This is a genomic window from Serratia quinivorans, from assembly GCF_946227985.1.
In the GTDB taxonomy this organism is placed as follows: domain Bacteria; phylum Pseudomonadota; class Gammaproteobacteria; order Enterobacterales; family Enterobacteriaceae; genus Serratia; species Serratia quinivorans_A.
In genome coordinates, this window is the sequence record NZ_CAMKGL010000001.1 from 1,032,580 (window position 1) to 1,089,804 (window position 57,225).

Sequence of the window (57,225 nt, forward strand, 5' to 3'; positions counted from 1 at the left end):
GCGAGCGCACCACCGTGCAGCTGGTGGGCGTGCAGCGGTGTGCGCAGGGTTACCGGTTTGATTTCCAACGTCTGGCACAATGGGTGGCAATGGCGCAGGAAGAGGGCATTGAACACTTTGAGATTGCGCCGCTGTTTACCCAGTGGGGGGCGGCACACGCGCCGAAAATCATGGTGGAGATAGATGGTGCGCTCAGTCCGCTGTTCGGCTGGCATACCGATGCCCACGGCGAAGAGTATCAACAGTTTCTGCAGGCACTGTTGCCTGCATTGACCGACTGGTTCCGCGAGCGTCAGTTGCAACGGCGGGTTTGGTTCCATATTTCTGACGAGCCGACGTTGGACAATATCGACGTTTACCAGTGTGCCAGCGCCATCTTGCGCCCGTTGTTGGCCGGGTTTCGTACTTTTGATGCGCTATCTGATTATGCATTTTACCAACAGGGGCTGGTGGAAACGCCGGTGGCTGCCACCGATCATATCGAGCCATTTATTGAGAACCGGGTGCCAGACCTGTGGGCCTACTACTGCTGCGTACAAAAAACCGAGGTGGCCAACCGCTTCTTTGCCCAACCTTCGGCGCGCAACCGCATTTTGGGGATCCAGCTATACCGCTACAACATCACCGGTTTTTTGCATTGGGGTTTCAACTTCTATAACAGCGGTCATTCACGGGAGCAACTCAACCCCTACGCGGTGACGGATTGCCGCAATGCCTTTCCCTCCGGCGATGCCTTCGTGGTCTATCCCGGTGAGAACCTGACGCCGGTGGAGTCCCTGCGATTGCGGGTACTGCACCAGGGCCTGCAGGACATGCGTGCTTTACAGTTGCTGGAAAGCCTGACTGACCGGGCGACGGTGGAGGCTTTGATTGAGCAACAGTTGGGGATGGTCATCACTTTTAAACGTTATCCACATCAGGCGGAGCCGCTGTTGCGGTTGCGGGAAGTGGTGAATCAGCGCATCGAAACCTTAATTTCGGTGGCATAAAATGCGGCTTTGGTGGCGACAGGCCTCTCTGCGCCACCGAGTTTTCAATAATTTGCTATACCTGATAGGTCGAGGGATTTCATTTTTTTGTCATGTTACTGACATGTTAGGGTCATAGCGCTGGCTTAAGTTTGCAGCGACTAAGCCAGGAGATAACGCGATGTTTAGCTTGGACTCTCTGTTGCATGATGCATTTCCACACCGCAAGACCCCTGCCTGGCAGCGTAGCCTGCTGAGAACTTTACTCTTCGAAAAAGAATTCAAACAGTTTGCCGCCGACTATCCACACCTGAAAGGGCTGGATTTGATAGAGCAGGTGGTGGACTACTTTAACCTCAGCTGTGAGTTGGTCGATGGTGACCTGGAAAATATTCCGAGCCAGGGGCCGGTGGTGCTGGTGGCCAACCACCCGATTGGCTCGCTGGACGGACTGGTGCTGTTGCGTGCGGTGGCGGCAGTGCGCCCGGATGTTAAGGTGGTCGCCAGTCAGCTGTTGACCTATATAGAACCGCTGCGCAATCTGTTTGTGCCGGTGGACAACGTCGGCAACAAGACCAACCGCAAGCAAATTGAAGGCATGCAGGCCCAGTTGGATAAGCAGGGCGCCCTGATCCTGTTTCCTGCCGGAGAGGTGTCGCGCATGAGCCCGAAAGGCATTCGTGACGGCCACTGGCATACCGGCTTCTTGCGGCTGGCGGCCAAGGCCCGAGCGCCAATTGTGCCGATCCACATCAGCGCGCGTAACAGCAACCTGTTCTATTTCACCTCACTGGTTTACCGACCGCTGTCCACACTCTTGCTGGTACGAGAAATGTTCCAGCAGCAGGGCGGACGCATCAAAATTCGCGTGGGCGGCCGTATTCCGTTTAGCAGCTGGCATGATGGTCACACTAGCGCCAAAGATTTGGCCGAGCGTTTCCGCCGTCATGTCTACCGTCTGGGCCAGGGCAAAGAAGGACTGTTTGCCAGTGAGTCACCTATCGCCTTGCCAGAAGATCGGTTGGAGTTGAAGAAGGCGCTGGCAAACTGTGAGCGTCTTGGGGTGACGCCGGACGGGAAAATTATTTTCCTGTATCGCCGGCAGGGTGAGGCGCGTGCGCCTATCCTGCGTGAACTCGGTCGGCTGCGTGAGATTGCTTTTCGCGCGGTGGGCGAAGGTTCCGGCCGCCGTCGGGATTTGGACAGTTACGACGACGACTATTACCACCTGGTACTGTGGGATGCGGACGAGCTGGAGATTGTGGGTGCCTACCGCTTTATTCCTACGGCCGAGCAGTTGGAACAGAAAGGCCTGGAAAGCATCTACAGCAACAGCCTGTTCCATTATGACTGCGATATGGCACCGATTCTGGCGCAGGGTATCGAACTGGGCCGCAGTTTTATTCAGCCGGCCTATTGGGGCAAACGTGGGCTGGATTACCTGTGGCTGGGGATTGGCGCTTACCTGGCAAAATATCCGCAGTACCGTTATCTGTTTGGCCCGGTTTCCATTTCTGGCGGCATGCCGGTGACGGCGCGTGACCTGTTGATTGCCTTCTACCGACTGTACTTCTCGCCTAATCATGCCCTGGCGCAGTCCCGTCAGCCTTATCCTGCTTCGTTGCCGCAGGTATTGGCGCAGTTTGCCGGCAATAACTATCAGGAAGATCTGATCAGGCTGAAAAGCCTGCTGAGCAACATCGGCTGTTCGATACCTACGCTGTATAAACAATATACCGAGCTGTGTGAACCCGGCGGGGTGCAGTTTATTGATTTCGGCACCGATCCGGCCTTCAACAACTGCATTGACGGTCTGGTACTGGTCGACCTTTCCCGGCTTAAACCGGCGCGGTTCCAGCGTTATATAGCGGTGCATCAGCCACAAGACGCCTGCATAGAGTAATTGGCATGCGCTTCATGCCTTTTTGATCTAACCCGAAGCTTGGCAACGGTGGTGGGGTATAGCCTAAGATAAGGCTTTGTTCCGCCACCGGAGTTGTTCATGCCGCAATCGTTCGTCTCGACTTTGTTATCCCCTGAAGATCCCGCCGCCGTGGCGATTGAAACGCCCAGGGGGACCGCGCCTTTTCTATTACTCTGCGATCACGCCGGCCAGGCGATACCTCAGCAGTTGGGCGATCTCGGCCTGCCGCCGGGAGAAATCGACCGTCACATCGGCTGGGACATCGGCGCATTAAAGGTTTCACGGCATCTTGGCCGCCAGTTGGACAGCACCTTGATTCATCAGCGTTACTCCCGTTTGGTGATTGACTGTAACCGCACGCCCGGTATTACCAGTTCTATCCCGCCGCTGTCGGAATTGACACCGATTCCCGGAAATATTGATATTGATGGAAATCATGCCCAGGAACGCGAGCACGCCATTTTCAGGCCTTATCATCAGGCGATAACCGACCATCTGGATGAACGGCAGCGCAGCGGGTTGCCAACGGCGATTATCGCCATGCACAGCTTCACGCCGGTATTTAAAGGCCAGCAGCGGCCGTGGCAGGTGGGGTTGCTGTTTAACCGTCAGCCGGAGTTTGCATTGCTGCTGGCAGAGCTGCTGCGGGAAGAAGGGGATTTGCAGGTCGGTGTCAATGAGCCTTATGCCATGACCGACGCTACCGATTACACTCTGCCGGTGCATGCGGAACGCCGCCAACTGCCTTACGTCGGCATTGAGATCCGCCAGGATTTAATCGCCGACCAACAGGGTCAACAAGCCTGGGCAAAACGCTTCGCCAGGCTGCTGCCACAGGCCTGGCAACGCTGGCAAATTTGACTTTAGGAATATTCCCAGTGATGATAACTGTAAGGAACGTGTAAGCGTCATTGGGAAGAGTCAGGAGCGACGAGTGGAGCAGAATGATAACGGTTTGTTTATCAAGCAGGAGCGTTTCGAAGTACTGGCGATACTGCGTGAAATTTGTAAACAGCGCACGCCACTGAAAGTGGTCAATGAACAGCAGCAGTTTCAAAGTCTGCTGTTGAGCGTCGGACCGGATAAGATTGTTTTCAGCGGCGATGAGGCGGACACGAAGCTCGACGGCGAATGTACCATTGTGATTGAAAGTCACGACGCGAAGATCGAGTTCTCAGTAGGTCAAGCCGAGTTTACTGACCATCAAGGGGTTAACGCCTGTTCAACCCGGTTGCCGAAAGAACTGGTTTACATCCAGCGTCGCCGTCAATTTCGTGTCACGACCCCCCACTGGCGTGAGTTTCTCTGCAGCGGCGAATATGCCGATGGCAGTGAGTACCGGTTGAGGATCCACGACCTGTCTGCCGGGGGCGTTGGTTTACGAGTTGACGGCCCATTGCCGGAAAACCTCCAGCCCGGTTTTCAGTTTAAAAAGGCCTTGTTGGATCTCGGCAGCTACGGCAGTTTCAAGGTCAATATGGAACTGGTGGTGATCAATGAAGATCACGAACTCGATGACGACGACAACATGGTGCACTTCTCGCGCCTGTCGTGCCGTTTTATGAAACTGGGCCTGGCAATGGAAAGAAAAATTCAGAGCGCAGTGTTTGCTTTCGAATTGGATTTCAATAAAAAGAAAAAACGCTAAATAGAGAACCAGTGGGGCAGCAGGCTGCCCCGTCACTACGTTCTATTTCAAGGCACGCAGGCTGCCGATTTCCTCCAAACCGAAATGCTCCGCTTCAGTCAGCACATCGCAGACCTCACTGCTGGCGGTCAGGATTGCACTATTGAGATTTTTGCCGTGCAACAAATGGCTGACCAGCAATGCGGCGAACATGTCACCGGTGCCTTTTACCTTCGACTGAATCTTGGGGTGGGTATAGCTTTGCACCTTGTCGTGGCTGACCAACAGTAAGCCAATCTGATCGTCATTTTCCGCCACGCCTGGCGCACTGGTCACCAGTACCCACTCGGTAGTGTCATTCAATAACGCCTGTGCGGCATGCTGCGTTTGTTTTCGGCTGGTTAACGGATGCCCGCAAAGCTGCTCCAGTTCGAAACCGTTGGGGGTGAGGCCATTAGCCAGTTGCAAAAACGGCGAGCGATAACAACTGACGATACGCTCATCCACGTAAACGCCTTCACCGTAATCGCCCATCACCGGGTCGATATAAATTTTTATCTGCGGATTGATAGCGCGCACGCGCTGTAGCCAGGTGTGTAGAAAATGACATTGGCCAACGTCGCCCAGATAACCGATGATCACCGCGCGGGTGCGTTTCATTACGCCGCGGGTCAGTAAATCCTCGAGAAAGCCGCTGAACCACTCGGCCGGAATTACGCCACCGCTGGGCGCGCCATAATAGGGTGGGCAGCCGAACAGCACGCTGGGCACTTGTAGCGCTTCCAGCCCCTTTTTCAACAGGGTGCGATAGGCTATACCGTTGCCGACGCTGCCGTACACGACCTGCGATTGAATACTGATCACATCAATCTGCGGCGGTTGTAATTGAGAAACCTGTTGCATCTATAACTTCCTTGATTCGATTTTGTCCAGCCACCGCGCAAACACCTGACGGGCGCGCTGTTCTAATTCTGTACCGTAGCGAGCGGCCTGTTGGCGCAAACGCTGTGGCAGAATACCGGCCAACTCAAGCTCGCAGGCATGGCCCACCAGCCAGCGTTCCAGATCCTGATGATCGGCCTCCAGATGGAACTGTAGCCCAAGAGCGAAATCCTGATACTCAAATGCCTGATTAGGACAAACTTCGGTACCGGCCAGGCAGGTCGCGCCCTCTGGGATCATAAACATATCGCCGTGCCAATGCAGCACGGGTGTTGTTCCCAGGGGCGTCAACACTGAGTCTTCATGCTCTACGAGCGTTAACGGCTCGAAGCCGATCTCTTTTACGCCGAGCGAAACCACCTTGGCTCCCAGTGCCTGAGCCATCACCTGTGCGCCAAGACAGACACCCAGCGTAGGCCGTTTTTGCTCCAGCCGCTGTGTTACCAGTGCTAATTCATCATTGAGAAACGCATAGTGCTGCTGGCCGGCAAAATGTTGCGCCGCGCTGATCGGCCCGCCAAGCACTACCAACAGGTCGGTTTCCTCATTATTGATGGCGCGTATATCGTCACGGCCCGCATCGTAATAATCAATCTGATAGCCCCGTAGTGAAAGCAGTGAACCCAGGATACCGAGGTTTTCAAAATTCACATGTCTGATAGCAACAACTTTCTTCATGGCTGCACCTCCGTGCCAAGGGGATAAGGTTCCAGTTCCAGCGTATCGCCCAGGATGGTGATACCGCCAATGCCGCTTTGATAAACTATCCGACGCTCCTTGACCTGGCTGATATGCAACCGGTAGCCCTGTTCCGACGGAAACAGCGCCTGGGCCTGCTGCAATTGGTCGCCGGCCCAGGGGGTGAACATCTGCAAGCGGGCGAAAGCTTTGCCATCGTGTTGAATATCGAGTACGTAATGTTTTTCCATCTTTACCCCTTAACTTTTCCGTTCCAAACAGGTAATCTGTTTTGAACTAATACAAAAAGGTTTTATGTATGGGTTCATTGTATGCAAAAGGCGGCAGCGCTGTCCAGATTGCTGAACAGATCAGCACGCAGATCAAGCAGGGGGATTTACAGCCGGGTGACCTGTTGCCGCCGGTGCGTCAACTGGCCGGCGAGTTGGGAGTCAACCCCAATACCGTTGCCAGCGCCTATGCCAAACTACGCGATGCCGGGTTGGTCGCTACCCGCGGGCGGGCCGGTACTCAGGTACTACCGCAACCCCTGATGGCGGTACGCAGTGTTCGGCTGGTACCCGAAGGCATGCGTGATTTGGCCAGCGGCAATCTGGATGGAACCTTGCTACCGGCACTGTCGCTGAATGCGACCGACGTCTTCCCACAGCAGAGTGGCTATGACATCAGCGGTGATTTACCGGCGCTATGCCAGCTTGCCGGTGACTGGTTGAGCCAACAGGGGGCGGAACTGGGTGAGACGGCGGTGTTCTCCGGGGCGCTGGATGCCATCGAAAAGGCGCTGCGCAGCCATGCGGCACCGGGGGCCTCGGTGTGGGTGGAAGATCCCTGCTGGCCACCGTTATTGACGCTGCTGCGGCATCTGCGTCTCAAACCCTTGCCGTTGCTGGTGGATGAACAAGGTTGTCGTCTGCCGGAAAAGGATGCGGGTATGCAGGGGTGTGCAGTGATCCTGACGCCACGCGCACAGAACCCCACCGGTATGTCGCTTAGCGCTACTCGTGCCAATGACTGGCGTGAGTTTCTGACCCAAAATCCGGGTTGTCTGGCGATTGTCGATGACTTCTGGGGGCCGCTATCGCAGCAGCCACTGAATTTGCCGTTTTCTGCAGACAAGGGTTTGTATGTGCTGTCACTGAGTAAGTTTCTCAGTCCGGATCTGCGCATAGCGCTGGCCTGCGGCAAGCCGCAACTGTTGCAGGCAATGCGTGCAGATCAATACATCCGCGAACGCTGGGTCAGTCATATTTTGCAGCAAATTGCCGCCAAACTATGGATGCAGGCGCAGCGTGATGGTTTGCTGGCGCGGGCGCAGCAAACTTACCAGCAACGACGAGACGGGTTGACAGAGCGGGTGCAAGAATTGACCGGCTCGCGGTTACCGCCGGGTGAAGGGATACATATCTGGCTGCCGGTGCGTTCAGAAGCCGCCGCCAGCCAAATCATGGCACAGCGCGGCTGGTTGGTGCAGGGCGGTGAACCCTTCCGCCTGAAAAGCGGCCCGGCGATCCGTGTCAGCCTGGCCAACCTTGGGTCGGAGCAGTTAGAAGCAGTGGCTCAGGATCTGGCCGTGGCGATCGGCGCTGGTGCCGTGGTGAACTGATTGGGCAGGCTCAGGCCTGCGCCAACAGTTGCAAAGAGGTCAAACGAGCGATTGGCTCGCTGATCGGCGTGTCTATCACAAACTCTTCCACGCCATATTGCTGCTGCAATTGATCTAACTGACTCCGTACCTGCTGGGCAGTGCCGAGCAGGATGTGGCTTTCGCGCGGTTCAATACGGTAATCGGTAGCTCCGGCCTGCTGAACATAACTCTCTGCCTGCTCAATACTGCCGACCGTCACGCTTTGTCCGCCGGTCACATGCACCCGGTATTGCTGGATCCCGGCGGCCAACGCCTGAGCCTGATCGGGGGTATCGGCGACGATGACCGCGACGGCCAGCAGGGCTTTGCGCCCGCCGCTTTGCTCGGCGTAATGAGCCAGTGCGCGCTGAATATCGTCCGGGTTACCATTGAGCTGCGCGGCAAAAACAAAGGCCCAGCCGTGTTCTGCAGCCAGTTGGGCACTTTCTTTGCTGGCCCCCAGCAGGAAGCGTTGTGCTGGCTGCGACGGTTGCGGTGTGGCACTCAGGCCGGGTTGCGCGTCATCATTAAGGTAGGCGTTGAGCTGGGCAAGCTGCTGCGGAAAGTCCGGTTTATTCTGCTGATCGTGGGCGGCCTGCAGCGCCTGAGTAGAGAGCGGCAGCCCGCCGGGCGCTTTACCCACCCCCAAATCGACCCGCCCCGGTGCCAGTGTCGCCAGCAAATTGAAGTTTTCCGCCACCTTATAGGCGCTGTAATGTTGCAGCATGACCCCGCCGGACCCAATGCGGATGCGGGAAGTTTGCCCGAGTAAATAAGCGATCAGCACTTCGGGGGAAGGGCAAGCAAGCTGCGCGGTATTGTGATGCTCGGCCAGCCAAAAACGACGGTAACCCCAAATTTCCGCCTGCTGCGCCAAATGCAGCGTGCGCGTCAGCGCCTGGGCGGCGCTCTCTCCTTCGGCAATCGGACTTTTTTCCAACACGCTCAGGGCATAAGCCATTTTCCTGCTCCTTTATCATCATTTATTGATGACAAATACCATGCTCAGTCCCACAGGCTTAATATTGATTTGAGATAGGATATTCCATTGATAAAAAACGGATTTAGATATGCTCAGAGCGGTAAAGAGGCGCGTGATTAACGCGCCTGAAACAGATCAGGATTCCAGCCAGGCTTTCAGGCGCATGGCGTCTTTATAGTGGCCGTAGCGCTGCTTCGAGCCGAGCAGGATGATCACCACCGGCTGCCCTTTAATCAGGGTACGCATCACCAGACAGTGTCCGGCTTCGTCGGTGAAACCGGTCTTTTGCAACTGGATTTTCCAGGCGGGATTGTTGATCAGTCCATTGGAGCTACGGTAGACCAATTGACCGCGGCCAGGACGCACGATTTGCTGTTTGTCGGTACTGAAACGGCGAATGGTCTGATAACGATAGGCGTGATTAACCATTTTCAGCAGGTCATTGGCACTGGCAACATTGCGCGGTGTCAGTCCGGTTGGATCGTAGAAGCGGGCGTGTTTCATGCCAATGGTGCGCGCTTTCTGATTCATTTTCGCCACGAAGGCTTTACGCCCCCCGGGATAGTGGCGACTCAGCGCCGAAGCGGCGCGATTTTCCGACGACATCAATGCGATGTGCAGCATGTCACGGCGGCTGAGAGTTGAGCCGATTGTCAGGCGCGAGTGGGTTTTCTTCAACAAATCACGGTCGGCGGCGGTGACCATCATCCTGTTGCCCAGCGGACGCTTGCTGTCCAGCGCGACCATGGCAGTCATCAATTTGGTTAGCGAGGCGATAGGCTGCACCCGGTTGGCTTGTTTCTGATACAGGATTTTCCCGGTACGTTGATTGACCACCAATACCGATTTCGAGTACAGCGCCAGCGGTGCCGCGGCTTGTGCTGCGGGCAGAATGAACAGCAGGGTAAGAATCAAAATGGCGCCAAAGCGGCGTGCGGGAAAACGGATGAGGGAATTAAATAAAGACATGGCAGAGGTGACTATGATCCTGACAGGTGAATGAATATTGCCAAGAGTCTGCACAGCAAATGTGGAGAAAATAGGGTGGCGTTGTAACGGGATGAGAATCCGACAGGGGTCAGGGAGGCGTTTTACTGCCTCCCTGGATAAATCAATACACTTCAGGCACCACCATATTATCGGGCACCGGGTGGCGGTTGTAATCCGGGCTGCGTTTACGCGGCGGTAGGGTGATGACATTGCTTTCCGCCTCTTCGTACGGCAGTTGCTCAAGCAGATGGCGGATACAGTTCAGGCGTGCCTTTTTCTTGTCGACGCCCTGGACCACCCACCATGGCGCTTCAGGAATGTTAGTCCGCGCTAACATGACTTCTTTGGCCTCGGTGTAGTCTTCCCAACGGCGACGGCTCTCCAAATCCATCGGGCTAAGCTTCCATTGCTTTAGCGGATCGTGGATGCGGCTGAGAAAGCGCAGTTCCTGCTCATCGTCAGTGATAGAAAACCAGTATTTGACGATTTGAATGCCGCTGCGCGTCAGCATTTTCTCGAACTCCGGCACGCTACGGAAAAATTCTTCATATTCCTCGTCGTCGCAAAAGCCCATCACTTTCTCTACTCCGGCGCGGTTGTACCAGCTACGATCGAACAGCACCATCTCGCCTGCCGCCGGCAGGTGGGCAATAAAGCGTTGGAAATACCATTGGGTGCGTTCGCGATCGTTTGGTGCCGGCAGCGCGGCAACGCGGCAAGTGCGCGGATTCAGGCGCTGGGTGATACGTTTAATCACGCCCCCCTTACCGGCGGCGTCGCGGCCTTCAAAAATGATCACCAGCCGGTGGCCAGTGCGCATCACCCAGTCCTGCAGTTTGACCAGTTCCCCCTGCAGGCGCAGCAGTTCGCGGAAATACTGTTTACGCCAGGCTTTCTTCTGGTCACTGTCCACTTCGCTATCGTCAAAGCGCAGGTCGTCCAGTTCCATCTCCAGCTCTTCGTCGTAACTGTCGTAAAACTCTTGCAACAGGCGTTGGTTAAAACTTTCGTCGCGGTCAAATTCATGCATGGCCATAATTAATTCTCCGTGTTAGCCCGGTTTTAGAAATGGGTGAAAATCCAGTACAGCCCGGCAGAAAGCAGCACCGAGGCCGGCAGCGTCAGCACCCAGGCCATCAGCAGATTGCGCAGGGTGGACATTTGCAGGCCGGAGCGGTTGGCCGCCATGGTACCGGCAATGCCGGATGACAGAACGTGGGTGGTGGAGACCGGCAATCCAAAGATGTCCGCCGCACCGATAGTGGTCATCGCCACCAGTTCGGCACTGGCCCCCTGGGCATAGGTCAGATGGCTTTTGCCGATCTTCTCGCCAACGGTGACCACGATGCGCCGCCAGCCGACCATGGTGCCCAACCCCAGAGCTATAGCGACCACCACCTTGACCCAGAACGGAATAAAGCGGGTGGCGCTGTCCAGGTCGCTTTTTAGTGCGTCCAGATTGCGCTGCGAGTCAGCGGATATTTGCAGCTGTTTTTCCGACTTCAGGTGTTTAATCACCTCCGATGCCAGATACATATCATTACGGGTGTTGGAAACCGCCTGCGCAGGAATTTTGTCGACCGAACCGTACTGGCGTATTTGATCGCCAATGGCCCCGGTCAGCTGTGCCAGCGCAGGGACCACTTCTGCGGTCAGTTCACTGGTACGCACATAGCCGGTCAGCACATCGCGCGGCGGTGTCTGGCTGACCGGCGGGAATTGGCTCAGCAGTTGGTTTTTGGTGACCTCCGCCAGTGCCGCGACGCGTGGAATCTGCTCGGGCGGCATTGAGCGGTTCAGCGCGTAAGCGATCGGCATGGTCCCGACCAGGATCAGCATGATCAGACCCATGCCTTTTTGCCCGTCGTTGGAGCCATGGGCAAAGGAAACCCCGGTACAGGTGAGGATCAGCAAACCGCGGATCCACAGCGGCGGCGGCGAGTCATTCTTGGGGGCGGTATACAACTGACGATTCTTGACGAAGACTTTCAGCGCCAGCAGCAGCAGGGCGGCAAACACAAAACCGATCACTGGTGAAAGCAACAAGGCGTAGCCCACCTTGATCGCCTGGCCCCAGTCGACACCGCTGGTGCCGGTGCGGCCGTGGATTAGCGCATTGGCTACCCCAACGCCGATGATTGAACCAATCAGGGTATGAGACGAGGAGGCCGGCAGCCCGAGCCACCAGGTGCCGAGGTTCCAGATAATTGCCGAGAACAGCAGGGCGTAAACCATGGCAAAGCCATTGCCGGTACCGGCCTGCAAGATCAACTCAACCGGCAGCAGCGAAATGATGCCGAACGCCACCACCCCGCTGGAGAGCAACACGCCGAGAAAGTTAAAGAACCCTGACCAAACCACGGCCACCATGGGCGACAATGAATGGGTATAAATAACGGTGGCTACCGCATTGGCGGTATCATGAAAACCATTAACAAATTCAAAGCCCAGCGCAATCAGCAACGCTAACCCCAATAAAAGGAACGGGAGGTAGCTGGTATATACCGCACCGGCATCGCTAACGTCGTTAAATAAATTCACTCCGGCAAAAGCTATCCCCAGTACTAATAAAAAAACAAAAAAAAGAACAGTGAGTCGACTGTTCTTTTGGTAGATTTTTGGCAGGCTGGACGCGGTTGGTACACCTGCCTGAACGGCGCTGTTATCGCTCATAAAGGACCTTCCCGATAGACTTCATTAGAATACTGACGATGTTGTACAGTGCTGCCATCAAAGTATTGGGAAATAATGTGACTTTTTTATGACGCTAATATTAATCATCGGGAAAAGTGAAAATAATTAACGTTGTCATTTAAAGATTGATATAAAGACGAAAGCCAATTAATTAATCAGTGCGGTTATTCAGGATAAAGGTTTATGGCTCAAACGGTTGCGGAAAAGCTACACAAACTTGATTTTGATGATGAGGTTACCGGGCTGATTTACGGTCACGTGTTCCGTACGGCAGAGCCGCCGCAGCCTGTGTCTTCGCAGCAGGCTTGCCAGGCGTACCAGGCGTTGTTACCGGGGGAGGGATTCATCTGGTTACATCTCAACCTGAACCATGCGGCAGCGGAAAAATGGCTAAAAAACCACTTTGCCATTTCCGAATTTTTCTTTGACGAAATTCGTCACGGCTCCCATACCACACGCATTGAGCGCCAGGGCGATGATCTGTTTGCGGTGCTCAACGACGTCATTTTTCACCCCAAAGAGAACAATCCAGAGATTGCCACGCTGTGGCTGTACTGCCGTAGCGGGCTGGTGGTCACGGCAAGGCACAAACCGCTGCGTCTGATTGAGCGGTTGCTGGGCCGTCTGGGGCCGCTGCAACTGGCATCCTCTACCGAGCTGTTGGCGCACCTGCTGGAAGAACAGGAAGAGGTGCTGGAGCAGGTGGTTCGTCAGGCCAACCTGTATGTCGACACCATTGAAGATCGCCTGTTGAGCAATCATGTGAAGCGTAACCGTACCGAACTGGGGCGCATGCGTCGCATGTTGTTGCGTTTTCAACGCCTGTTGGCACCGGAGCCGGCGGCGCTGTTTCGTTTACTGAATCGGCCGCCGACCTGGCTGAGCCGCGACGTGGTGCAGGATTTACGTCAGTTCACCGAAGAGTTCACCGTGGTATTGAACGACCTTGCCAGTCTGACCGAGCGAATTCGTCTGTTACAAGAGGAGATTGGCGCCAAGCAGATGGAGCAGAACAACCGCACGCTGTACACCCTGACGGTGATCACCGTATTGGCGTTGCCGATCAATATCGTTGCCGGTTTCTTCGGTATGAATGTGGGCGGGATCCCGCTGGCCAGCAATCACCACGGTTTTATCCTGTTGGTGTTGCTGGTCGGCGGCTTTACGCTGGTGACCGGCTATCTGGCATTCAGACGCCGGGATGAAGGGTGATTAGAGTCTGGCCCGGTACTCTTCTTCCAGCCTGGCGTGGGTACTCCAGAAGGGTTGGGGTTGCCGGTCGTGCAGACGGTCGACCAGAATATCCAGATGGGTGTGCCAGCCGCCGGCCACGCTGAGCATTTCGTCACGGTTAGCCAGACGACGGTGGGTCACTGTCAACAGTACCGCGTTACCCTGTTCGGTCAATTCGAAGGTCACTTCGGAAGGGCGGTTCTGCCCCTGTTCCGCCCAGGTAAAGCTCAGCAGCCGCGGCGGGAACAGGCAGGTGATATGGCCGACGTTGCTGACGCTGCAACCGAGGTTTTTATATTTGGCCGGCGTTTGTTCATGCTCACCGGTCAAGTCGGAATTGCGGAACACCAGCTCAACCTGGGCACCGTTTTCCAGCTTCATATCGCCGGCGGCCAGCCAGGTGGCGCGTTTGTCGGATTCCGTCAGATAGGCCCAGACCCGTTCGATTGGGCCGGGCAGCAGCCGCTGAATGCGCAGCGTGCCGGTTTCAATAATCATGCCGTAGTCGTTCATAGTTCACTCCTTGGGAGGATTCGGTTCGGGCTGCAGCAGCGCTATTTCCAGCGCGTCCAGCCGCTCTGTCCAGAAATGCTCGTAGGTTTTCAGCCATTGCATGGCCTGCGCCATTGGCTCGGGTTCAAGCCGGCAGATATGGTTTCTTCCCTGCACGGTACGCTGCACCAGCCCAGCAAGCTCCAGTGCTTTGATATGCTTGGATGCGCCGGCAAACGACATCTGCAGCGGCGCGGCCAGTTCACCAATGCTGTGCTCACCGCCGGCCAACGCACGCAGTATGGCGCGCCGCGTTGGGTCGGAAAGTGCACGAAAAATGGCGTCCAGCTGTGAGGAAGATAATTTAACCATATGGTTGAATATAGAACAGGCGGGCTAATATTCAACCAGTTTGTTGAATATTTTTTTTCCAGACCCCGGTAGAACCACCGGGGCCGCGGGGTCAGGCGCGGGTTTGCGCCAGCAGCGCGTTAAGCAGCACGTTGGCACCGGCGGTCGCCCACGCAGGCGAAATGTTTTCCAGTTCGTTGTGGCTGATACCGTCCACGCAGGGAATAAAAATCATCGCCGTGGGGGCCACCTGACTCAGGTAGCAGGCGTCGTGACCGGCACCGGAAACCATATCGCGGTGTGAATATCCCAGCGCTTGCGCCGCCTGGCGGACGCTGTCGATACAGCCTTGATCAAAACGTATCGGTTGATACTGGAAGATACGCTCGGCACTGGCGTTCAGCCCCTGGGTGCCGACCTCGGCCACCGCTGCCAACAGCTGTTGTTCCATCTGTTCCAGTACCGCCTCCTGCGGGTGACGAAACTCAACGCTAAAGAACACCTTGCCAGGCACCACGTTGCGAGAATTGGGGGTAATTTGTGCCATACCTACAGTGGCGCGTGCATCCGGCATGAAATTGTTGCCGATGGTGTTGACTGCCGTAACCAGGGTGGCGAAACCAAGCAGGGCGTCACGGCGGCGATCCATCGGTGTGGTACCGGCATGGGCACTAAAACCGGTGATTTCCAGCTCATACCAGCGTTGACCTTGCGCGGTGGTCACTACGCCAATCTCAACGTTTTCCGCTTCGAGGATAGGGCCTTGCTCAATATGCAGCTCAAAGGCGGCGTGGATCGGCATATTACCCACGGTGTGTTCACCAGCGTAACCAATCTGCTGTAACGCCTCTCCGATACTGATGCCTTGTGCATCGCTGCGTGACAGGCCGTAAGCCAGGTCGAACACCCCGGCAAACACCCCGGAGGAAATCATCGCCGGGGCGAAACGTGCGCCTTCTTCGTTGGTCCAGTTGACCACTTCCAGCGCTCGCTCGGTGGCAATCTGGCGATCGTTAAGGGTGCGGATCGCTTCCAGACCGGCCAACACGCCATAAATACCGTCAAAACGGCCGCCGTTGGGCTGGGAGTCAACGTGTGAACCGGTGATCACCGGTGCCAACTCCGGGCGGGTACCCTCGCGACGCAAGAACATATTACCCATCCGATCGACCCGTACACTGCAACCGGCTGCCTGCGCCCAGTCACGCAATTGGTCGCGTGCCTGACGGTCCTCTTCGCTGAGCGCCAGGCGGGTGACGCCGTTTTTCGGGATTGCACCGAACTGTGCCATGTCGAGCAGGCTCTGCCACAGGCGTTCGCCATTCACCTGATGCGTCATTCTTTCTCTCCCTGCGATTTGGCGGTGTAGCGGAAATCGCAGCAGGACGCGCCGGACATAATGGTCTGGGTGCGCTGCAGTTCGACATCCGGCGCATAGCCGACGATAAACTGACTGTCGCGGGCGCAGGACAGCAGGTGGCCGATTTCACCTAGCCCCATCTGGTGGTACATCTCGGCATAACGGCAGCGGGTGACGTTATAGTCGAAATGCTGCGGGTCCTGGTTGATCACCTTCACCTGCAGCGCATCGTCTTTTTCCCACAGGTATTGCAAGGCGGCGAAACTCTGCAAATCAGCGCCATTCGGTTCCTGTGCGGCAAAGTTTTTACCGGCCTCAATGGCCGCGTTCTCGATGGCTTCACCAATCACCGCTTGCGCTCGCTCTTTACCGATCTCACGCACCAGGATTTGGTAGATTGGCTTGATGATTTCCGCCTCTATCCGGCGCCGGGCCAGAATACCCAATTCGTTTTTTGCTTCGCTCATTGCCTTGCTCCTCACTGCTTTGCAGATCGTTATTGTGCTTTGGCGCCGCCCAGTACGCTTTGCGGCTGCCATTTGCCGTCAACCACCCGGTAAAGGGTGAAGCTCGGCTGCTGCAGGTTGCCCTGTGCATCGAATGCAATGACGCCCGTGACGCCCTGATAATGGATGGCGCGCAGCTTCGGCAGATAATCGGCCGGATCGGCAGACCCCGCCTGCTCGATGGCGGCAATCAATACCCGGGTAGCGTCGTAGGCGAACGGCGCATGCAGTTCGATATGGGTTTTGTAGCGGTCACGGTAGGCCTGCTCAAAGGCTTTGCCGCCGGGCATCTGTTCCAGCGGCAGGCCCGGTTCAAGTGCCACCACGCCTTCACCTTCTTTCTGCGCCAGCGTCAGGAAAGTCTGGCTGACAAAACCACCCGCGCCCATCAGTTGGGTGTTCATCCCCAGCTGTTTGATGCGACGGGCCAGCGGGGCGGCCTGCGAGTCCACGCCGCCGAAGAAGATCAAATCGGCGTTTTTGCTGCGCACGGTGGTCAGTACCGCACTGAAATCAACGGTCTTGTCGTCGACATACTCCCGCGCTACCGGTTGTACGCCCTGAGCCGCCAGCGACTTGATAAACTCATCTGCCAGCCCCTGGCCGAACGCGGTGCGATCGTCGATGACCGCAATACGCTTGGCCTTAAGCACCTTCACCGCATAGTCGCCGGCATAATGACCGCCGTCATCGTCATGGCCCATTACGCGGAAGCTGGTATCGAACCCTTGTTGAGTATAGCCGTGGCCAGTGGCGACCGGTGCGACCTGAGCAATACCGGCGTCGTGGTAAATGCGTGCCGCGGGGATGCTGGTGCCGGTGTTCCAATGGCCGACTACGCCGGCGACACCTTCGTCCACCAGGCGCTGGGCTACCGCAACGGCGGTGCGTGGGTCTGACTGATCGTCCTCGGACAGCAGTTTAAAGGTGACCGGCTTGCCTTTCAGCGTCGGTTTCTGGGCGTTGGCATCGGCGATTGCCAACTGTGCGCCATTTTCCAAATCCTTGCCAATACGGGCAGAAGGGCCGGTCAGCGGACCGGCCAGCCCGATCAGAATAGTTTCATCGGCCTGAGCCGGCGATGTCGCGCCCAGGCTGACCAGAACGGCGGCGGCCAGCGCCAACGGCTTGAAGCGAGTTATCTTGCTCATCTAAAACTCCCGGTGTGGTTAAACGTAAAAAGGGTTACTCGCCCAAATAGGCTTGTTTGATTTTTTCATCATCCAGCAGGTCGGCGGAGCGACCACAGTGGCTCAGGCTGCCGCTGTCCAGCACATAGGCGCGGTCAGTGGATGCCAGGGCCAGTCTGGCATTCTGTTCCACCAAAAGCAGCGTGACACCGTCACCTGAAAGGCTTTTGATGACCTCAAAAATGGCTTCAACCACGATGGGCGCCAACCCCATTGAGGGCTCATCCAGCACCAACAGGCGCGGACGACTGAGTAATGCCCGGCCGATGGCCACCATCTGCTGTTCACCACCGGAAAGCAGCCCGGCCTGCTGTTGCAACCGTTCACGCAGACGCGGGAAAATAGAGCAAACCCGTTCCAGATCCTGGCGCACCGCCGGTTTGTCACGGCGTGAATAGGCACCCAGCTGCAGGTTTTCCAGCACCGTCATTCGGGCGAAAATACCGCGGCCTTCCGGAACCATCACCAGGCCCTGTTGCAATAAGCGATGGGGTGGCGTACCGCGAATGGAACGGCCATCGAACAGGATTTCCCCTTCGAAGGGTTGCAGGCCGGTCAGCGCCCGCAGGCTGGAGGTTTTACCTGCGCCGTTAGCACCGATTAAAGTCACCTGTTCGCCGCTGTTTACCGTAAAATCGATGCCTTTAACTGCATGAATGCCGCCATAAGATACTTTTAACTGTTTGACCATCAATAAGGGTTCAGACATCGGCAGCGCCTCCCAGATAAGCGCGGATCACCGCCGGTTCACGTCGTACCTGTGCCGGTTTGCCTTCGGCGATCACTCTGCCGTAATCAAGCACCGTCAGGCGATCGCACAGCCCCATCACCAGCTTGACGTCGTGCTCGATCAACAACAGGGTTTTTCCACTTTCGCGGATACGCTGCAGTAGCTCGCGCAGCGCCACTTTTTCGGCGGCGTTCATACCGGCTGCCGGCTCATCCAGCGCCAGTAATTTCGGCTCGGTGGCCAGCGCTCGGGCGATTTCCAACCGACGCTGGTGACCATAGGAAAGATCGCCGGCGCGGTAGTGGGCGAACTGACTGATGCCGACATACTCCAGCAGCGCGTGGGATTTCTCTCGCGTGGCGTGTTCTTCTTCTCGGGCACGCCGATGGTGTGAGATCGCCGCCCATAAACCGTTGCGGGTACGCAGATGGCAACCGACCATCACGTTCTCCAGCACGCTCATCTCATTGAACAGGCGCAGGTTCTGGAAGGTGCGGGCGATACCGGCCTGCGCCACCTTGTCGATGGCCTGCGGCTTGTAGCGGCGGTCCTGCAGGCGAAACTCGCCGCTGTCGGCGCGGTACAGGCCAGTGATCAGGTTGAAACAGGTGGTTTTCCCCGCCCCGTTCGGCCCGATTAACCCGTAAATCTCGCCCTGGTGAATGTTGAGGCTGACGTCATCCACCGCGGTCAGCCCGCCAAAGCGTTTACTGACGTGACTGAGTGTGAGAAGTGGCGTCATGAAGCGGCCCCCGGTTGGTGACGTGCCGGCCACAGGCCTGCCGGGCGATACAGCATCACCAGAATCAGCGCCAATCCATAGAACAGTTGGCGAATAATCTCGGGATCTATCCATACCTGGCCCAACAGAGCTTGTTGCAGTGGCCCCATGGTGCTGCGCAGCAGTTCTGGCAGGGCGGCCAGCAGCAATGCGCCGAGGATCACGCCGGGTATGTGGCCCATGCCGCCCAGCACCACCATGGCCAATACGGCAATCGATTCTTGCAAAGTGAAGGACTCCGGTGAGACAAAACCCTGGAACGCGGCAAAAAGTGCGCCGGCGACACCGCCAAAGGTCGCTCCGATGGCGAAAGCCAGCAGCTTGAAGTTGCGTGTGTTGATGCCCATCGCCCGCGCCGCGTCCTCATCTTCGCGAATGGCGGTCCAGGCGCGGCCAACCCGCGAATGCTGCAGGCGCAGGCAGGCAAACAGGATCAGCAAAAGCAGGGCGGCGAACAGGTAGTAATAGAGATACAGGGATGAAAAACGGATGCCAAACCACGAGTGCATACCGGAAAATTTCAGGCCGAACAGCGTGACTGGATCGATAGCGGAAATCCCTTTAGGGCCATTGGTGATATTGAGTGGCCGGTCAAGATTGCGCATCAAAATACGCACTATCTCACCGAAACCCAGCGTGACGATTGCCAGATAGTCTCCACGCAACCGCAGCGTGGGTGCTCCCAGCAGAATGCCGCACAGCGCTGCCAGCACTGCTGCCAGTGGGATCAACAACAGAATCGACAGATGCAGTCCTTCGGGGAACCACTGCAACAGCAGCGGAAATTGTTGAGTGAGGTGCGGTGATGAGAGCAGTGCTGTCAGATAGGCGCCGACGGCGTAAAAAGCGATAAATCCCATGTCCAGCAGGCCGGTGAGGCCGACCACGATGTTCAGACCCAGTGCCAGCATCAAATACAGCAGCGCGAAGTCGACAACCCGCACCCAATAGTTACCGCCGACGGATCCGGCCACCCAGGGGGCCAGCAGCAGACCGAGCATAAACAGAGCCACACCAAGTCTGGCACGGTGCGGGGAAGCGGTGTGTAGCGTAGCGGTCAGAATAGTCATCTTGTGTCCTCAGGCGCGGGTGGCGACGCGTTCGCCCAACAGCCCGGATGGGCGCAATACCAGTACGGCAATCAATATCAGGAAGGCAAACACGTCCTGATAGTTACTGCCGAAGGTGCCGCCGGTCAGTTCGCCGAGATAACCGGTGCCCAGCGACTCGAACAGCCCCAGCAATAATCCGCCGAGCATGGCACCGCGCAGGTTGCCGATACCGCCCAGCACGGCAGCAGTAAAAGCCTTGATACCGGGCAGGAAGCCCATGGAGAAACCGGCATTGCCATAATTGCTGGCCATCATGATGCCCGCTATGGCGGCCAGCGCGCCGCCGAGGGCGAAGGTCAGTATGATGATGCGGTTGGGATCGATGCCCATCAGGCCGGCGACCTGCGGATTTTCCGCCGTGGCGCGCATGGCGCGGCCAAAGCGCGAGTGCTCGACCAGCAGCAGCAACCCGACCATCATCAGCACGGCGACCCCCAGCGTGGCGATACCGGTAACGGTGATCACCGCGGGTGCGTGTTCGGCGCTACCCTGGGTCAGGGCGATAGGCGACATGGGCAGCAGTTGCGGGAACATTAACGGATTGCGCGACCAGATAAGCATCGCCAGCGTTTGCAGCAGCAGCGATACGCCAATCCCGCTGATCAGCGGTGCCAGACGTGGGGCATTACGCAGGCGACGGTAGGCCAGCCGTTCAATACTCATCGACACCAACGCGCAGACCGCCATGGCAACCAGCGCCGCCAGCAACAGCATGACGTAAGGTGACAGGCCAGGGAAATGATGCTGCAACACGCCAAGGGTAGACAGGGCGCTCAGTGCGCCAACCATCAGTACATCGCCGTGGGCAAAATTGATGATGCGCAGAATGCCGTACACCATGGTGTAACCCAGGGCGATCAACGCATAAATGCTGCCGAGCATCAGGCCGTTAACGGTCTGCTGTACCAGCGTATCCATAGGGGGAGTCCCGAAAAATTATGATTCAGGAAGCTCAGAGTAGAGAGTTAGAGAAAATTGTAAAATACGGAAATATAATTTCTTATACAGAAAATGTGTGTTTTTAATTTATTGATTTATTTGTATATTAATTTTAAATCGTCGCCGATGTTTAACCGAAATAGTCAACATATGAAAAAAACAGAACAATGCGTCACAGCGTTACCAAACGATCCGCCGCTGCGCGCGGTGCGGGCGTTTGAGGCTATCGCCCGCCTGGGTAGCATCACCGCCGCGGCGAAAGAACTTGCGATATCCCCTTCGGCAGTCAGTCATCAACTCAAAACGCTGGAGGCCTTTCTGCAAATGCCGCTGACCGAGCGGCAGGGACGAACCCTGATCCTGCGCAGTGAAGGGCGGGATTATTACCGCTCGATCCGCTCGGCGTTTAACGTATTACGCCAGGCGACCGAGCAGGTGCGTGAGCAATCGGCTTCCCGGCAGGTCGCCATCAGTCTGATCCCGCTGTTCGGCATGGGCTGGTTTATTCCGCGTTTGCGTGGGTTTCTGCGCGAAAACCCTGATATCGACATCAATGTGGTGTACGCCAACCACCGTAATTACCTCAGTGACGCTGCCGATATCTCGATTCGTTTTGGCACCGGGCAATGGAGCGGTTATCGCAGTGAAAAACTGATGTCCGGCAAAATGGTGCCGGTGTGCAGTCGGGGGTTTATCAAGGTGCACGGACTGTTGGACACGCCGGATCAACTTTCACCCCTGCCGCTGCTGCATGACGAAGAACGCACCACCTGGATGCAATGGTTTCAGTTGGCCGGAGTCCGTCGGCCGTTACGCAGTACCGGTCCGATGTTTGAAGATGGCTTGCTGACGCTGGCGGCGGTGCAGGCGGGTTTGGGTTGCGCCCTGATGCGAGAGCCGTTGATCGCGCCTTATCTCAGCAGCGGCGAACTGGTTAAGCTGTTTGACCTGGCGATTGATGACGGCCGTGATTACTACCTGTGCGTAAGGCAAAACACCGAACTGTCGCCGGAAGGGCTGAATTTGCAACGCTGGTTGCTCAAAGAGGCCGGGGCCTGAGTGCAATAGGCCAATAAAGAACTCACGTTAACTGTCTGAATTGACTATTCTGATGATATCCAAAATGGCGTAGTCGGGAGCCCACAATGACGACAGGGAACGAACCGGAACAGACGCCCAAAATGAGTCTGCCGCTGCTGGCCGGCGGGGCATTGGGGGTGGTGTTCGGTGATATCGGCACCAGCCCGCTGTATACCCTGAAAACCGTGCTGTTTCTCTCCGGTGATGCGCCTTCGCCACCGGTGATCCTTGGCCTGCTGTCGCTGATTTTCTGGACGCTGGTGATTGTGACCTCACTGAAATACGCCATGTTTGCCATGCGTATCGATAACCGTGGCGAAGGCGGCATCATGGCGCTGATGTCCCTGTTGGTCAGTAAGAAAAAGATCCGACCGATGGTGGTGTTTGCCGGCCTGTTTGGTGCGGCGCTGATCTATGGCGATGGTGCTATCACCCCGGCGATTTCGGTATTGTCGGCGCTGGAGGGGCTGAATATTGTCCTGCCCGAGTCTCAACCCTATATCTTGCCGGCGGCGGTGGTGATCCTGGTCAGCCTGTTCGCCATTCAACCCTTGGGCACCGCGCGCATCGGCAAAGTTTTCGGGCCGATTATGGCGCTGTGGTTCTTTTCCATCGCCGCGCTGGGCATTTGGGGAATTATCCAGCATCCTGCGGTACTGATGGCATTAAACCCGCTGTATGGCATTGATTTTCTGTTTTCCAATGGGCTGACCAGTTTCCTGGTGCTGGGCGGCGTTTTCCTCTGTGTCACCGGGGCGGAAGCGCTATACGCCGACATGGGGCACTTTGGCAAAAAACCGATCTGGCTCGCCTGGTTTGGCATTGTTTTCCCCAGCCTGTTGCTGAACTATGCCGGGCAGGCCGCACTGATCCTTTCCGGTGCGGACGTCACCCAGAATATCTTTTTCCGCCTGTGTCCGCCGGTGTTACAAGTTCCGCTGGTGATTTTGGCGACCCTGGCCACCATTATCGCCAGTCAGGCGATCATCAGCGGGGCCTTTTCCATGACCCGCCAGGCGATCCAGCTTGGCTGGCTGCCGCGATTGCGCGTCAAACAGACCACCGAAGAAAGTTATGGGCAAATTTACATCGGCGCCATTAACTGGCTGCTGATGGCGGTGACGGTATTTTTGACGGTGTTCTTCAAGTCTTCCGATAATTTGGCCGCCGCCTACGGTATCGCCGTGTCGCTCACCATGATCATGACTACCGGACTGCTGTTTGTGGCCATGCGCGAGGTGTGGCGCTGGGGAACGATCGCCAGCCTGTTGGTGGCCGGCGGCTTCTTTATCGTCGATCTCAGCTTCCTGTTGGCCAACCTCAGCAAGGTGATGCAGGGCGGCTACGTACCACTGCTGCTGGCCACCCTGGTGTATGGCGTGATGTTAATCTGGCATCGCGGAGTGATCGCGGCTTCCCGCACATTAGGGGAGAAAAGCGTGCCGCTGGCAGATTTTCTGGCCCATCTCGAGGCAGAAAAGATCCCTCGGGTTCCGGGCACGGCAATCTTTCTTACCCGTACCCTGAGCGGCACGCCGCCGGTAATGAAATGGCACGTAAAACGTAACGGGTCGCTGCACGCCAATGTGTTGGCGCTGCATATCATGATCGTTAATGAACCCCGGGTAGCAAATGCTGAACGGCTGGTGATGCGGCAGCAGTCGCCGGGGTTTTGGTGTGGCGTGGCGAGCTATGGATTTATGGAACGACCCAATATTCCCCGCTTGCTGCAGCATGCCGAGGCTCAAAAAACCGGGTTGAACTTTGGCGACGCCACTTATTATTTAGGGCATGAAAGTGTGGTGCGCCGCGAAGCCAAGGACCGATTGCCTGCCTGGCAACGCAACATTTTTGCGCTGATGGTGCGTAACGGTATGCACGTGACGGATTACTATTATTTGCCGAGCGACCAGGTCGTCGAAATCAGCCGTCGGGTGCCGGTGTGAGCCGTTTGGCTATAGGTTAAAATCAATGGGTATTTAGCTATCGGCGAGTGAGAGGGTAAATTGCCGTGGCAGCGATGGTGCTGCTAACGGACGAAGCCCCTATGTCATTATTCGATCTTGCTGCGCTGGCCAGCGATTTACCGGAAGCGTGGCGTTCCAGCGTATTGGGCCGTGTCGGCCCGGCCAATGTCAAAGTATTGCGGATGGATCAGCGGGAAATTGCCGATGAGGTTCATGACTATCATGAGGGATTACTGGTGATCTCCGGGCAGTTGCGGATTGAAGTGCAGGGCGAACAGATTTGGGTTAACGCCGGGCAACTGTATCAGGCCGCTGCCGGCGTGCCTCACCGGGTACTGGCGGGTAGCCACGGCACTCTGGTGATATTTGATTTACCGGAGTGATCAATCCAGCGCCGAAAGCGCAACCTTGACCGCGGCCTCTAACCGTGCCCGGCTGACGCCATCGCGCGCCTGCACCGACAAACCGTGCAGGAAGGCGGCAAAATAGTCGCCGAGGGCGTCAGCATCAGTTTCTGGTGGCAGTTCCCCCGTCGCAACGGCGGTTCGCAGCCGGTCAATCATGCCCTGGGTGCGCTGCAGACGGTGTTCTGCCAGCCAGTCTTTGATACCGCTGTTTTCGTCACTGACGCTGGCGGCGGAAGAGACCACCATGCAACCTTGCGGCAGGTCAATGCGGCTGTAGACTGCCACCGCGTCGTCCAGCAGGCGTTTTATTGCCACGCGCACGTCGTTTTCTTCGCTGAAAGCGCGATCGGCAAAGCCACCTTCATGGTTTTCGTAACAGGCAATGGCTTCGCGGAACAGCAACTCTTTCGATCCGAACGCTTTATAAATACGCGCAGAGGCAATGCCCAACTCGGCGACCAAATCCGACATGGAGGTGCCTTCATACCCTTGACGCCAGAAGAGATCCCGGGCTTTCAATAATGCCTGTTCACGGTCAAATTCGCGCGGTCTGCCTGCCATTCATCTGTTCCTGTTTACCTGTTGCTCTGCGCAACAGGATCGCTTAAATCCACTGTAATACCAACGATTTTTTAAAATTCACTTGCTGAGGAATTGATTTAAGCCTATTGTTTGTCAATCGACAACCAATTGGAGTTTAGGATGAAAACCTTAAAAGGCCCAAGCCTGCATCTGGCACAGTTCAGTGACGATGCCGCCCCCTTTAACAGCCTGCCGGCTATCGCCCAGTGGGCGGCGCAAACCGGCTTTAAAGCTTTGCAAATCCCGGCATGGGATAGCCGCCTGTTTGATTTGGCCACCGCCGCAGAAAGCCAAACCTATTGTGACGAGCTGGTCGGCATGTTGGCAGAGCATGGTCTGGTGGTCAGTGAACTTACTACCCATATTTTTGGCCAGTTGATGGCGGTGCACCCGGCCTATGACGCATTGTGCGACAGCTTTGCGCCAGCGGAACTGCATGGTAACCCACAGGCGCGCGGTGAATGGGCACACCGGCAGTTGCTGTTGGCGGCCAAAGCCTCTGCGCGGCTGGGACTCAGTGAGATGGGCACTTTCTCCGGTTCCCTGGCCTGGCCGTATTTGTTCCCGTTCCCGCAGCGTCCGGCGGGGTTGATCGAAACGGCGTTCGATGAACTGGCCAAACGCTGGTTGCCGGTGCTCAATGCCTGCGACGAGCAGGGGGTGAACCTGTGTTATGAAATCCACCCGAGCGAAGATCTGCACGACGGCGTGACCTTCGAAATGTTCCATCAGCGCGTTGGGGCCCATCCGCGCTGCCAGATCCTGTTCGACCCGAGTCACTTCGTGCTGCAACAGCTGAACTATCTGGATTACATCGATATTTACAAGGACTTCATCCGCATGTTCCACGTCAAGGACGCCGAGTTCAACCCGACCGGACGGCAGGGCATCTACGGCGGTTATCAGTCATGGACCGATCGCGCCGGGCGTTTCCGCTCATTGGGTGACGGCCAGGTGGATTTCAAAGGCATTTTCTCGCGCCTGACCCAGCATGGCTACGCCGGTTGGGCGACGCTGGAGTGGGAGTGTTGCCTGAAACATCCACAGGATGGCGCTCGCGAAGGCGCGGCCTTTATTCGTGACCACATCATCAACGTCACCGACAAGGTGTTTGATGATTTTGCCGGTGCGCCGGTTGACCAACAGCAAATCAATGCCTTGCTTGGCTTGCGCTGAGCCACGCTATCCCCACCACGGAGAACACCGATGACACTGCAAAATAACGGGTCCATGTTGAATGGATCTGAACCCGAACACGTCTATACGCGGATAAACGGCAACCGAATCCACTGTGTGACGCTTGGCGAAGGACGGCCGGTACTGCTGATCCCGGGTTGGCCGCAAACCTGGTACACCTGGCGTCATGTGATGCGGGCCCTGGCGACGGCAGGCTTTAAGGCGATAGCGGTCGACCCGCCGGGCATTGGCGACTCGGACAAGCCGAACGGCGGCTATGACACCGGCAGCGTGGCCGCCACCTTGCATCAGACCATGCTGCAACTGGGACATCCGCGTTATCAGTTGGTTGGTCATGACATTGGCATGTGGGTGGGTTATGCCATGGCGAGCGACTTCCCGCAGGCGGTGACGGGGCTGGTACTGACGGAGGCGGTGATCCCAGGGTTGGCACCCGCGCCACCGATTTTTGTACCGGCAGAACAAAACATTTTCCTGTGGCACTTCATGTTCAACCAACTGGCGGATTTGCCTGAAGCCTTGACGCTGGGTCGTGAGAGAGAATATCTCAGCTATATCTTTAACCGCTGGTCCTATCGCCGCGATCGGGTGGCGGCGGAAACTTACATTGCCGCCTATTCTGCACCTGGCAGCCTGCGGGCCGGTTTTGATTATTATCGCGCCATTCCGGAAACCATCCGGCAAAATCAGCGTCGGGCCGAGACACCGCTCAGCATGCCGGTGATGACCATTGGTGCCGAGCACGCCACTGGCGATGCGCCCTATGTCACGTTGCAGGGCAACGCCGTTAACCTGCGTGGCGAAACGGTCGCTGACTGCGGTCATTTCATCACCGAAGAGTGCCCGGAGGCGTTTATCGCTCTGGTAGTGCCATTCTTGTCAGGGAGTCTGGCCGATGCCGCTTGACTCACAGATTGCCCGTTTTCTGGCGGAAACGGCGGCGGTTGCCGCACCGGCCTCCCTGTTTGAGATGCGCGCAGCCGCAGAGGCCGGGCTGCTGGCATTACAAGGTGAGAGCGAACCCAGTGGCGGCGTCAGGGATGGGCGGATCATCGCCAACGACGGGCGCCAGATCGCCATTCGGGCTTACTGGCCATCGGGCGTGCCAAGAGGTAAACCTATGCCGGCGATGCTGTACGCCCATGGCGGCGGCTGGTGCCTGGGCTCGCTGGCGCTGTATGACCGGCCTTGCCAGGCGTTGGCCAATGCTACCGGGCGGCTGATCTTGTCGGTTGATTATCGTCTGGCTCCGGAGCATCCGTTTCCAGCGCCACTGGAAGACCTGTATCTGGCGCTGTGCGGGGTCGTTGAACGCGCCGATGAATGGGGAATTGATGCCTCGCGGATCGCGGTGGGAGGGGACAGCGCCGGTGGCAATTTGGCAGCCGCCGTTGCGCTGTTGGCCCGTGACCGCAATGGCCCACGGATTGAACATCAGCTATTGCTGTATCCGGCGTTGAGTCGCGCTATGGATACGGCGAGTTACCAGGCTTATGCACAGGGTTACTACCTGACCAGGGAGGTCATGGCGTTTTGCTGGGGGCAGTATCTGGGGGACGAAGCCCAGGGGCATGACCCTTATGCAGAACCGCTGCATGCCGCGACGTTGCGGCAGTTGCCACCGGCGATCATTCTGAGCTGTGAGTACGATCCGTTGCGCGATGAGGCCGAGCATTATGCCCAGCGGTTGCGTGACGATGGGGTAGCGGTACGCTGTGAACGGCTACCGGGCATGGTACACGCCTGCATTCATATGCTGGGCTTGACCCCGGCGGCACGAATGTTGTTTGAAAAGGTTGGCTGAACGAGGTCGCGGTAATGTTTACGCTGAAGCCTGAGTGAGGATCGCCCTCTCCAGGGGGAGAGGGCCGGGGTGAGGGGAAACAGGCAGAACCCTCTCCCAAGGGAGAGGGACTGTTAATTAGCGCCCGGCAACGGTGACAAAGCGGGTTTCCAGATAGGACTCTATGGCTTCGCTGCCGCCTTCGGTACCGTGACCGGAGTCTTTCACCCCGCCAAACGGCGTTTCCGGCAGGCCGAAACCGATATGGTTGATGCTGAGCATGCCGCTTTCCACATCACGCCCCAAGGCCGTCACCGTAGCGATGCTGCGGCTGTAGGCATAGGCCGCCAGACCGTAAGGCAGGCGATTGGCTTCGGCGATGGCTTCCTCGTAGCTGGCGAACGGGCGCAGCAGGGCGACCGGGCCAAAGGGTTCTTCAGACATCGCTCGCGCACTCAGTGGCACGTCGCGCAATACCGTCGGTTCGAAGAAATTGCCGGGGCCTGCCACGCGCTTGCCGCCGGTAGTCGCTTTGGCACCCTCGGCGATGGCATCCTTCACGAAGGCCTCAATGGCGTCCACGCTGCGTTGCAGCACCATCGGCCCCATAGTCACACCGTCCTGCAACCCATTGCCCATTTTGATTTCACGCACCGCAGCGGTGAACTTCTCGATAAAGGCCTCATAAACGCCCTGCTGGATCAGGAAGCGGGTTGGGGCGATGCACACCTGGCCGGCATTACGGAACTTGGCCTGCGCCAGTTCTTTGGCGGCCGCATCAAGATCGGCATCGTCAAAAATCAGCACCGGTGCATGACCGCCCAGCTCCATGGTGGCTTTTTTCATATGCTGCCCGGCCAGCGCCGCCAAATGCTTGCCCACACGGGTTGAGCCGGTGAACGAGATTTTGCGAATGGTCGGATGCGGGATCAGGTACTCCGAGATTTCTGCCGGGGTGCCGTACACCAGTGCGATCACACCGGCAGGAATACCCGCGTCGGCAAAGGCTCTGATCAGTTCGGCCGGGGACGCCGGGGTTTCTTCCGGGCCTTTAATGATGATGGAACAACCCGCGGCCAACGCGGCAGACAGTTTGCGAACAATCTGGTTAATCGGGAAGTTCCACGGGGTAAACGCGGCAACCGGCCCCACCGGCAGCTTCAGGGTTTGCTGCTGAACGTCCTGGCTGCGGGACGGGATTATCTGGCCGTAGGTGCGGCTGGCTTCGCCGGCAAACCAGTCAATCACGTCCGCCGAGTTAAGAATTTCGACCTTGGCCTGCGCCACAGGTTTGCCTTGTTCCTGGCTCATGATCGCGGCAATTTTATCTGCACGCTCACGAAACAGTGCAGCGGCTTTACGCATCAGATTGGCCCGCTGGTAAGCGGAGGTTTCGCGCCAGACTTTAAAACCGCGTTCGGTTGCGGCCAGCGCCAGATCGAGATCGGCTGTGGTGGCGTGTGCCACGCTGCCAATCACCTCATCGGTCGCGGGGTTGGTGACCGGCGTGGTTTTACCGGCGACTGCGTTGCGCCATTGTCCGTCGATATAGAGTTGAGTATCTGGATACATTGTTGCCTCTTACTTTCAGGGGGTTAAAGACAGCTTTCCCACTCTGCGGCGGGATAATCACGGCGTCGACGCTGACTGACAGGCGTTGAGCACCGGATAAAATACCCTACGCGCAATGAACCGCAGCGTCCAGCGCACCGCGTGCGCCACTACTCAAACCACGCCGCTTTGACTATCATACAGCCACCAACGGCATTGAAGCAGGGCGGTACGGTGCAGGGTGTTCCAGAGCAGTTTCCCTTTGAAAAAGACAGTGCGCAGTTCCGGCAGTTAGTGCAGATGCCGGGCGTAGAGCTTTATCACGCCCATATAGAGCGTTATGCCTTTGAACCCCACACCCATAATGCTTTTGCCATCGGTACCGTCGATTTTGGAGCCGAGCGTTTCCGCTATCGTGGCGCGCAGCATCGGGCTGCACCGGGGTCATTAGTGTTGATGAACCCGGACGAGCTGCACACCGGTGAGGCCGAAACCCCTGGTGGCTGGAACTACCGCATGCTTTATCTGGAACCGGATACGCTGGAGTTGCTGTCTGGTGAACAGGGATTCTGGTTCACCGATGCGGTGCGCCAGGACGTGCAGGCGGCACAGCAATTGTCCGCCACGTTGGCCGCACTCTGGCAGGCCAGCGATCCGCTGACCATTGACCATTTGCTGGCGCAGGTGGTCGATATCTTCCGCCCGCATATTCAAGTGGCTCGCCCGTTAAAAGCCGAAGCGGCGCACCGGTTTGATATCGTCAAAAGTTACCTGCAGGATAACTTCTCCGCCGTGATTACTCTGGATCAACTGGCGGCACTGGTTTCTCTCAGCCCTTATCACTTTCTGCGTAAGTTCAAAGCCCAATACCATGTTTCTCCGCAGCAAATGCTGATGGCGATCCGCCTGTCGCAGGCCAAGCAGATGCTGGGGCGCGGTATGCCTGCGGCACAGGTCGCGGCGGCGGTAGGGTTAACCGACCAGGCGCATTTGACCCGTGCCTTTGCTAATCGTTACGGTGTCACGCCGGTGCGTTATCAAAAACAGGTTACGACCCGGTGAAAAAACAGACGTTCCGTTGCCTGTCCAGGAGAGAGGGGCTGTTTCTGGCCCTCTTAAATTAATTTGAGCATGTGAATGCCGACTTCCTACCTTTTAATTTAAAGCGGCACCGCCTATTTTTCTGATTAAGACATGGGTTTGTGCTGCATTTTCCCATCCATCTGGTAATTAATGCTAAAGGGGTCGGCGAGCTCGAATTCTTTATTCCAAACGTAAAGGGGGGTTGCGATTGTAGTTGATATGAATCTTAATAAAAACTATTATCATTTGCGTGTTTTTGACGAAAAAGAAATAAACAATAATTTAGAATAACCCCACTCCTGAGGACCTCCATTTTATGGGCGCTCGAAATTTTAGAACCTTTATGCTGTTCGCCATTTTTTTAATTATGCCTGGCATCACCAGTGCGGCCACTACCACATTAACCGATGTTCTGGGGCGGAAAATTACGCTTGATACCCCGGTAAAAAGGGCGGTTTTAGGTTTTTACTTTGAAGACTACATGGCCGTAGGGGGGGGAAGCGGCATACGAGCGTGTCATCGGCATTTCTCGTGAAGCCTGGCGGGGAAAGGTTCCGGCAAATTGGAATATGTATGTTAAACACCAGCCCTCACTGGCTCGTATCGCCGATATTGGCGAGGTGGATCTCCATAATATCTCGCTTGAAAATATAATATCATTGAAGCCGGACGTCATTATTTTGGCTGAATGGCAATATGTTGCTTTGAAACATGAGGTCTCACGCCTGGAAGAATTAAAAATCCCAGTAGTCGTGGTAGACTACAATGCACAAACTGTCGAAAGACATGTCAGCTCTACAAAAATATTCGGCATACTCACGGGGCAAGAAAAACGCGCTCAGGAATTATCGGCGCTTTACGCTAATAACATTGCTGACGTGCAGCGTAGAGTCAATGCGTCAGGATTAAAGAAACCCAAGGTTTATATTGAGTTTGGGAATAAAGGGCCTGGCGATTATTCGTTCACCTACGGTAAGAATATGTGGGGGGCGATGCTGAAGCTTGCAGGCGCAGACAATATTGCCGAACCCTTTTTTGAGTGGTGGGGTGTGATTAACCCAGAACAACTTCTGTTTGCCAAGCCTGATGCTATTTTCATCTCCGGTAGAGAAAACAATAAGGTTTCGTCAGCGCTATCAATGGGGGTGGGGGTTGATAAAAGCACGGCTGTTCAACAGCTTATAGCTTTTTCCACGCGTAATGGCTGGAACTCATTGCCGGCGATAAAAAACAAGCAATTATTCGGCGTGTACCAGGGGGCATCAAGAACGCTTTCCGACTTCGCCATGATTCAGTTTATTGCCAAATCACTTTACCCAGAACAGTTTAAAGATGTTGACCCGGTAAAGAACTACCTGGATTACTACGAAAAATATTTACCGGTTAAACCGGAGGGGACATTTGCTGTTACCGCATGGGAATAAAGTCACCGCGACCCCATGATGAGATACGACCCGCAAACATTCAGTTCGGTTTGCGAAGTGTTTACCCGACCGGCTAAAACAGCAATTTGCTACAATATTCCTCTGCACGAGTAGGTTAGGCTGGCGCCAGAATTAATTCATGGGGCCAGCCTGCTGCGCCTGGTCGTTGATGGAGTCACTATGTTTGTTGGCGTGTTATTTGCCCTGTCCGCAGGGTTGATGTGGGGATTGATTTTTGTTGGTCCGGTTATGATCCCTGAATATCCGGCGGCGTTGCTGTCTACCGGGCGTTATTTGGCCTTTGGATTGATCGCTTTACCGCTGGCATGGTTTGATCGTCAGCGGTTGAAAAAGTTACATCGTAACGATTGGCTGGAGGCGCTAAAACTGACGGCGATCGGTAACCTGCTGTATTACCTGTGCCTGGCCAGTGCCATTCAGCGCACCGGGGCGCCCGTTTCCACCATGATTATCGGTACGCTGCCGGTGGTTATCTCGGTGACCGCCAACCTGTTTTACAGCCGGCATGACGGGCGACTTTCGTGGCGTAAACTGACACCGGCGTTGGCATTGATCGCCTGCGGATTGGCGCTGGTTAACCTTGCCGAATTGCGGGGTAATACGGCACCGATTGATGTCTGGCGTTACACCAGTGGGCTTGGGCTGGCCTTGCTGGCGGTGGCTTGCTGGACCTGGTTCCCGCTGCGCAATGCCCGCTGGCTGCGAGACAATCCGAGCCAAAGGCCTGCCACCTGGGCGACCGCGCAAGGATTGGTTACCTTACCGCTGGCGTTGGTGGGCTATCTGTTGGTTTGCGGGCAATTGGCTTTAACCCAGCCGACGTTTGCGCTACCGTTTGGGCCAAGGCCGGAAGTGTTTGTTCCCTTGATGATCGCCATTGGCATGCTGTGCTCGTGGATTGGCGCGCTGTGCTGGAATGAAGCGAGTCAACGCTTGCCGACGGTGTTGGTGGGGCCGCTGATCGTCTTCGAAATACTGGCCGGACTGGCTTACACCTTTATGCTGCGTCAGGCCTGGCCACCGCTGTTGACGCTGGGCGGGATTAGCTGCCTGATTATCGGCGTGATTTATGCGATGCGGATCAAGCCGCAGCCGGTGGTGGTGGCTCTGGCCACAAAAGAGTGAAGCCTGCCGCTGGCGGCGGCAGGCAGTCAACTCAAGATTTCCGGTGATGAATGATCTCTTCGGCCACGTTGCGCGGTGCTTCTGCGTAGTGGCTGAATTCCATGGTGTAGGTGGCGCGCCCCTGTGACATGGAACGCAGTGTGGTTGAATAGCCGAACATTTCGGATAACGGCACCTTGGCGTGGATCTCCTTACCGCCGCCGCCGGGAATGTCCTCCATGCCTTGTACCAGACCGCGCCGCGATGACAGGTCGCCCATGACGCTACCGGCGTAATCCTCGGGCGTTTCCACTTCTACCGACATGATCGGCTCGAGAATAACCGGGTCGGCCTGGCGACAGGCTTCTTTAAAGCCGAAAATCGCCGCCATGCGGAAAGCCTGTTCCGAAGAGTCGACGTCGTGGTAGGAGCCGAAGGTCAGGTGAACCTTGACATCCACTACCTGATAACCGGCCAGTACGCCGGTATTCAGCGCCTCCAGCACGCCCTTTTTCACCGCCGGGATAAACTCGCCCGGGATCACGCCGCCCTTGATCTCATCGAAAAACTCGAAGCCTTTGCCAGGCTCATTGGGTTCCACGGTAAACACCACGTGGCCGTACTGGCCTTTACCCCCGGATTGGCGCACGAACTTGCCTTCCACGTCGGCCACGCGCTTGCGAATGGTTTCGCGGTAAGACACCTGCGGTTTGCCGGTGGTGGTTGCCACGCCAAACTCACGGCGCATACGATCGACGATGATTTCCAGGTGCAGTTCACCCATGCCGTAAATAATGGTCTGGCCGGAGTCTTCATCTGTACGAACGCGGAACGACGGATCTTCCGAAGAAAGGCGCTGCAGGGCAATCCCCATCCTTTCCTGATCGGCCTTGGTTTTAGGCTCAATCGCCTGGGCGATCACCGGTTCAGGGAATACCATTTTTTCCAGCGTGATAATGGCGTTAGGGTCGCACAGCGTGTCGCCGGTGGTGACGTCTTTTAGCCCCACGCAGGCGGCGATATCCCCGGCATGCAGTTCTTCGACATCTTTACGGTCATTGGCGTGCATTTGTACGATGCGGCCAATGCGTTCTTTCTTGTCTTTCACCGGGTTATAGACGCTGCTGCCTTTGGTCAGCACGCCGGAATAGACCCGCACGAAGGTCAGTTGGCCGACGAAGGGGTCGGTCATCAGCTTGAAGGCCAGCGCCGAGAATTTTTCGTCGTCGGCAGCCCGGCGAATGACAATGTTATCTCGCTCGTCATGGCCTTCCATCGGTGGAACATCCAGCGGTGAAGGCATCAGTTCAATCACCGCATCGAGCATGCGCTGCACGCCCTTGTTACGGAAGGCCGAGCCGCACAGCATCGGCTGAATTTCGCCGGCCACGGTGCGCAGACGCAGACCACGGACGATTTCTTCTTCGCTCAATGGCACCTGATTGAGGTATTTGTCCATCAGCTCTTCCGAGCCTTCGGCGGCGGCTTCTATCATTTTATCCCGCCATTCCTGCGCGGAGTCGCGCAGTTCTGCCGGGATCTCTTCAAAGCTGAAGCTCATGCCTTGCGTAGCCTCGTCCCACAGGATGGCTTTCATGCGCACCAAATCCACCACGCCGGTGAAATGGTCTTCGGCACCAATCGGGATGACGATCGGCACCGGGTTGGCTTTCAGCCGTTCGATCATCATTTTGCGTACGCGGAAGAAGTCGGCCCCCACTCGGTCCATTTTATTGACGAATGCCAGCCGCGGAACCTTGTATTTATTGGCCTGACGCCAGACGGTCTCCGATTGCGGCTGTACGCCACCCACCGAGTCATAGACCATTACCGCGCCGTCCAATACCCGCATTGAACGTTCGACCTCAATGGTGAAATCCACGTGTCCTGGGGTGTCGATAATATTGATGCGGTGCTGCGGATAATTATGCTGCATGCCGTTCCAGAAACAGGTAGTCGCCGCCGAAGTAATGGTGATGCCGCGTTCCTGCTCCTGTGCCATCCAGTCCATGGTGGCGGCGCCGTCGTGCACTTCGCCCAGCTTGTGACTGACCCCGGTGTAAAACAGAATCCGCTCGGTGGTAGTGGTTTTGCCGGCATCGATGTGCGCCGAGATGCCGATATTGCGGTAGCGTTCAAGGGGGGTAGTACGTGCCATAATTAACCTTTCTTAGCCGCGTTAAACCGCTGCGGCTCAAACAGTATGAATAATTATGATAATCCTCTGTGGGTTATCTCCGGACGGGTGAATGTTTACACCGGTCACAGACTAATCGTAGTTGATGAAGGGGGTTTTGGTATTCGATGGCTGCGATAGGTTTTTTCGTTCGGGCGTGTCGGCACAAGATTAAGGAATAAGGGGCGGTAAGCCCCCTTGAGGGTCTACTCGGCAAAGATATGCGCCTGGCCGATGATATTCAGATTGACGTGAGAACCGGTACGGAGACCTTCGCGGCTGATGGTTTTAATCTCGATCGCCATATTACTGCCGGTCATGTGCAGGTTTAAGGTCGAGACAAAACCGGCAAAATCAATACCGGTTACCACCGCCTGGCTCTGTTGCTGTGGCTCGGACTGGCTAATCTGGATCTGCTCAGGACGGAGCATGATGCGAGCGGGGCCACGGCGCTGACGATCGTCAACGGCAATCCGTCCTAATGCGCAATCCGCCCAGCCCTGTTCCAGTTCTGCGGAAAGTACCAGCGTTTCGCCCAAAAAGGTGGCGGTCGGTTCGTCCACCGGCCTTAAGTAAAGATCTTGCGGCGGCCCGACCTGCGCCAAGCGGCCATTGCGCATTACCGCTACCTGATCGGCAAACGACAAGGCTTCAGTTTGATCGTGGGTCACCAGAATCGACGCGACGTTGGCTTCGGCCAGCAGTTCCGCCACCGCTTTGCGGGTCGCGGCACGCAGGCCGGTATCCAGCGCGGAGAAGGGTTCGTCCAACAGCATCAACTTGGGTTGCTGAGACAGCGCACGGGCCAACGCCACCCGTTGTTGCTGACCACCGGAAAGCTCATGCGGCCACAGTGCCCCCAGGCGACGATCCAGCGCCACCATCTCCATCAGTGCATCAATACGCAGTTGCTTGTCACGCTTGCTGCCCTTCAGGCCGAAACCAATATTGCCGGCTACGGTAAAGTGCGGGAATAACGCACCGTCCTGGGGGACAAAACCGATGCCACGCAGGTGTGCCGGTACCCAGCCGCCGCCGTTGGCCATCGCTTGCCCTTGCAGCATCACCTGGCCGCTGTCCGGTATTTCAAAACCGGCAATAATGCGCAACAGGGTGGTTTTCCCCGAGCCGGAAGGGCCGACTATCGCCGTACGGCTGCCCTGTGCCACGTTCAAATCAACATGCTCCAGCACCTTGACTGAGTTATAGGATTTACCGATGCCTTGCAGTTCAAGCGTGCTCATAATCCCGCCGTACGTTTGGATTGAGAATAAAGAAGCCAGGTCAGTGGCAATGACAACACCACCATAATCAGGGCGTAGGGTGCGGCCGCCACGTAGTCTATCTCACTGGTCAGCGCCCAGAACCCGGTGGCCAGCGTGCGGGTGCCGTTGGGGGCCAGCAGCAGCGTGGCGGTCAGCTCATTGGCGATCGCCAGAAACACCAATGCGGCACCGGCGGCGGCACCGGGGGCCGCCAGACGCAGCGTGGTGCTCCATAATGCTGCCGCCGGCGAACGACCGAGGCTACGTGCAACGTTTTCCAGCTCGACCGGTGCCTGGGCAATACCCGCGCGCAGGTTGATCAACGCCCGTGGCATAAACATCAATAAGTAGGCCAGCAGCAGGGTGATTTCAGTCTGATAAATCGGTCGGAAGCTGTGAATGGTGATGGTCACCAGCGCCAGTGCCAACACAATGCCGGGCAGTGAACTGGTGATGTAATTACAACCCTCCAATACCCGATATAGCCGCGCCGGATAGCGTACCGACAGCCAGGCCATAGGGATAGCGCACAGCGTGATCAGCAGCGCGCCACTGGCGGCCAGTGACAGTGTTTGCAGCAAGGCGGGCAGCAATTCGCTGTTGCGCCACACCTCAACGCCGCCCAGGGTCAACCAGCGGGCCAATGTGATAAAAGGCACGCCCAGCGCCAGCGCGGTGAGGCTCAGGGGCAGTAGCAGGCAGAACAGGGTGGTGATGGGCCCAAGGCGATAAGCCGTTTGACTGCGCGCACTGCCGGAACCGACGCGGGCATAACGCGCTCGCCCGCGGCTGACGGCTTCCAGCATTAATAATCCCAGGCAGCACAGCACCAGCACCCCGGCCAGCATATTGGCCGCCGGGCCGTTAAAGGTCGACTGGAACTGATCGAAAATGGCGGTAGTGAAGGTGTCAAAGCGGATCATCGCATACAGGCCGTACTCGGCCAGCAGGTGCAGCGCGATCAGCAGCGAGCCGCCCCAAACTGCCAGTTTTAGCTGTGGCAGCACCACGCGGAAAAACACCGCCAGCGGGCGTGTTCCGAGCGAAGTGGCAACGTCTTCAATACCGGGATCCAACCGGCGTAATACCGCAGCGGTTGGCAGATAAATAAAGGGGAAGTAGGCGATGACCGAGATAAACACCCCGGCCCCCAACCCATGCATCGAAGGCACCAGGCTGATCCAGGCGTAGCTTTGCACGAAAGCCGGCACCGCCAACGGCGCGGTAGCCAATAACGACCAAATGCGACGGCCCGGCAGCGTAGTGCGTTCGGTTAGCCAGGCCAGCGCTACCCCCAGAATGGCGCAAATCGGCAGTGTAAACACCACCAACAGCAGGGTGTTCAGCAGCAGTTCGGCCACCCGGGGGCGGAATACCAGCGCTTTTACCGTTGGCCAACCGGTTTCAAACGCCACGCTAATGACAAACCCCAGCGGCAGTAGCGCCAGCAGGGAGAGTAAAATGGCGACCGCCACGATAAACAACCCGGGCCGTTGATGGCGACGGGCCGAAGTATACCGTGGCTTTGAGCCGGCGGCGTTGAAACCTGTATTCGACATAGGGCTAAAAACTCTCTGTACTAATCAACCGGCTTACATCAGCCCGGCTTGAGTCATCAGTTCGACCACTTTTTTACCGTTCAATGCAGAAGCGTCAACCTTTGGTGCGTCCAGTTCTTTCAGCGGTACCAGTTTCGGATTAGAAGCCGCATTGACGCCAACGGCATATTCGAAGGCGTTATTGGTGCGCAGGATCTCCTGGCCGTTTTTACCGGTGATCCACTTAACGAATTCTTGCGCCTGTTTTTGGTGTTTGCTGGAAGCCAGCACGCCACCGCCTGAGATGCTGACGAACGCGCCCGGATCCTGATGTTTGAAGTAATACAGTTTGATATTTTTACTGTTCTCGCCGGTCTTGGCGCCGTCGACGAACGGATAATAATGGTAGATCACGCCGCTGTCGATTTGGCCGGCATTGACCGCTTTCATGACGGTGCTGTTGCCTTTATAAGCGGTGAAGTTGGTTTTCATCGCCTTCAGCCATTCCAGCGTGACTTTTTCGCCTTTCAGCTCCAGCAGTGCGCTGACAATGGCCTGGAAATCAGCCCCTGAAGGTGAGGCGGCCCAGCGGCCTTTCCATTCTGGCTTGGCCAGATCCAGCAGTGACTTGGGCAACTGTGCCTCGGTCAGCTTCGCCGGGTTATAGACGAACACCGTTGAGCGGGCGGCAATGCCAATCCAGCGGCCGTGTTGCGGACGGTACTGTGGTTCAACCTGGGCCAGCGTCGCGGCATCCAGCGGGGCAAACAGCTTGGCGTTATCTACCAGTACCATCGACGGGGAGTTTTCCGTTAAAAAAACGTCGGCGGGGGATGCGCTGCCTTCTTGCACCAGTTGGTTGCCCAACTCGCTGTCGCCGCCGTTACGCAGGGTCACTTTAATGCCGGTGTCTTTGGTAAAACCGTCCACCCAGGACTTCACCAGGTTTTCGTGTTGGGCGTTATAAACAACAATGCCTTCATCCTGGGATGCCGCATTGGCCGAGAAGGCCAGCATCATGGACGATGCCAACAGGGCAATCGGGCCGAGAGAAGTGAAACGCAGCTTCATACAGTCATCCTTATTTAAAGAGTGCAGAGAAGAAATGCCAGTTGTGCCAAACGGACGTTGGAAGCCCTGATTGTATATAAGAACATTAATAATGATAGTGAAAACGATTCGTATTAATTTATTTTTAGTTTTAGCTCAATAATTATCTCACCCTAAGGAAAAATTAAGTTTCAGCATAAGTAGTCGGCCCTGACACCTGATATTCATCAGTATTTATTATGTTTAAACCTCACTCATGCCATTCCCTAAGTCAGTGCTAAGTCTCGGTTGCGATACTGGTTCCTGTATTTCTCATTCACAGGAGTTGGATATGTCCTTAGCCACTGAAAGACCAGCCATTAATTGGCTGAACAAAGTGCCGGAAGTCACGTTGTTTTTCTGGCTGATCAAAATGATGTCTACCACCGTGGGGGAAACCGCGGCGGATTACCTCAATATGGATCTCAACGTCGGTTTGACCAATACTTCACTGATTACGGGGGGGTTGTTACTGGTGGCGTTGTTTTTCCAAATTCGCGCCAGACGCTATGTCCCGGTGTTGTACTGGATTGCCGTGGTACTGATCAGCGTCTTTGGTACATTGATTACCGATAACCTTACCGATCACTTCGGTATTTCGTTGGCATTCTCCACCGCCTTGTTCAGCGTGATGTTGGTCGCCACCTTTATGGTTTGGTACAACGCCGAACATACGCTGTCGATTCATGCCATTGATACGCCGAAACGGGAGCTGTTTTACTGGGCGGCCATCCTGTTTACCTTTGCTCTTGGCACCGCTGCCGGTGACTGGGTTGCGGAAGGATTGCAACTGGGATATGGCTATTCGACTCTGTTGTTCGGTGCCCTGATTGGTATCACTGCCATCGCGCATTACCTGTTTAAAGCCAATAGCGTGTTGTGCTTTTGGATTGCTTACGTGTTAACGCGGCCTTTGGGAGCCTCCTGCGGGGATTTGTTGTCGCAACCTGCCGGCAATGGCGGTATGGGGTTGGGAGCTGCGGGTACCAGCGGTTTATTTCTGGTGGCGATCGTCAGTCTGGTCACTTACCTGACGCTGATGCAAAAGCGGTTACAGGATTAATACGCAAAAATGTGGAGCCTGCATGAGGGTGTTACTGGTTGAAGACGACGGCATGATCGGCGAAGCCATTCAGGATGCGTTGAAAGATGCCGCTTATGCCGTTGATTGGGTGTGTGATGGGCGGGCCGCACTCACTTCCCTGGCCTGCCAGCATTACGATGTGCTGCTGCTGGATCTCGGCCTGCCCGATAAGGATGGCTTCAGCGTACTGACTGCGTTGCGCGGCAAAGGTAACACGCTGCCGGTACTGATTATCACCGCCAGGGATGCGCTGGGAGATCGGTTAAAAGGTTTGGACAGTGGTGCCGATGACTATCTGCTCAAACCTTTCGACATTTCAGAGTTGCTGGCGCGGATACGTGCAGTATTGCGCCGTAAAGGCGGTAGTGCCGCACCCGTTCTCACCAATGGGCTGCTTTCGCTGGATCCGGCTTCACATGAGGCCAGCTTGAAGAGCGGCGGCCTGTGCTGCAGTTTATCCAGCCGTGAGTTTGCTTTACTGCATGCCCTGATGTTGCGCCCAGGCAGTATACTTTCGCGTAGTGAGCTGGAAGAGAAAATTTACGGTTGGGGAGAAGAGGTGGAAAGCAATGCGGTGGAATACCTCATCCATGCGCTGCGTAAGAAATTGGGTACCGAAGTGATAAAAAACATCAGGGGCGTGGGATGGATGGTTGCAAAAAACGGCTAACGGATTCCCTGCAGTTCAAGCTTTCTCTGGGCCTGAGTTGCGCGATTATCGTTGTCGCCCTGGCTGCGGGGCTCTTTTCTTTTTATGCTTCTTTTGAGGAGGCCAACGAGCTGCAAGACACTACGCTGGCACAGATTGCCGGATTGATCCGCAGTGATGAGAGTTCCAGCCTGCGACAACATAATGCGCCAATGCGCAGTGCTGATGAGGCGGCGGTGATTGTGCAATTGATCCCTGCGTCGGGGACGTTAACCCAGGCCCATTTTTTACCCAATGTTCCCCTGACGGAAGGCTTCCAGACCCTGTCGATTGACGGCGTCTCGTTTCGAGTGCTGATACGTACTCTCTCGCCAGAAACTCGAGTAGCGGTGGCACAGCGCACCTCAGAGCGTGATGAGATAGCCATGGAAAGTGCCTGGCGAACACTGATCCCCTTGCTGGTTTTAATTCCCATTTTGCTGCTGGTGGTGGCTGATTTGATCAAAAAAAGCATGCAACCCATTCGCCTTCTGGCTCGCGATTTGGAACTGCGAGGAGAGCAGGATTTGACACCTTTACCGGTCAGTGAACTTCCCAGAGAAATCGCGCCCTTTATTGCGTCGATAAACCGTTTGTTTGGCAAAGTCGCCGCCAGTGTAGAAACTCAACGTCGCTTTGTCGCTGATGCGGCCCATGAATTGCGCTCTCCGCTAACGGCACTGTCCTTACAGGCTGAACGTCTGGGGAGCGCAGAAATGCCGGAAGTGGCGCAGCAACGGCTACAGCGTATGCAGCAGGGTATAAAACGTACCAGACACCTGCTGGAACAGCTACTGTCATTGGCGCGGGTGCAACAGCATTCGCAACGCCCGATGACGCAGGTCTCGGTAGCGTCAGTATTTCGCACGGTGATTGAAGATTTGTTACCGCTGGCGGAGGCCAAAAGCATTGATCTCGGGGTATGGCAGCCGACGGAGGTGAGGTTAATGCTTAACGAGGCCGACCTGTTTACCCTGGTGAGGAACCTGGTGGAAAATGCGATACGTTACACCCCCTCAGGTGGCGTCGTCGATTTACAGGTCTGTGTTGAGAAGGACAAGGCGATTGTCATTGTCGAGGACAGCGGGCCAGGCATTGCTGCTGAACATCGTCAGCGGGTACTCGATGCGTTTTATCGCATTGAGGGAAGTGGCCAGAGTGGTGCGGGGTTGGGGCTATCAATAGTTAATGCCGCTCTGGCTCATATGGGGGGAACCATGAAGTTGGAGGATAGCCAACGCCACGCCAGCGGATTAAAGGTCAGCATTATTTTGCCGTACCGCGGATAGTCGTTTTCTGGCGGGAGTCGTGGTTAACGCCGCCGAGGTACCGGCAGGAACGCCACTGGCGGCGACGCAGGAGCTGGTACGGGCCAATGGCTATGAGCCTGCAACGCTGGTCCGAATTCCTACGGCAGCTATCTGGCATCCGCCTACGTGCTAAATGCGGCGGAGATTAACGCCGGCAGTAAACCACCGACAGAACTGGGCGTCGACGACACTTATCCTAGTGGATATCGCAACTGGTATATAATCGCCTGCCCCCAGACTTGTGGGGACAGACGATCAGTAAAGCGAAAATTCATGTTAAGCAATATCTTCTATAACAAAGTTCGTTGAGCTTTAGTCTTGTGTTTTTTGGAACTTTAGCAGCTATTTTAATTTCTTTGATCTTTTGTCAGTTAAATAATTGTTCTTTCTATTGGTTGCTGTTATGAGTTAATGTTTCCCATACCATAAAATAACTGGCTTGCGTGGGCCGTTTGTTATCAAGATAGGTAGAGGTTTGAGGCAATGATATAGCACGACGGTTAACAAGATCATTATAAAGAACCTCTCCGGTCCCGACCGAGCTTCCTTGGTTAATACTACCTCTGCATAACCAGGGTGGCGTTATTTCCTTATTGTTGATATATGTCGAATTAAATTCGATACCATTTGCAATTCGCAATGAGTTTGTTGTTCCCAGAGTGATTTCAGATAGGAGGTCAACCCCCTGTAGTCGGGCTGTTTCTGCTCCATTCGCAAGAGCCGACAGCCCCCAGGAAACATGCCCCAAATCCCGACATGTTTCCTGGCTAAGACCATTAACCAGAGGTGTTTGTTTATACCAGAAACCTTTCAAATTATCTGTTGAAATTTGTTTTGCAGACCAGTTGAGAGGTGGCACAGGATTAGGGCCATCCTGCACCTGATAGATATATGCTGGAAGTGTTGCTCGCCACATAGAAATTCCTCGCAAGAATACCTCCGCATTATCATTAAAAACACCTATATTAATTGATGCAGCCGCACTAGATGAATTCAAATTACCGCCATAGAAGCCATAAGGCCTTCCCTGAGTAACTAATGGAATGTATTGTTGAGCAAGCATAAGCTTGAACTTATCGATTGATATAGTATCCCATTTACTTGAATTGTTATTGTTTAAATAAGTATAACGAATTATTTCTGCAGCTCTGGGCCAGACATCACCTGTCCACGAGGCCAGATTTATGTAGTTACTGCCTGAGAAACCACCAGTGAATTTTTCCGACCAAGCATTCATTATACGGATAGCATTATCAGCATAAGATGTATCTTTTGTTATATACCACAACAGCGCCTGAGTATAAGCAGCGTTTGCATCATTAATAATTGCATTGCTTTGTTTTGAGTCATCAGCATTCACGGAAGCCAACGGTGATGGCACATATTCTTTTTTTCCAAGTAGACTGTTCTTTGCGTTTGTTAGCGCTGCTGTCCATGGGGAACTTCCTGAATTAGCATTTTTTTCAAGATGGTCCATCTGATTTTTACTAAGGAATACACCAGGGTGAACAAATACGATATCATTTTTAACCTCAAGTTTTGCTGAGGTACTTACCATCCCACTCCCATTAATGGTCAGAGAATAATTTCCGGCACTGGTTTCTTTAGTTGTATTGATGGTTAATTTTGATATTCCCCAATTTGATGAAACCGATTCTGGTGAAAAAGAAGCAGTAGCACCTGGAGGCAATCCATCAACTTTTAGAACAACGTCAGAAGGTGTACCTTGCTGCGAGATAATTATTGTATTTATCGAATCTCCTCCAGCCAAAAGTGAAATGGTACCAGGTGCCATTCTGATATCTGCTGAAGCAAAGGTTGATATTGTTATAAGCAATAGTAAAAAATGTGTTTTCTTGTAAGACATAATATCTCCGTATACATTTAAGATTAATATCATATTAAAATAGTATTAATATTTTATTTAAGAATTGACACGATCATTTGTATAGTGAATGAGTCTGAATGCGGTATACCTGAAAATAGCTATACTCTGTTGCCTCAGCCGTTTCCCGGATACTTGGTTTTTTAACCTTTTATAGGTGCGGAGGCAAATTCTTTCGCTGTCGGAAAGAGAATTATTACTGGCATTGCCAGACGATGAGTTAACGCTGACCCGAATGGCGTATTTCAGTGAGCATGATCTGGCGCTTATCAATGCTCACCGTAAACCCGCCAGCCGTTTTGGTTTTGCAGTCCTTCTTTGCTATCTGAAAATGTCGGCTTTGCCCCGGATAAAAAAATCCCACCCTCTGACGTGCTGCTGAAGCATATCGCCAGCAAGCTAAAGCTCACCGGAGATCTCTGGCCTGCTATTCACCAGAACCGGTTGCTGAAACTGGCGCGGGAAGGCCGAAAGATGATTTCCAACAGGCCGAAGAGCTGCTGGCGATAGATACCCCGGTGTCTCCGGTTTATTACGAAGCCAACGCTACGCTGGTCAAAACCTATGTAAAGGGCATCGACTTTACCCGGCAGGGGCCGCTGTACGATAAAAATGTGTATATCATTGCGCATTGATAATTTAATAATGCGGATTGGGATGAATCTGGTCTGATTTAATGGTTTTTTCTAAATGTTTCATAAACGGTCAGTCAGATTTTTACCCAAAAATAAAAAAGCGCGCCTATACTGCCCCCCGTAGTTTATATGCAGTATCTCGTTTGGCGAGGCTCCTATACAAACACAGGTTACTGATCTGACGACATCGAGAGATGCCCAAGGTTAAGACAGGCTTTATCGGATTAAGGTTCAGCCCAAGGTAACTTCTGATGAATACATCAGATACGTTGTATAGTGCTAAAACCTGGACGCGGAGATAGGCTTTCTGCACTCCCTCTGTGGTTAACGCCCCTATGCGATTCGCTGTTGAAGTTCAAACAGAAATAGGGACTAACATAATGAAGTCACATCACAACACACTATCCCCGGCGCTGGCCACAGCTGAAACTCTTGATGAGTCTTCGGTGGCGGGCTATATGAACGCCGATTTCATTACCATTCCAGGTAATATGACGGTCAATAAGGCAAAGGAATATTTTCTTTCGCAACTTAAAACCGACGAAATTCCGACTCAACTGTTTGTTACCGCCGACGATTATCATTTGCGCGGTACGCTTTCGGTTAAAAAATTACTGCAATGTGAAGATAACGATAAACCCGTTGGGGTCATGATCAACCACAGCTATTTTCAGGTTTCACCCGATGATGATCGTAATGATGTCGCGCATTTATTGGGTAAGGGCGGCCTGGACGTGGTGCCGGTGGTGGTAAATAAAACCCTGGTGGGCGTGTTGGGTGAAAAAGAAATTGCCCGATTGATTGAAGACGAAAACACCGAGGATGCACAGCGCCAGGGCGCCAGCCTGCCGCTGGATAAACCTTATCTGGAAACCAGCCCCTGGGCGTTATGGCGCAAGCGTTCGGTGTGGTTACTGATGTTGTTTGTCGCGGAAGCCTACACCGGCAACGTGCTCAAGGCATTTGAAGAGCAGTTGGAAGCGGCGATCGCGCTGGCGTTCTTCATCCCGTTACTGATCGGTACCGGCGGCAACAGCGGCACCCAAATCACCTCCACGCTGGTTCGTGCCATGGCGCTTGGCGAAGTCAGCTTGCGTAACCTGGGTGCAGTGATCCGCAAAGAGGTGTCTACTTCGCTGCTGATAGCTGCCACCATTGGTATAGCCGCCTGGGCGCGGGCCTGGATCATGGGGGTGGGGATGGACGTAACAATGGTGGTCAGCCTGTCGCTGGTGGCGATCACCGTCTGGAGCGCCATTGTCTCCTCGATTATCCCGATGTTGCTCAAGCGGGTGGGGATTGACCCGGCGGTGGTGTCGGCACCCTTTATCGCCACCTTTATTGATGGCACCGGTCTGATTATTTACTTCAAAATCGCCCAGTATATTCTGGGGATTTAAACCGCCATCCGCTCCGTGTCGTAGCCGGAGCGGGTATTCTATCTCACTGAAAAGGAGGATCGTAAATACCTATGAGCAATGACAATCCCCGCTTATTAATTAAAGGGGCTTCTATCGATAATAGTTAACCGAGGACAATATAATGGGAAACATGACAATTTTTGTAGGATTCCTGAGCATTATCAGCTCGCTGGGTCTGTTAGCGGCCTATATGAGCACTAAATGGGATGATTAATGAACTCTAAAGATCCGCCTGGATGCATCCTCCCCGAAGGTTTTATTTACTATGGGGAGGATGCGATTAAACTCTGACCGCCCAATGGGGACTTTGGGAGTATTACCATCATGATCCTTCTTATTCTTGGCTTACTTTATGCCATTTTTATGATTGCCGTCGGTGTGAATGAGATTTATTTTTATTCAACCGGAAAATCAGAATTCCTTTCTAGTTTAATGCTGACATTCTCGGGTACTATGCTGCTGGTTGCTTTTGTCTGGCATTGGTCTACTAAAATAAAAAAATGAATTACCCATTTGAATGTGAGCCGTAATATGCAAAATGAAAAACAATCCGTTGCCAGAAATTCCATGATAGCCAGTGGGCTATTGGCAACCGGTAAATTTATTGCCGGCATTTTTACCGGCAGTATTGGCCTTATTTCCGAAGGGATCCACTCTTTCACCGATTTTATCGCCACCAGCATTACCTGGCTGGCGGTGCGTATCAGCGACAAACCGGCTGATGATGACCACCATTTTGGCCATGGTAAAGTGGAAAACCTGGCGGCGCTGTTTGAAGTGCTGCTGCTGTTGGGCGCGGCGGGGTGGATTGTTTATGAGGCCGGCAAAAGCCTGTTGGGGGAGGCCCATGAAATTGTCGCGGCTCCGGTGGTGATTGCCGTGCTGTTGATCTCGATTGTGGTCGACTTTTTCCGCGTCAGGGCGCTCAATCGCGTGGCGAAGGCTACCGACAGTGCGGCGCTGGAAGCTGACGCACTGCATTTCTTCTCCGATATGCTTGCCTCCGCCGTGGTGCTGTTAGGCATGGTCTTTGTGATGCTGGGCTTCACCCGCGCAGATGCCATCGCCGCGCTAATCGTCGCTTGTTTTATCGTAGTGGCAGCGGTGAAATTGGGTAAGCGCTCGTTTGATTCGCTGATGGACATGGCACCGGCCGGTGCCAAGGAAGAGATCGGTGTCTTGCTGGAATCCTTCCCGGCGATCCTGGCCACGGAAAATATCCGCATTCGCAACGCCGGTGCCATCTTGTTTATTGAGGTCACCGTCGCGGTCTGTCGCACTTTACCGCTGGAACGCATCAACGCGTTGAAGCAATCAATAGCCGAACGGCTGGAGCAGCAATATGCCCATGCCGAGGCCACGGTTATAGCTAACCCACAAACCCGCAGTGACGAAGACATGGCTACGCGCATCCGGGTGATTGCCGCCAACCACGGTGCGGTAGTGCAAAATCTGGCGTTGCAGCAACTGCCGGAACGTATGTCGATCAGCATGGATTTGGCCGTGCCGGCCAGTGCCAACGTGGCGCAGGCGCATGAAATTGCCAGTGAGATTGAAACGCTGCTGCGGCAGGCGATTGGTGAAGACACGGAGATCGAAACTCATCTGGAACCCCAGACGAATCACTGGATCGCCAGTGTGGATGTAGCGCCGGAGCAACTGGCGAGCATTCGCCAAATATTGGAAACCACGGTGGAAAAAGGCGAGATGGTGCAGGACGTTCATAACATCCGCGCACGTAGAACCGCTGGCGGCATTATCGTCAATTTCCATTGTCGGGTTTCCCCGGCGGCTTCCATCGCGTCGGCACATGCGGCGGTAGACAGCATAGAGCGCCAGTTACGTGCGCTTTACCCGAGCATCTCTCGGGCGGTAGGGCATGTGGAACCGATCAAGCCCAAATCGGTCGTCTGAGTCCGGCACCGGAACCTTGTGGAAAGGCCGCCCGTGGGCGGCCGGTAAAGGTTAGTCCAGATTCAGCCGTGCGGTGAGGGTGGAAATTTCACTGCGCCATTGTTGCTGCAACTGCGTTTTTTGATGTTTTGGCTTGCGCGCCAAATCCTCCTGTAGTTTGCTTTCCAGTTCAAACAGCGCGGCCAACAGCCGTTCCTCGTCATCGTGCTTCAACGGATGAATGACGGCATCCCGGCCCGGTGCAGTTATGGTGACGGTGTCACGTTCCTCGGCCAGGCGGGCGTAAACGGGCTCCAGATCCTGCCATTCTTCCAGACGCTGATGGTCAATCAACCAGAAACGGTTGCAGCTATTTTCGATCAGCATTCGGTCATGAGTGACCAATATGACTGCGCCGTCAAACTGGCGCAGAGTCTCCGCCAACTCCTCCTTACCTTCCATATCCAGATGGTTGGTGGGTTCGTCGAGCAACAACAGCGAATGCTTGGCCAGCGTCAGGCCGACAAATAGCAGGCGTGAACGCTCGCCACCGCTCAGGGTGCTGATGCGTTGTTGATGACGCAAATAGGGGAAACCGGCACCAATCAACGCCATCTTCCGCTGATCTTCGGTCAACGCTGCGAAGTGGGTTAATGCTTCACTCAGCGTGTCATCATCGTGCAGTTGCTGCAGGCTTTGATCGTAATACCCGATGCGTACCCGGGGATGGAAAACCGTTTCCCGTAGGGTCACGTCCTGATACTCCCGCCATAGATGATGCAGCAGAGAAGATTTCCCACAACCGTTGCGTCCGATGATGGCGATGCGATCGCCGCTTTTGACCCGCAGTGGGCTGAGATGGAACAGCACCGGCGCGTCGAATGCCGGGCGAACTTCCATTGATGGCAGGGCCAGCAGGCGATCGGCATCCAGCGCCTCTCCCTTCAGCCTGAGCCGCCATTGGCTGCCCGCGCTCAGCGTGGTTTGCTCCTCCTTCAGGCGGTCAACGCGTTTCTCCATTTGCTTGGCCTTGCGGGCCAGATCTTCGTTGTCGTAAACCTTGCCCCAAATGGCCAGCCGATGGGCGCTTTTCGCCACCCGGTCGATCTCTTTTTGCTCCGCCTGACGGCGATGGGCATCCGCCGCATCCTGTTCCTCCAGCGCCTGGCGCGCAGCAGTGCAGGGTAAGCGGAAGAATTGCAGGGTCTTGCCGCGCAAAATCCAGGTGCAGTTCGTGACCTGATCCAGCAGATAGCGATCGTGGGACACCAGCACAAAGCTGCCGGACCAGCTTTGCAGGAACCGCTCCAGCCACAGCAAAGTAGGAATATCCAGATGGTTGCTGGGCTCATCCAGCAGTAGCAAGTCCGGTTGGCGGATTAATGCTCGTGCCAGCAGCAGACGCGTGTGCTGACCGCCACTCAGGGTTCCGGCGGTTAGCGTCCATGACGGTGGCGCAAAACCCAGGCTGGAGAGCAGCACTTCGCCCTGCCAACCTTCACTGACGCGCTGATTTTCAGGCAGCCGGGGCAATACCGCATCCAGCAGGGTGCAGTTGTGCAGAGCTTCAGGCAGATGCTGCTCTACCCGCGCCATCAGGCACTGATGGGAAAGGGTGACGCTGCCGGTACCGGCAGGCAGATCGCCGCTGAGGATTTTAAGCAGGGTGCTTTTGCCACAGCCGTTGTGGCCGATTAAACCGATGCGGTCACCTTTCTTTAGGCTGAAGGAAACTTCAACCAGCAGAGGGCCGAAATTGTTGTCGTAACCGACAGATTGTGCAGATAGTAATGTGGTCATTGCTTACTCAAGAGTTACAGGCATGCAGATGCCTATCGTCAAACATCGCTGACGACAACCCGGTAAGCCGGAGGGAAGGAACTTCAGATTTTAATCAGCTTCGCTCAAGCCTGGGTTATCGCAGCACGATACCGGTAATGCTTGAGCAGCAGCGATTACTATAGAAGTGTGAGTAAAAAAACAATTCACACATCGGCATAGTAATCCTCCTTTTATTTCGTTGGTTAATGAATGAACTGAGTATAGGGCGCTTTGACCGGTTGCGCCACTGTGAATATCTCTAGTTATCAGTGCAGTACACGGAAAGCTCTGTCGGGATTATGCAGAGAGAGGCGTCGGTGCGGATAATCGTGCTGAATGGGAGTAATACTGATATTTAAGCGCAGATTAAGCAGTTATCATAATCACAGTTTATGATTAGCCAAGCGGGTCGGTAAATACCGGCCCGCTTGTTTCGTCTGTCTATCATGCAAACGCTGAGCACCGAATTTATGTTAAAGCCCCGTCAGATTATTCTTTTCCTGTTCCTGCTATTTGGCTTGCAGTTGGCGCCGCTGACCAGCGTCGCCGCACAGGATGATGATGTTCCTGTTGTTGAAGCCCCGGTAGACCCTGCGGTTGCGCTGAAGAACTACCAAAAGCAGTTGGACAGCATCAAGCAGCAGGTTTCCAAAGCCGATAACGATAACCAGCTTAGCAAACTGAAGCTGACTACCGACGATCTGGCCGCCGGGTTGGATAAACTGGCAACCGATCTACAACCGGCGCAGGAGAAACTGCAGGGGCAACTTGATGTATTAGGCCCGCAGCCGGCCGCCGGGGCGATGGCTGAAACCGCCGCCGTGGTGCAGCAACGTAATACATTGAACAACAGTAAAAAACAACTGGACGATGCGGTGAAGCGCGCACAGGCCATGCGGGCCGGTGCGATTGATCTGGGCCAGCAAATCAGTGACTTGCGTCGTGTGGCGTTCAAAACCCAGTTGGCATTGAACACCGGTAGCGTACTCGGCAGCAAATTTTGGTCGCCGGTGGTGCAGCCTGCCGCCAGTGACATGCAGCGATTGGACGAGTTTAATACGGCCATGAAACAGGCCTGGGACACCAGCTGGCAGGAAGAGTGGCGCTACGGTACCCTCACTCTTTTGGTATTGGCGGTGATTATCTGGTCATGGGGACGTTATTTTTCCGAACGCTTTCTGGCCTGGGTGAGTATTCGTTTTCTGCCGGATGGCCGTTTACGCCGCAGCTTTATGGCGATAATGACCGTCACCGTTACGGTTATCACCACCGGTATTGCGCTGAATCTGCTGTATCTCACTTTTACCCGCGTGCAGCCGCTGCCGGGGATGCTGGAAGATTTTGCCGAAGGCTTTTATCGGTTGGGGATTTTCTGCGCACTGATTGCCGGTTTGGGCCGGGCGACGCTGTCTCTTAACCGCCCGTCTTGGCGTCTGGGCACCATGGATGACGCGGTGGCCGCCGGTTTACGCTATTTCTCGCCGCTGCTGGCCGGGTTAGCCTTGGCATTTGGCTCGATTGAGCTTATCAACAACGTGGTGAGTGCCAGTTTGGGCACCACCATTTTCGGCAACGGCCTGGTTGCCGGATTAATCGGTATGGTGCTGTTGGCGATGCCGCTGCGTTCCCAGCGCATTCGCCGCCGGCTGGAGCAGCAGGGGGAGCACGTAGAGAAACGCTCTACCCTCAGTGGCCTGTTGCACATGAGCACCCTGGTGTGTTCGGTGATAATCCTGTTTTCACTGCTGGTGGGGTATATCGCCTTCGCCCGCTTCCTGACCTATCAGGTGATCTGGGTCGCGCTGGTGCTGATGGCGTTTTATTTTCTGCTGATGTTCGCCACCGATCTGTGCGGTGCGATATTTTCTTCGCAGACCGCCAGCGGCAAGATGCTTAAAAAGTCCTTCAACTTCAAAGACCGTCACCTGGAGCAAATGGCGATTATCTTCACCGCCATAGCCAAGTGTTCTCTGTTGTTATTAATGATTGTCTCGCTGTTTAACGGCTCGTTCGGCACCACCACGCCCAACTCGTTGCTGGACAAGATCATTGCCATTCTGAGCGGCGAAGGGCTGCAACGGCTGAATATTGTGCCGGGCAACCTGATTAACGCGGTTATTTGTCTGGCGATCGGTATCTATATTCTACGGGTGACCCAGCGCTGGCTCAGCCAGGAACTGTTGCCGAAAACCATTTCAGACATCGGTATTCGTGCCTCACTGGTCACGTTGTTCAGCAATGTGGGTTATGTGCTGCTGATCCTGATCACCCTGGCGGCGCTGGGTATCCAGTGGAACAATCTGGCGTGGATCGTCAGTGCGTTGTCGGTGGGTATCGGTTTTGGTCTGCAGGAGATTGTGAAGAACTTCATTTCCGGCTTGATCCTGCTGACCGAACGGCCGGTAAAAGTGGGGGATATGATCGGTATTGGCGGTGTGGAAGGGGATGTGCGCCGTATTAACGTGCGTGCTACAGAGATCCAACTCAGTGACCGTTCGACCATGATCGTACCCAACTCGCAGCTCATCTCGCAAAACGTGCGTAATGCTACCATGGGCAATGCACAGGGCGTGGTGACCATCGCGCTGACCTTCCCGACGGATATTGACCCGGAGCAGGTGCGCAATATCTTGCTGAGCGCTTACCAGGAGTATGAAGCCATTCAGGAAACGCCTGCGCCTTATGTTCGTTTTAGCCAGCTCGGCCCGGACGGCATTATTCTTAGCGTGACCGGTTATGTAGCCAGCCCGCGCATGGTGGGTTCCACCAAGAGTGAATTGCTGTTCAATATCCTCAAGCTGCTGCGCGCGGAGCGGGTCAATATGTCCAGTCCACAGGAAGTGGTATTTATGAAGCAACAGGCGAAAAACCTGACCAACGACGAAGAACAATCTTCGTAATTAGCGCATTGCAATGGCTCGCCTCGGGCGAGCCATAAGGCAAACTCAGTGCATCGCCGGTACCACGGACTGCGAGCAATCGCTGTTGGCACTGGCGGACGTGTTATTGCAGGTTTGTGGATCGTTATGTACGGGCGGTGGCGGGACATCCTGTGGGCCGCCTCTGCCCATACAGCCGGAAAGCATCAGCATCAACAGCACAGGGAGCATTGTTTTCATCGCAGTTATCTCCATCCTGAACACTCCCTTAAGTATAGCCATGTATCAGCGGCGATAATCTTGCCAGATGCTCCTCCTCAGGAGTTTCCCCGGATTTGTGAAGACGTGGGACCACGGAATGCCCGGCGCCATTCGCTTGGACTGACGCTGAATTTCGCCTTAAAACTCTGGCGGAAAGAAATTGGCGACTGAAACCCGGCCATGTCAGACACGCTTTCAATACTGCTGTCCGTCGTTTCCAGCAGCTCCTGACTTCTCTGAAGACGTTCAGCGTTTAACCAATCCCCCAGCGTTGTCCCGGTTGCCTTAAAAAAATGGCGGGTAAGTGTCCGCCTGCTCATGCTGACAAACCCCGCCAGTGAGTCGAGATCGTGCGGCTTATCAAGGTTTCGCCGCAAATATTCAATCAGTTCGTTTATTTTATTATCCCGTGTTGATACCGGAACCGGACGTTCAATAAACTGTGCCTGGCCGCCTTCCCGATAAGGAGGAACCACCATTCTTCTTGCTACACGGTTAGCAACCGCTGAACCGTAATGATCCCGGATAATATTCAGACAGCAGTCAATACCGGCGGCGGTGCCGGCAGAGGTAATAAGGCGTTCATCGCTGGTATACAGCGAGTTGCTGTCCAGACGAACGGCGGGAAATCGTTCAACGAAGTCCTGTTCGAACTCCCAGTGTGTTGCGGCCCGGTGCTGATCCAGTAAACCGGAATAGGCCAGCACGTATGCACCGAGACAAAGCCCAACCACTTCTGCGCCGCGCTGCCATGCGCTTATCAGCTTATCAAGCAACGCCTGAGAAGGTCGCTCTTCCGGATGATTCCAGTAGGGAACGATAACAATGTCTGCGACGTCAAGTAGCTCAAGGCCATGCTCCACGTTGATGGACAGGCCAATATCAGACAGGACGACACCCAATTTTTCAGCACAGATTTCCACGCGGAATAAATCCGGCTGCGGCATAGACTGTCCGAAAATAATGCAGGGTACTGAAAAGTGAAACGGGCTGAATCCGGCCGTGGCAATCACGGCGACCGTCAATGCAGACATAACGTTAACCTTGCAGTAAAGGAGAGCCGCCGGACCACCGGCGGCAAAATTTCAACTGTTCAAAGGATAACAGGTGACCTGTCGGAATAGCATTCTTCCCCTGAATCAATCTTAATGGCTTATCAGAAAGCCATTGTTTCACCGTCTGCAGGAATAAGAACCTTATCTTCAATGCCGTGTTCAAGTGAGAACTCGCGTAACTCCGCGCGAGTAAGGAGGCAATGATTGATCGATTCCATATGAGACGCCACGACGGTCGCCGTCGGCAACATCTTAAGCGTGCGCAACGTATCTTCTTTACCCATGATGATCGGACCGTAAAGGTCGTTGACCGCATAACCTGTATTGAGTACCACAATCTCCGGTTTGAAGCGCTGCAGGCTTCTCGCATAAGGCTTGACCCAGACGGTATCCCCGGCGATATAAAGCGTTTTTTCATCATGATGAGTGAAGACCAGACCGCATGCATCACCCAGTAGTTCACCCCATTTGGCATCGGCGTACAGTTCGTTACTGCCGTGCTGGCCGTCTGTTTTATAAATCGTCAGTCCGTCAACAAAATGATTTTCCTCTTTCAGAACGCGGATGTTAAGAAAGCCCTGAGAACGGATCAGCGCCGCGTCGCTCTCATCCTGTGTATAAATAAGCATGTCTTTGGGTACAGCCTGCTGCGCTGCTTCATCCCAGTGGTCGGTATGCGTATGGGTCAGGATAACGGCATCAACAGCCAGTAGATCTTCCACAGACACGGGCAAGGCGACCATGGGATTACGCAGGTGCGGGCGAGCATTCCCGGCAAATCCATCCCAGGCTTCCTTTTCTGCCAGCATCGGGTCGATAAGGAATTTTTTACCGGCATATTCCAGCACGAGAGTGGCATTGCGAATTTGCGTTAATTTCATTGATTGCTCCAGTGATTCATCAGATTTTGAGGCTCAGCCACGGCCTTTGGTATTATTGGGCAGGGTGGCTGCGAGTGGCTTTACTATAAGAGGAGGAAGGGATAAGCCGTGACATGCTCACAGGTCATTAGTCGATGAAATCAGGTCAATCGCAGTGGTTAAGTTTTTTTACTGTCCTTTCTCCGCGGCTAAAAGGCCTGTTCAAAAGTAATAGAAGAAAGGACAGTAAAGGGAACGACCAGCATCGTTACCCCTCCCATTACAACAGAGGGCGGATCGGCTCCAGGTGCTGCTGCATTAATCTTTGCATTTGCACCAGGTGAGGGGCATCCGCTTTTTCGCGCATCAGGTAAATGCCGACGGTACAGCGTTGGCCTGGCTGAGTCAGTTGCAATGGCTCGATGCCGTAATTGGCAAAATAGCCCGCCATGCAGGCAGGATAGGCCAGCAGCACCGCGTCGGAATCGTTGATCATATCCACTGCCGACATCATCGAGTTGGTCGAACAGATCACCCGTTCCGCCAGGTGCAGGCGGTTACGCGCCAGCTTTTTCGGCTGCATATCCTCCACCATATGATGGTAGCGGCTTTCATCCGGCGTCAGCTCGACGCAGGGATAGTCCAGTAAAGCGTCCGGCGCGACCGGTTGGCCCAGTAATGGATGCCCGCGTCGCACGAACATGGTGTCGCTGGTGCCGAACAGCGGCAGAAAACTGATGCCTGCCTTGGGGTTCAACCCCTGAATTTCATGACCGATAAACAAATCGATATCGCCGCCCAACAGTAAATCCATCAGGCGCAGATGGTTACCCAGATCGATATGGATGTTTACCGATGGATGCAGCTTGCGGTAGGCGTTGAAACTGTCGCGCACAAACATATACCACCAGGCATGACCGGTGCCCATGCGTAGGCTCTGTTCCTGACGCGCCTTGATAAAGGCCAGTTTGATCAGCGTATTGTCATAAATTCGCTGCATCATCTGTGCCTGCTCCAGCAGCAGGTCACCGTATTCGGTGGTTTTCACCCCGGTTGAGGTACGTTCCAGCAGTTGCACCCCCAGATTTTCTTCCAGTTTCTTCATGTTGTGGGTCAGCGTTGGCTGGCTCAGGCAAAGCTTGTTTGCTGCATGACTCACATTTTTGAACATCGCTACTTCGATAAACTGCCGCAGAATTTTGTCCACGATCATATTTTCCACTGGTGGTATAGAAAGTTTCTATATCGTAGCGATGAAAAACGATTTCCGCCAATGACCCGCCTTCGATAGCTTGCTCCTATGCCGGTATTCCCAGCCGCCACCCCAGAGGATGCAATGAGAAGATTGATATCGAGTATGGTTGCTGCCGCACTGGCGTTGACAGCGGGTCAGGCGCAGGCCGACACGCTGCGCATGCAATGCGCACCCAGCAAAGAGGGGCGACAGTATTGCAATGAAATTAAGCAGCGCTTCGAAGCCCAGACGGGGCATAGCCTGGAGTTTATCGATCTGCCTCCCGCTTCTGATGAAAAGCTGTCGCTGTTCCAGCAACTGTTTGCGGCCAAAGACGCCAGCGCCATCGATCTGTTCCAGGCCGATACCGTGTGGATCGGCGTACTGAACAAGCACCTGCTTGATTTGACCGACAGCGTGAGCGACATCAAACCGGATTTTTTCCCTGCCGCCTGGCAAAACAATGTGGTGAACGGCCGGGTCAAAGCGGTACCGGCCTATCTGGACAGCGGTGCGCTCTACTACCGTAAGGATTTGCTGGAAAAATACGGCGAACAGCCGCCGGTAACCTGGGCCGATCTGACCCGCATCGCCACCCGCATTCAGCAGGGGGAACGTGCCGCCGGCCATAAAAATTTCTGGGGACTGGTGTTCCAGGGTAAATCCTATGAAGGGCTAACCTGCAACGCGCTGGAGTGGGTGTCTTCGCAGAACGGCGGCAGTTTTATCGACGCCCAGGGCAATATCACCATCAACAACTCACAGGCGGCGCAGGCGCTGAATATGGC

At 55.0% G+C, this 57,225-nt stretch carries 51 protein-coding genes, 3 pseudogenes and 1 riboswitch (2 of these 55 cut by a window edge); of the genes and pseudogenes, 26 read left to right on the forward strand and 28 right to left on the reverse strand.

The window, feature by feature from the left end; translation table 11 throughout:
• The 4 genes from OCH02_RS04855 to OCH02_RS04870 form a co-directional block, all read left to right on the forward strand.
• On the forward strand, nt 1-989 hold the 3' portion of the coding sequence (locus OCH02_RS04855) for a DUF4091 domain-containing protein (RefSeq protein WP_261430126.1). 682 nt of this gene lie to the left of the window's left edge; 989 of the gene's 1,671 nt are visible here — the last part of the coding sequence; its start codon lies off the left edge, out of view; it ends in the stop codon at nt 987-989.
• A 160-nt stretch (nt 990-1,149) separates the two neighbouring features.
• Nucleotides 1,150-2,871: an ornithine lipid synthase OlsF gene (gene olsF, locus OCH02_RS04860; protein WP_261430127.1), complete on the forward strand. Its 1,722-nt coding sequence runs from the start codon at nt 1,150-1,152 to the stop codon at nt 2,869-2,871.
• Between the two features lie 99 nt (nt 2,872-2,970).
• Nucleotides 2,971-3,753, forward strand: coding sequence for an N-formylglutamate amidohydrolase (locus tag OCH02_RS04865; protein ID WP_261430128.1), 783 nt, complete (start codon nt 2,971-2,973; stop codon nt 3,751-3,753).
• Nucleotides 3,754-3,826: 73 nt separating this feature from the next.
• Entirely contained in the window at nt 3,827-4,540 is a 714-nt protein-coding gene (locus OCH02_RS04870; protein ID WP_261430130.1) for a flagellar brake protein, read from the forward strand.
• A gap of 42 nt (nt 4,541-4,582) precedes the next feature.
• Here the strand turns inward: OCH02_RS04870 and pdxY are convergent, their stop codons facing one another.
• The 3 genes from pdxY to OCH02_RS04885 are packed head-to-tail and all read right to left on the reverse strand — an operon-like array spanning nt 4,583 to nt 6,390.
• Nucleotides 4,583-5,422: a pyridoxal kinase gene (pdxY, locus tag OCH02_RS04875; RefSeq protein WP_261430131.1), complete on the reverse strand. Its 840-nt coding sequence runs from the start codon at nt 5,420-5,422 to the stop codon at nt 4,583-4,585.
• A complete protein-coding gene (locus OCH02_RS04880; RefSeq protein ID WP_261430132.1) occupies nt 5,423-6,139 on the reverse strand; it encodes a glutamine amidotransferase in 717 nt (238 codons plus the stop codon).
• Nucleotides 6,136-6,390, reverse strand: coding sequence for a hypothetical protein (locus tag OCH02_RS04885; protein ID WP_261430133.1), 255 nt, complete (start codon nt 6,388-6,390; stop codon nt 6,136-6,138). Before OCH02_RS04885 ends, OCH02_RS04880 begins: the two co-directional genes overlap by 4 nt.
• 68 nt (nt 6,391-6,458) lie before the next feature.
• On the opposite strand from OCH02_RS04885, the gene OCH02_RS04890 reads away from it, so the two are divergent.
• Nucleotides 6,459-7,763 carry an aminotransferase class I/II-fold pyridoxal phosphate-dependent enzyme gene (locus tag OCH02_RS04890; RefSeq protein ID WP_261430134.1) on the forward strand — a complete coding sequence of 435 codons (1,305 nt, stop codon included), beginning with the start codon at nt 6,459-6,461 and terminating at the stop codon, nt 7,761-7,763.
• Nucleotides 7,764-7,773: 10 nt separating this feature from the next.
• Here OCH02_RS04890 and OCH02_RS04895 read toward each other — a convergent pair whose 3' ends face one another.
• The 4 genes from OCH02_RS04895 to OCH02_RS04910 form a co-directional block, all read right to left on the reverse strand.
• On the reverse strand, nt 7,774-8,745 hold the full coding sequence (locus OCH02_RS04895) for an LLM class flavin-dependent oxidoreductase (protein WP_261430135.1): 972 nt from the start codon (nt 8,743-8,745) through the stop codon (nt 7,774-7,776).
• A gap of 156 nt (nt 8,746-8,901) precedes the next feature.
• Nucleotides 8,902-9,735: a D-alanyl-D-alanine endopeptidase gene (gene pbpG / locus OCH02_RS04900; protein ID WP_261430138.1), complete on the reverse strand. Its 834-nt coding sequence runs from the start codon at nt 9,733-9,735 to the stop codon at nt 8,902-8,904.
• A 142-nt stretch (nt 9,736-9,877) separates the two neighbouring features.
• Complete coding sequence (ppk2, locus tag OCH02_RS04905; RefSeq protein ID WP_261430140.1) at nt 9,878-10,792, reverse strand: polyphosphate kinase 2; 915 nt, start codon at nt 10,790-10,792, stop codon at nt 9,878-9,880.
• A 26-nt stretch (nt 10,793-10,818) separates the two neighbouring features.
• Nucleotides 10,819-12,429 (reverse strand): inorganic phosphate transporter, encoded by a 1,611-nt coding sequence (locus OCH02_RS04910; protein ID WP_261430141.1) that lies wholly within the window; start codon nt 12,427-12,429, stop codon nt 10,819-10,821.
• A 204-nt stretch (nt 12,430-12,633) separates the two neighbouring features.
• On the opposite strand from OCH02_RS04910, the gene OCH02_RS04915 reads away from it, so the two are divergent.
• The gene (locus OCH02_RS04915) at nt 12,634-13,662 is read left to right on the forward strand and encodes a transporter (protein WP_261430142.1); all 1,029 of its coding nucleotides are present in this window, start codon (nt 12,634-12,636) and stop codon (nt 13,660-13,662) included.
• On the opposite strand, the gene OCH02_RS04920 is transcribed toward OCH02_RS04915, so the two are convergent.
• The 9 genes from OCH02_RS04920 to OCH02_RS04960 all read right to left on the reverse strand — a co-directional run bounded on the left by OCH02_RS04920 (nt 13,663) and on the right by OCH02_RS04960 (nt 21,123).
• A complete protein-coding gene (locus OCH02_RS04920; RefSeq protein WP_112362886.1) occupies nt 13,663-14,196 on the reverse strand; it encodes an SRPBCC family protein in 534 nt (177 codons plus the stop codon).
• Between the two features lie 3 nt (nt 14,197-14,199).
• Nucleotides 14,200-14,547 (reverse strand): ArsR/SmtB family transcription factor, encoded by a 348-nt coding sequence (locus tag OCH02_RS04925; RefSeq protein WP_012145284.1) that lies wholly within the window; start codon nt 14,545-14,547, stop codon nt 14,200-14,202.
• Nucleotides 14,548-14,638: 91 nt separating this feature from the next.
• Nucleotides 14,639-15,865 carry a Zn-dependent hydrolase gene (locus tag OCH02_RS04930; protein WP_261430143.1) on the reverse strand — a complete coding sequence of 409 codons (1,227 nt, stop codon included), beginning with the start codon at nt 15,863-15,865 and terminating at the stop codon, nt 14,639-14,641.
• Nucleotides 15,862-16,353 (reverse strand): L-2-amino-thiazoline-4-carboxylic acid hydrolase, encoded by a 492-nt coding sequence (locus OCH02_RS04935; RefSeq protein WP_261430144.1) that lies wholly within the window; start codon nt 16,351-16,353, stop codon nt 15,862-15,864. Before OCH02_RS04935 ends, OCH02_RS04930 begins: the two co-directional genes overlap by 4 nt.
• 29 nt (nt 16,354-16,382) lie before the next feature.
• Nucleotides 16,383-17,543 (reverse strand): branched-chain amino acid ABC transporter substrate-binding protein, encoded by a 1,161-nt coding sequence (locus OCH02_RS04940; protein ID WP_261430146.1) that lies wholly within the window; start codon nt 17,541-17,543, stop codon nt 16,383-16,385.
• 34 nt (nt 17,544-17,577) lie between these two features.
• Nucleotides 17,578-18,291: an ABC transporter ATP-binding protein gene (locus tag OCH02_RS04945; RefSeq protein ID WP_261430147.1), complete on the reverse strand. Its 714-nt coding sequence runs from the start codon at nt 18,289-18,291 to the stop codon at nt 17,578-17,580.
• On the reverse strand, nt 18,284-19,054 hold the full coding sequence (locus tag OCH02_RS04950; RefSeq protein WP_261430148.1) for an ABC transporter ATP-binding protein: 771 nt from the start codon (nt 19,052-19,054) through the stop codon (nt 18,284-18,286). Before OCH02_RS04950 ends, OCH02_RS04945 begins: the two co-directional genes overlap by 8 nt.
• Nucleotides 19,051-20,163 carry an ABC transporter permease subunit gene (locus tag OCH02_RS04955; protein WP_261430149.1) on the reverse strand — a complete coding sequence of 371 codons (1,113 nt, stop codon included), beginning with the start codon at nt 20,161-20,163 and terminating at the stop codon, nt 19,051-19,053. The genes OCH02_RS04950 and OCH02_RS04955 overlap by 4 nt, the downstream gene beginning before the upstream one ends.
• Nucleotides 20,164-20,172: 9 nt before the next feature.
• The gene (locus tag OCH02_RS04960; protein ID WP_261430150.1) at nt 20,173-21,123 is read right to left on the reverse strand and encodes a branched-chain amino acid ABC transporter permease; all 951 of its coding nucleotides are present in this window, start codon (nt 21,121-21,123) and stop codon (nt 20,173-20,175) included.
• 93 nt (nt 21,124-21,216) lie between these two features.
• Between OCH02_RS04960 and OCH02_RS04965 the strand changes: the two genes are divergently transcribed.
• The 3 genes from OCH02_RS04965 to OCH02_RS04975 all read left to right on the forward strand — a co-directional run bounded on the left by OCH02_RS04965 (nt 21,217) and on the right by OCH02_RS04975 (nt 24,574).
• Nucleotides 21,217-22,203: a LysR substrate-binding domain-containing protein gene (locus OCH02_RS04965; RefSeq protein WP_261430152.1), complete on the forward strand. Its 987-nt coding sequence runs from the start codon at nt 21,217-21,219 to the stop codon at nt 22,201-22,203.
• Nucleotides 22,204-22,289: 86 nt separating this feature from the next.
• Complete coding sequence (locus tag OCH02_RS04970; protein WP_261430153.1) at nt 22,290-24,170, forward strand: potassium transporter Kup; 1,881 nt, start codon at nt 22,290-22,292, stop codon at nt 24,168-24,170.
• 101 nt (nt 24,171-24,271) lie between these two features.
• A complete protein-coding gene (locus OCH02_RS04975) occupies nt 24,272-24,574 on the forward strand; it encodes a cupin domain-containing protein (RefSeq protein ID WP_261430155.1) in 303 nt (100 codons plus the stop codon).
• Here the strand turns inward: OCH02_RS04975 and OCH02_RS04980 are convergent, their stop codons facing one another.
• On the reverse strand, nt 24,575-25,159 hold the full coding sequence (locus tag OCH02_RS04980; protein WP_261430156.1) for a TetR/AcrR family transcriptional regulator: 585 nt from the start codon (nt 25,157-25,159) through the stop codon (nt 24,575-24,577).
• A 141-nt stretch (nt 25,160-25,300) separates the two neighbouring features.
• On the opposite strand from OCH02_RS04980, the gene OCH02_RS04985 reads away from it, so the two are divergent.
• Genes OCH02_RS04985 through OCH02_RS04995 form a run of 3 tightly spaced genes read left to right on the forward strand, consistent with a single transcriptional unit; the run spans nt 25,301 to nt 28,181 of the window.
• Entirely contained in the window at nt 25,301-26,356 is a 1,056-nt protein-coding gene (locus tag OCH02_RS04985) for a sugar phosphate isomerase/epimerase family protein (protein WP_261430157.1), read from the forward strand.
• A 30-nt stretch (nt 26,357-26,386) separates the two neighbouring features.
• A complete protein-coding gene (locus OCH02_RS04990; RefSeq protein ID WP_261430159.1) occupies nt 26,387-27,283 on the forward strand; it encodes an alpha/beta fold hydrolase in 897 nt (298 codons plus the stop codon).
• Entirely contained in the window at nt 27,273-28,181 is a 909-nt protein-coding gene (locus tag OCH02_RS04995; protein ID WP_261430160.1) for an alpha/beta hydrolase, read from the forward strand. The genes OCH02_RS04990 and OCH02_RS04995 overlap by 11 nt, the downstream gene beginning before the upstream one ends.
• A gap of 117 nt (nt 28,182-28,298) precedes the next feature.
• Here the strand turns inward: OCH02_RS04995 and OCH02_RS05000 are convergent, their stop codons facing one another.
• On the reverse strand, nt 28,299-29,732 hold the full coding sequence (locus OCH02_RS05000; protein WP_261430161.1) for an NAD-dependent succinate-semialdehyde dehydrogenase: 1,434 nt from the start codon (nt 29,730-29,732) through the stop codon (nt 28,299-28,301).
• 213 nt (nt 29,733-29,945) lie between these two features.
• Here OCH02_RS05000 and OCH02_RS05005 point away from each other — a divergent pair, with 213 nt between their 5' ends.
• From OCH02_RS05005 to OCH02_RS05015, 3 genes and pseudogenes are all read left to right on the forward strand, one after another.
• On the forward strand, nt 29,946-30,773 hold the full coding sequence (locus tag OCH02_RS05005) for an AraC family transcriptional regulator (RefSeq protein WP_261430791.1): 828 nt from the start codon (nt 29,946-29,948) through the stop codon (nt 30,771-30,773).
• Between the two features lie 337 nt (nt 30,774-31,110).
• A pseudogene (locus OCH02_RS05010) lies at nt 31,111-32,218 on the forward strand (ABC transporter substrate-binding protein).
• A 180-nt stretch (nt 32,219-32,398) separates the two neighbouring features.
• A complete protein-coding gene (locus tag OCH02_RS05015; protein WP_261430163.1) occupies nt 32,399-33,364 on the forward strand; it encodes a DMT family transporter in 966 nt (321 codons plus the stop codon).
• A 31-nt stretch (nt 33,365-33,395) separates the two neighbouring features.
• On the opposite strand, the gene fusA is transcribed toward OCH02_RS05015, so the two are convergent.
• The 4 genes from fusA to OCH02_RS05035 all read right to left on the reverse strand — a co-directional run bounded on the left by fusA (nt 33,396) and on the right by OCH02_RS05035 (nt 39,393).
• Nucleotides 33,396-35,501 carry an elongation factor G gene (fusA, locus tag OCH02_RS05020; protein WP_153860341.1) on the reverse strand — a complete coding sequence of 702 codons (2,106 nt, stop codon included), beginning with the start codon at nt 35,499-35,501 and terminating at the stop codon, nt 33,396-33,398.
• Nucleotides 35,502-35,725: 224 nt separating this feature from the next.
• Entirely contained in the window at nt 35,726-36,763 is a 1,038-nt protein-coding gene (locus OCH02_RS05025; RefSeq protein ID WP_261430165.1) for an ABC transporter ATP-binding protein, read from the reverse strand.
• On the reverse strand, nt 36,760-38,343 hold the full coding sequence (locus OCH02_RS05030) for an ABC transporter permease (protein WP_261430166.1): 1,584 nt from the start codon (nt 38,341-38,343) through the stop codon (nt 36,760-36,762). Before OCH02_RS05030 ends, OCH02_RS05025 begins: the two co-directional genes overlap by 4 nt.
• 33 nt (nt 38,344-38,376) lie before the next feature.
• On the reverse strand, nt 38,377-39,393 hold the full coding sequence (locus tag OCH02_RS05035; protein ID WP_261430167.1) for an iron ABC transporter substrate-binding protein: 1,017 nt from the start codon (nt 39,391-39,393) through the stop codon (nt 38,377-38,379).
• Between the two features lie 310 nt (nt 39,394-39,703).
• On the opposite strand from OCH02_RS05035, the gene OCH02_RS05040 reads away from it, so the two are divergent.
• The 4 genes and pseudogenes from OCH02_RS05040 to OCH02_RS05055 all read left to right on the forward strand — a co-directional run.
• Nucleotides 39,704-40,474 (forward strand): hypothetical protein, encoded by a 771-nt coding sequence (locus tag OCH02_RS05040; RefSeq protein ID WP_261430168.1) that lies wholly within the window; start codon nt 39,704-39,706, stop codon nt 40,472-40,474.
• Nucleotides 40,475-40,496: 22 nt separating this feature from the next.
• Complete coding sequence (locus tag OCH02_RS05045; RefSeq protein ID WP_261430170.1) at nt 40,497-41,165, forward strand: response regulator transcription factor; 669 nt, start codon at nt 40,497-40,499, stop codon at nt 41,163-41,165.
• Entirely contained in the window at nt 41,141-42,472 is a 1,332-nt protein-coding gene (locus tag OCH02_RS05050) for a sensor histidine kinase (RefSeq protein WP_261430171.1), read from the forward strand. Before OCH02_RS05045 ends, OCH02_RS05050 begins: the two co-directional genes overlap by 25 nt.
• A 19-nt stretch (nt 42,473-42,491) precedes the next feature.
• Nucleotides 42,492-42,676: pseudogene (locus OCH02_RS05055) on the forward strand (hypothetical protein); the annotation flags it as partial.
• Between the two features lie 205 nt (nt 42,677-42,881).
• Here OCH02_RS05055 and OCH02_RS05060 read toward each other — a convergent pair.
• Complete coding sequence (locus tag OCH02_RS05060; RefSeq protein ID WP_261430173.1) at nt 42,882-44,360, reverse strand: alginate lyase family protein; 1,479 nt, start codon at nt 44,358-44,360, stop codon at nt 42,882-42,884.
• A gap of 175 nt (nt 44,361-44,535) precedes the next feature.
• Here OCH02_RS05060 and OCH02_RS05065 point away from each other — a divergent pair.
• The 5 genes and pseudogenes from OCH02_RS05065 to OCH02_RS05085 all read left to right on the forward strand — a co-directional run.
• Nucleotides 44,536-44,822: pseudogene (locus tag OCH02_RS05065) on the forward strand (DUF4158 domain-containing protein); the annotation flags it as partial.
• Nucleotides 44,823-45,144: 322 nt separating this feature from the next.
• Nucleotides 45,145-45,318, forward strand: a riboswitch (M-box (ykoK) riboswitch).
• A 75-nt stretch (nt 45,319-45,393) separates the two neighbouring features.
• On the forward strand, nt 45,394-46,413 hold the full coding sequence (locus OCH02_RS05070; RefSeq protein WP_261430175.1) for a magnesium transporter: 1,020 nt from the start codon (nt 45,394-45,396) through the stop codon (nt 46,411-46,413).
• 151 nt (nt 46,414-46,564) lie between these two features.
• Nucleotides 46,565-46,648, forward strand: a complete 84-nt coding sequence (gene mgtS, locus OCH02_RS05075; RefSeq protein WP_375190752.1) for a protein MgtS — start codon at nt 46,565-46,567, stop codon at nt 46,646-46,648.
• Between the two features lie 110 nt (nt 46,649-46,758).
• On the forward strand, nt 46,759-46,938 hold the full coding sequence (locus tag OCH02_RS05080; RefSeq protein WP_261430176.1) for a hypothetical protein: 180 nt from the start codon (nt 46,759-46,761) through the stop codon (nt 46,936-46,938).
• Between the two features lie 27 nt (nt 46,939-46,965).
• Nucleotides 46,966-48,348: a cation-efflux pump gene (locus tag OCH02_RS05085; RefSeq protein ID WP_261430178.1), complete on the forward strand. Its 1,383-nt coding sequence runs from the start codon at nt 46,966-46,968 to the stop codon at nt 48,346-48,348.
• A gap of 51 nt (nt 48,349-48,399) precedes the next feature.
• Here OCH02_RS05085 and OCH02_RS05090 read toward each other — a convergent pair whose 3' ends face one another.
• Nucleotides 48,400-50,127, reverse strand: a complete 1,728-nt coding sequence (locus OCH02_RS05090) for an ABC-F family ATP-binding cassette domain-containing protein (protein ID WP_261430180.1) — start codon at nt 50,125-50,127, stop codon at nt 48,400-48,402.
• Between the two features lie 491 nt (nt 50,128-50,618).
• Here OCH02_RS05090 and OCH02_RS05095 point away from each other — a divergent pair, with 491 nt between their 5' ends.
• On the forward strand, nt 50,619-53,048 hold the full coding sequence (locus tag OCH02_RS05095; protein ID WP_261430181.1) for a DUF3772 domain-containing protein: 2,430 nt from the start codon (nt 50,619-50,621) through the stop codon (nt 53,046-53,048).
• A gap of 45 nt (nt 53,049-53,093) precedes the next feature.
• Here OCH02_RS05095 and OCH02_RS05100 read toward each other — a convergent pair whose 3' ends face one another.
• From OCH02_RS05100 to OCH02_RS05115, 4 genes are all read right to left on the reverse strand, one after another.
• Nucleotides 53,094-53,267, reverse strand: coding sequence for a hypothetical protein (locus OCH02_RS05100; protein ID WP_261152076.1), 174 nt, complete (start codon nt 53,265-53,267; stop codon nt 53,094-53,096).
• A 77-nt stretch (nt 53,268-53,344) separates the two neighbouring features.
• A complete protein-coding gene (locus OCH02_RS05105) occupies nt 53,345-54,322 on the reverse strand; it encodes a GlxA family transcriptional regulator (RefSeq protein WP_261430184.1) in 978 nt (325 codons plus the stop codon).
• A gap of 122 nt (nt 54,323-54,444) precedes the next feature.
• Nucleotides 54,445-55,224: an MBL fold metallo-hydrolase gene (locus OCH02_RS05110; RefSeq protein WP_261430185.1), complete on the reverse strand. Its 780-nt coding sequence runs from the start codon at nt 55,222-55,224 to the stop codon at nt 54,445-54,447.
• 259 nt (nt 55,225-55,483) lie between these two features.
• A complete protein-coding gene (locus tag OCH02_RS05115; protein ID WP_261430187.1) occupies nt 55,484-56,416 on the reverse strand; it encodes a LysR family transcriptional regulator in 933 nt (310 codons plus the stop codon).
• Nucleotides 56,417-56,539: 123 nt separating this feature from the next.
• Here OCH02_RS05115 and OCH02_RS05120 point away from each other — a divergent pair, with 123 nt between their 5' ends.
• Nucleotides 56,540-57,225, forward strand: the 5' portion of a protein-coding gene (locus OCH02_RS05120; protein WP_261430188.1) for an ABC transporter substrate-binding protein. It continues 580 nt past the right edge of the window; 686 of the gene's 1,266 nt are visible here — the first part of the coding sequence; the start codon lies at nt 56,540-56,542; the stop codon falls past the right edge of the window.

Excerpts from the sequence above, each read along its gene's own strand:
- olsF (WP_261430127.1), top strand. The coding sequence starts at position 1,150 with ATGTTTAGCTTGGACTCTCTGTTGCATGATGCATTTCCACACCGCAAG.
- OCH02_RS04865 (WP_261430128.1), top strand. The coding sequence starts at position 2,971 with ATGCCGCAATCGTTCGTCTCGACTTTGTTATCCCCTGAAGATCCCGCC.
- pdxY (WP_261430131.1), bottom strand. The coding sequence starts at position 5,422 with ATGCAACAGGTTTCTCAATTACAACCGCCGCAGATTGATGTGATCAGT.
- OCH02_RS04880 (WP_261430132.1), bottom strand. The coding sequence starts at position 6,139 with ATGAAGAAAGTTGTTGCTATCAGACATGTGAATTTTGAAAACCTCGGT.
- OCH02_RS04885 (WP_261430133.1), bottom strand. The coding sequence starts at position 6,390 with ATGGAAAAACATTACGTACTCGATATTCAACACGATGGCAAAGCTTTC.
- OCH02_RS04890 (WP_261430134.1), top strand. The coding sequence starts at position 6,459 with ATGGGTTCATTGTATGCAAAAGGCGGCAGCGCTGTCCAGATTGCTGAA.
- OCH02_RS04895 (WP_261430135.1), bottom strand. The coding sequence starts at position 8,745 with ATGGCTTATGCCCTGAGCGTGTTGGAAAAAAGTCCGATTGCCGAAGGA.
- pbpG (WP_261430138.1), bottom strand. The coding sequence starts at position 9,735 with ATGTCTTTATTTAATTCCCTCATCCGTTTTCCCGCACGCCGCTTTGGC.
- ppk2 (WP_261430140.1), bottom strand. The coding sequence starts at position 10,792 with ATGGCCATGCATGAATTTGACCGCGACGAAAGTTTTAACCAACGCCTG.
- OCH02_RS04910 (WP_261430141.1), bottom strand. The coding sequence starts at position 12,429 with ATGAGCGATAACAGCGCCGTTCAGGCAGGTGTACCAACCGCGTCCAGC.
- OCH02_RS04915 (WP_261430142.1), top strand. The coding sequence starts at position 12,634 with ATGGCTCAAACGGTTGCGGAAAAGCTACACAAACTTGATTTTGATGAT.
- OCH02_RS04920 (WP_112362886.1), bottom strand. The coding sequence starts at position 14,196 with ATGAACGACTACGGCATGATTATTGAAACCGGCACGCTGCGCATTCAG.
- OCH02_RS04925 (WP_012145284.1), bottom strand. The coding sequence starts at position 14,547 with ATGGTTAAATTATCTTCCTCACAGCTGGACGCCATTTTTCGTGCACTT.
- OCH02_RS04930 (WP_261430143.1), bottom strand. The coding sequence starts at position 15,865 with ATGACGCATCAGGTGAATGGCGAACGCCTGTGGCAGAGCCTGCTCGAC.
- OCH02_RS04935 (WP_261430144.1), bottom strand. The coding sequence starts at position 16,353 with ATGAGCGAAGCAAAAAACGAATTGGGTATTCTGGCCCGGCGCCGGATA.
- OCH02_RS04940 (WP_261430146.1), bottom strand. The coding sequence starts at position 17,543 with ATGAGCAAGATAACTCGCTTCAAGCCGTTGGCGCTGGCCGCCGCCGTT.
- OCH02_RS04945 (WP_261430147.1), bottom strand. The coding sequence starts at position 18,291 with ATGTCTGAACCCTTATTGATGGTCAAACAGTTAAAAGTATCTTATGGC.
- OCH02_RS04950 (WP_261430148.1), bottom strand. The coding sequence starts at position 19,054 with ATGACGCCACTTCTCACACTCAGTCACGTCAGTAAACGCTTTGGCGGG.
- OCH02_RS04955 (WP_261430149.1), bottom strand. The coding sequence starts at position 20,163 with ATGACTATTCTGACCGCTACGCTACACACCGCTTCCCCGCACCGTGCC.
- OCH02_RS04960 (WP_261430150.1), bottom strand. The coding sequence starts at position 21,123 with ATGGATACGCTGGTACAGCAGACCGTTAACGGCCTGATGCTCGGCAGC.
- OCH02_RS04965 (WP_261430152.1), top strand. The coding sequence starts at position 21,217 with ATGTGTGTTTTTAATTTATTGATTTATTTGTATATTAATTTTAAATCG.
- OCH02_RS04970 (WP_261430153.1), top strand. The coding sequence starts at position 22,290 with ATGACGACAGGGAACGAACCGGAACAGACGCCCAAAATGAGTCTGCCG.
- OCH02_RS04975 (WP_261430155.1), top strand. The coding sequence starts at position 24,272 with ATGTCATTATTCGATCTTGCTGCGCTGGCCAGCGATTTACCGGAAGCG.
- OCH02_RS04980 (WP_261430156.1), bottom strand. The coding sequence starts at position 25,159 with ATGGCAGGCAGACCGCGCGAATTTGACCGTGAACAGGCATTATTGAAA.
- OCH02_RS04985 (WP_261430157.1), top strand. The coding sequence starts at position 25,301 with ATGAAAACCTTAAAAGGCCCAAGCCTGCATCTGGCACAGTTCAGTGAC.
- OCH02_RS04990 (WP_261430159.1), top strand. The coding sequence starts at position 26,387 with ATGACACTGCAAAATAACGGGTCCATGTTGAATGGATCTGAACCCGAA.
- OCH02_RS04995 (WP_261430160.1), top strand. The coding sequence starts at position 27,273 with ATGCCGCTTGACTCACAGATTGCCCGTTTTCTGGCGGAAACGGCGGCG.
- OCH02_RS05000 (WP_261430161.1), bottom strand. The coding sequence starts at position 29,732 with ATGTATCCAGATACTCAACTCTATATCGACGGACAATGGCGCAACGCA.
- OCH02_RS05015 (WP_261430163.1), top strand. The coding sequence starts at position 32,399 with ATGTTTGTTGGCGTGTTATTTGCCCTGTCCGCAGGGTTGATGTGGGGA.
- fusA (WP_153860341.1), bottom strand. The coding sequence starts at position 35,501 with ATGGCACGTACTACCCCCCTTGAACGCTACCGCAATATCGGCATCTCG.
- OCH02_RS05025 (WP_261430165.1), bottom strand. The coding sequence starts at position 36,763 with ATGAGCACGCTTGAACTGCAAGGCATCGGTAAATCCTATAACTCAGTC.
- OCH02_RS05030 (WP_261430166.1), bottom strand. The coding sequence starts at position 38,343 with ATGTCGAATACAGGTTTCAACGCCGCCGGCTCAAAGCCACGGTATACT.
- OCH02_RS05035 (WP_261430167.1), bottom strand. The coding sequence starts at position 39,393 with ATGAAGCTGCGTTTCACTTCTCTCGGCCCGATTGCCCTGTTGGCATCG.
- OCH02_RS05040 (WP_261430168.1), top strand. The coding sequence starts at position 39,704 with ATGTCCTTAGCCACTGAAAGACCAGCCATTAATTGGCTGAACAAAGTG.
- OCH02_RS05045 (WP_261430170.1), top strand. The coding sequence starts at position 40,497 with ATGAGGGTGTTACTGGTTGAAGACGACGGCATGATCGGCGAAGCCATT.
- OCH02_RS05050 (WP_261430171.1), top strand. The coding sequence starts at position 41,141 with ATGGATGGTTGCAAAAAACGGCTAACGGATTCCCTGCAGTTCAAGCTT.
- OCH02_RS05060 (WP_261430173.1), bottom strand. The coding sequence starts at position 44,360 with ATGTCTTACAAGAAAACACATTTTTTACTATTGCTTATAACAATATCA.
- OCH02_RS05070 (WP_261430175.1), top strand. The coding sequence starts at position 45,394 with ATGAAGTCACATCACAACACACTATCCCCGGCGCTGGCCACAGCTGAA.
- mgtS (WP_375190752.1), top strand. The coding sequence starts at position 46,565 with ATGACAATTTTTGTAGGATTCCTGAGCATTATCAGCTCGCTGGGTCTG.
- OCH02_RS05080 (WP_261430176.1), top strand. The coding sequence starts at position 46,759 with ATGATCCTTCTTATTCTTGGCTTACTTTATGCCATTTTTATGATTGCC.
- OCH02_RS05085 (WP_261430178.1), top strand. The coding sequence starts at position 46,966 with ATGCAAAATGAAAAACAATCCGTTGCCAGAAATTCCATGATAGCCAGT.
- OCH02_RS05090 (WP_261430180.1), bottom strand. The coding sequence starts at position 50,127 with ATGACCACATTACTATCTGCACAATCTGTCGGTTACGACAACAATTTC.
- OCH02_RS05095 (WP_261430181.1), top strand. The coding sequence starts at position 50,619 with ATGTTAAAGCCCCGTCAGATTATTCTTTTCCTGTTCCTGCTATTTGGC.
- OCH02_RS05100 (WP_261152076.1), bottom strand. The coding sequence starts at position 53,267 with ATGAAAACAATGCTCCCTGTGCTGTTGATGCTGATGCTTTCCGGCTGT.
- OCH02_RS05105 (WP_261430184.1), bottom strand. The coding sequence starts at position 54,322 with ATGTCTGCATTGACGGTCGCCGTGATTGCCACGGCCGGATTCAGCCCG.
- OCH02_RS05110 (WP_261430185.1), bottom strand. The coding sequence starts at position 55,224 with ATGAAATTAACGCAAATTCGCAATGCCACTCTCGTGCTGGAATATGCC.
- OCH02_RS05115 (WP_261430187.1), bottom strand. The coding sequence starts at position 56,416 with ATGATCGTGGACAAAATTCTGCGGCAGTTTATCGAAGTAGCGATGTTC.